Annotated in this window: 46 protein-coding genes and 1 pseudogene; 22 read left to right on the top strand and 25 right to left on the bottom strand. The window is 65.5% G+C overall.

Features of this window, described 5'->3' with window-relative positions; genetic code table 11:
* Positions 1-353, top strand: a pseudogene (locus MHY23_RS09115) (hypothetical protein); the annotation flags it as partial.
* On the opposite strand, the gene MHY23_RS09110 reads toward MHY23_RS09115, so the two are convergent.
* The 4 genes from MHY23_RS09110 to MHY23_RS09095 all read right to left on the bottom strand — a co-directional run bounded on the left by MHY23_RS09110 (position 350) and on the right by MHY23_RS09095 (position 7,661).
* Entirely contained in the window at positions 350-1,486 is a 1,137-nt protein-coding gene (locus MHY23_RS09110; RefSeq protein WP_239307283.1) for a homoserine O-acetyltransferase, read from the bottom strand. The pseudogene MHY23_RS09115 and the gene MHY23_RS09110 sit on opposite strands and share 4 nt — an antisense overlap.
* Positions 1,487-2,821 carry an O-acetylhomoserine/O-acetylserine sulfhydrylase gene (locus MHY23_RS09105; protein WP_239307282.1) on the bottom strand — a complete coding sequence of 445 codons (1,335 nt, stop codon included), beginning with the start codon at positions 2,819-2,821 and terminating at the stop codon, positions 1,487-1,489.
* An 889-nt stretch (positions 2,822-3,710) separates the two neighbouring features.
* The gene (locus MHY23_RS09100) at positions 3,711-5,189 is read right to left on the bottom strand and encodes an RNA-binding domain-containing protein (RefSeq protein WP_239307281.1); all 1,479 of its coding nucleotides are present in this window, start codon (positions 5,187-5,189) and stop codon (positions 3,711-3,713) included.
* A gap of 285 nt (positions 5,190-5,474) precedes the next feature.
* Positions 5,475-7,661, bottom strand: coding sequence for an NADP-dependent isocitrate dehydrogenase (locus MHY23_RS09095; protein ID WP_239307280.1), 2,187 nt, complete (start codon positions 7,659-7,661; stop codon positions 5,475-5,477).
* Positions 7,662-7,721: 60 nt separating this feature from the next.
* Between MHY23_RS09095 and MHY23_RS09090 the strand changes: the two genes are divergently transcribed.
* The 3 genes from MHY23_RS09090 to MHY23_RS09080 all read left to right on the top strand — a co-directional run bounded on the left by MHY23_RS09090 (position 7,722) and on the right by MHY23_RS09080 (position 10,008).
* Positions 7,722-8,636, top strand: a complete 915-nt coding sequence (locus tag MHY23_RS09090) for an exodeoxyribonuclease III (RefSeq protein ID WP_239307279.1) — start codon at positions 7,722-7,724, stop codon at positions 8,634-8,636.
* Positions 8,637-8,711: 75 nt separating this feature from the next.
* Positions 8,712-9,773 (top strand): biotin synthase BioB, encoded by a 1,062-nt coding sequence (gene bioB / locus MHY23_RS09085; RefSeq protein ID WP_239307278.1) that lies wholly within the window; start codon positions 8,712-8,714, stop codon positions 9,771-9,773.
* A 31-nt stretch (positions 9,774-9,804) separates the two neighbouring features.
* Positions 9,805-10,008 (top strand): hypothetical protein, encoded by a 204-nt coding sequence (locus MHY23_RS09080; RefSeq protein WP_239307277.1) that lies wholly within the window; start codon positions 9,805-9,807, stop codon positions 10,006-10,008.
* A gap of 6 nt (positions 10,009-10,014) precedes the next feature.
* Here the strand turns inward: MHY23_RS09080 and MHY23_RS09075 are convergent, their stop codons facing one another.
* The 5 genes from MHY23_RS09075 to MHY23_RS09055 form a co-directional block, all read right to left on the bottom strand.
* Positions 10,015-10,359: a type II toxin-antitoxin system PemK/MazF family toxin gene (locus MHY23_RS09075; protein ID WP_239307276.1), complete on the bottom strand. Its 345-nt coding sequence runs from the start codon at positions 10,357-10,359 to the stop codon at positions 10,015-10,017.
* Complete coding sequence (locus MHY23_RS09070; RefSeq protein WP_239307275.1) at positions 10,346-10,588, bottom strand: CopG family ribbon-helix-helix protein; 243 nt, start codon at positions 10,586-10,588, stop codon at positions 10,346-10,348. Before MHY23_RS09070 ends, MHY23_RS09075 begins: the two co-directional genes overlap by 14 nt.
* Positions 10,589-10,894: 306 nt before the next feature.
* A complete protein-coding gene (locus MHY23_RS09065) occupies positions 10,895-11,578 on the bottom strand; it encodes a type 1 glutamine amidotransferase (RefSeq protein WP_239307274.1) in 684 nt (227 codons plus the stop codon).
* Between the two features lie 2 nt (positions 11,579-11,580).
* A complete protein-coding gene (locus MHY23_RS09060; RefSeq protein ID WP_101494221.1) occupies positions 11,581-11,742 on the bottom strand; it encodes an RNA helicase in 162 nt (53 codons plus the stop codon).
* On the bottom strand, positions 11,739-12,152 hold the full coding sequence (locus MHY23_RS09055) for a hypothetical protein (RefSeq protein ID WP_143339012.1): 414 nt from the start codon (positions 12,150-12,152) through the stop codon (positions 11,739-11,741). The genes MHY23_RS09060 and MHY23_RS09055 overlap by 4 nt, the downstream gene beginning before the upstream one ends.
* 83 nt (positions 12,153-12,235) lie before the next feature.
* Between MHY23_RS09055 and trpS the strand changes: the two genes are divergently transcribed.
* On the top strand, positions 12,236-13,246 hold the full coding sequence (gene trpS / locus MHY23_RS09050; protein ID WP_181889904.1) for a tryptophan--tRNA ligase: 1,011 nt from the start codon (positions 12,236-12,238) through the stop codon (positions 13,244-13,246).
* Positions 13,247-13,323: 77 nt separating this feature from the next.
* A complete protein-coding gene (locus MHY23_RS09045) occupies positions 13,324-14,418 on the top strand; it encodes a YhjD/YihY/BrkB family envelope integrity protein (RefSeq protein WP_239307273.1) in 1,095 nt (364 codons plus the stop codon).
* Here the strand turns inward: MHY23_RS09045 and MHY23_RS09040 are convergent.
* The 5 genes from MHY23_RS09040 to MHY23_RS09020 all read right to left on the bottom strand — a co-directional run bounded on the left by MHY23_RS09040 (position 14,378) and on the right by MHY23_RS09020 (position 19,408).
* On the bottom strand, positions 14,378-15,631 hold the full coding sequence (locus MHY23_RS09040; protein WP_239307272.1) for a D-alanyl-D-alanine carboxypeptidase family protein: 1,254 nt from the start codon (positions 15,629-15,631) through the stop codon (positions 14,378-14,380). The two genes, MHY23_RS09045 and MHY23_RS09040, sit on opposite strands and share 41 nt — an antisense overlap.
* Positions 15,632-16,768, bottom strand: coding sequence for a trimeric intracellular cation channel family protein (locus MHY23_RS09035; protein WP_239307271.1), 1,137 nt, complete (start codon positions 16,766-16,768; stop codon positions 15,632-15,634). It lies immediately after the preceding gene.
* A gap of 69 nt (positions 16,769-16,837) precedes the next feature.
* Complete coding sequence (locus MHY23_RS09030) at positions 16,838-18,076, bottom strand: hypothetical protein (RefSeq protein ID WP_181889908.1); 1,239 nt, start codon at positions 18,074-18,076, stop codon at positions 16,838-16,840.
* Positions 18,077-18,086: 10 nt separating this feature from the next.
* Positions 18,087-19,130 (bottom strand): C40 family peptidase, encoded by a 1,044-nt coding sequence (locus tag MHY23_RS09025; protein ID WP_239307270.1) that lies wholly within the window; start codon positions 19,128-19,130, stop codon positions 18,087-18,089.
* Positions 19,127-19,408 (bottom strand): hypothetical protein, encoded by a 282-nt coding sequence (locus tag MHY23_RS09020; RefSeq protein WP_181889909.1) that lies wholly within the window; start codon positions 19,406-19,408, stop codon positions 19,127-19,129. Before MHY23_RS09020 ends, MHY23_RS09025 begins: the two co-directional genes overlap by 4 nt.
* A gap of 86 nt (positions 19,409-19,494) precedes the next feature.
* On the opposite strand from MHY23_RS09020, the gene upp reads away from it, so the two are divergent.
* The 5 genes from upp (at position 19,495) to MHY23_RS08995 (ending at position 24,537) form a co-directional block, all read left to right on the top strand.
* Positions 19,495-20,130, top strand: a complete 636-nt coding sequence (gene upp, locus MHY23_RS09015) for a uracil phosphoribosyltransferase (protein ID WP_181889910.1) — start codon at positions 19,495-19,497, stop codon at positions 20,128-20,130.
* A 106-nt stretch (positions 20,131-20,236) separates the two neighbouring features.
* Entirely contained in the window at positions 20,237-20,647 is a 411-nt protein-coding gene (locus MHY23_RS09010) for a helix-turn-helix domain-containing protein (protein WP_239307269.1), read from the top strand.
* Between the two features lie 197 nt (positions 20,648-20,844).
* Complete coding sequence (locus MHY23_RS09005; RefSeq protein ID WP_239307268.1) at positions 20,845-22,026, top strand: amidohydrolase; 1,182 nt, start codon at positions 20,845-20,847, stop codon at positions 22,024-22,026.
* Positions 22,027-22,091: 65 nt separating this feature from the next.
* Entirely contained in the window at positions 22,092-23,498 is a 1,407-nt protein-coding gene (locus MHY23_RS09000; protein ID WP_370645838.1) for an NAD(P)H-quinone dehydrogenase, read from the top strand.
* 76 nt (positions 23,499-23,574) lie between these two features.
* Positions 23,575-24,537, top strand: a complete 963-nt coding sequence (locus MHY23_RS08995) for a hypothetical protein (RefSeq protein ID WP_239307266.1) — start codon at positions 23,575-23,577, stop codon at positions 24,535-24,537.
* 7 nt (positions 24,538-24,544) lie between these two features.
* Here MHY23_RS08995 and MHY23_RS08990 read toward each other — a convergent pair whose 3' ends face one another.
* Positions 24,545-25,804: a short-chain fatty acyl-CoA regulator family protein gene (locus MHY23_RS08990; protein WP_239307265.1), complete on the bottom strand. Its 1,260-nt coding sequence runs from the start codon at positions 25,802-25,804 to the stop codon at positions 24,545-24,547.
* Between the two features lie 168 nt (positions 25,805-25,972).
* Between MHY23_RS08990 and prpD the strand changes: the two genes are divergently transcribed.
* The 4 genes from prpD (at position 25,973) to MHY23_RS08970 (ending at position 33,176) form a co-directional block, all read left to right on the top strand.
* On the top strand, positions 25,973-27,484 hold the full coding sequence (prpD, locus tag MHY23_RS08985; RefSeq protein WP_239307264.1) for a 2-methylcitrate dehydratase PrpD: 1,512 nt from the start codon (positions 25,973-25,975) through the stop codon (positions 27,482-27,484).
* The gene (prpB, locus tag MHY23_RS08980) at positions 27,484-28,407 is read left to right on the top strand and encodes a methylisocitrate lyase (RefSeq protein WP_239307263.1); all 924 of its coding nucleotides are present in this window, start codon (positions 27,484-27,486) and stop codon (positions 28,405-28,407) included. Before prpD ends, prpB begins: the two co-directional genes overlap by 1 nt.
* 38 nt (positions 28,408-28,445) lie before the next feature.
* The gene (locus MHY23_RS08975) at positions 28,446-29,591 is read left to right on the top strand and encodes a bifunctional 2-methylcitrate synthase/citrate synthase (protein WP_239307262.1); all 1,146 of its coding nucleotides are present in this window, start codon (positions 28,446-28,448) and stop codon (positions 29,589-29,591) included.
* A 156-nt stretch (positions 29,592-29,747) separates the two neighbouring features.
* Positions 29,748-33,176 (top strand): pyruvate carboxylase, encoded by a 3,429-nt coding sequence (locus tag MHY23_RS08970; RefSeq protein ID WP_239307261.1) that lies wholly within the window; start codon positions 29,748-29,750, stop codon positions 33,174-33,176.
* A gap of 93 nt (positions 33,177-33,269) precedes the next feature.
* Here MHY23_RS08970 and MHY23_RS08965 read toward each other — a convergent pair whose 3' ends face one another.
* Positions 33,270-33,773 carry an N-acetyltransferase gene (locus MHY23_RS08965; protein WP_239307260.1) on the bottom strand — a complete coding sequence of 168 codons (504 nt, stop codon included), beginning with the start codon at positions 33,771-33,773 and terminating at the stop codon, positions 33,270-33,272.
* Between the two features lie 23 nt (positions 33,774-33,796).
* On the opposite strand from MHY23_RS08965, the gene MHY23_RS08960 reads away from it, so the two are divergent.
* A complete protein-coding gene (locus MHY23_RS08960) occupies positions 33,797-34,708 on the top strand; it encodes a S1 family peptidase (protein ID WP_239307259.1) in 912 nt (303 codons plus the stop codon).
* A gap of 8 nt (positions 34,709-34,716) precedes the next feature.
* On the opposite strand, the gene MHY23_RS08955 is transcribed toward MHY23_RS08960, so the two are convergent.
* Both MHY23_RS08955 and MHY23_RS08950 read right to left on the bottom strand, forming a co-directional pair.
* Positions 34,717-36,495, bottom strand: a complete 1,779-nt coding sequence (locus MHY23_RS08955) for a biotin carboxylase N-terminal domain-containing protein (protein ID WP_370645837.1) — start codon at positions 36,493-36,495, stop codon at positions 34,717-34,719.
* 93 nt (positions 36,496-36,588) lie between these two features.
* Positions 36,589-37,473, bottom strand: coding sequence for a sulfurtransferase (locus MHY23_RS08950; RefSeq protein WP_239307258.1), 885 nt, complete (start codon positions 37,471-37,473; stop codon positions 36,589-36,591).
* 285 nt (positions 37,474-37,758) lie between these two features.
* Between MHY23_RS08950 and MHY23_RS08945 the strand changes: the two genes are divergently transcribed.
* Positions 37,759-38,820 carry a Cj0069 family protein gene (locus MHY23_RS08945; RefSeq protein ID WP_239307257.1) on the top strand — a complete coding sequence of 354 codons (1,062 nt, stop codon included), beginning with the start codon at positions 37,759-37,761 and terminating at the stop codon, positions 38,818-38,820.
* Positions 38,821-38,999: 179 nt separating this feature from the next.
* Here MHY23_RS08945 and MHY23_RS08940 read toward each other — a convergent pair whose 3' ends face one another.
* Positions 39,000-39,758 (bottom strand): hypothetical protein, encoded by a 759-nt coding sequence (locus tag MHY23_RS08940; protein WP_239307256.1) that lies wholly within the window; start codon positions 39,756-39,758, stop codon positions 39,000-39,002.
* 6 nt (positions 39,759-39,764) lie between these two features.
* On the bottom strand, positions 39,765-40,163 hold the full coding sequence (locus tag MHY23_RS08935) for a DUF3151 domain-containing protein (RefSeq protein ID WP_239307255.1): 399 nt from the start codon (positions 40,161-40,163) through the stop codon (positions 39,765-39,767).
* Between the two features lie 107 nt (positions 40,164-40,270).
* On the opposite strand from MHY23_RS08935, the gene MHY23_RS08930 reads away from it, so the two are divergent.
* The 3 genes from MHY23_RS08930 to MHY23_RS08920 are packed head-to-tail and all read left to right on the top strand — an operon-like array spanning position 40,271 to position 41,867.
* Complete coding sequence (locus tag MHY23_RS08930; protein WP_239307254.1) at positions 40,271-40,792, top strand: hypothetical protein; 522 nt, start codon at positions 40,271-40,273, stop codon at positions 40,790-40,792.
* Between the two features lie 9 nt (positions 40,793-40,801).
* Positions 40,802-41,329, top strand: a complete 528-nt coding sequence (locus MHY23_RS08925) for a hypothetical protein (protein WP_239307253.1) — start codon at positions 40,802-40,804, stop codon at positions 41,327-41,329.
* Between the two features lie 16 nt (positions 41,330-41,345).
* Positions 41,346-41,867, top strand: a complete 522-nt coding sequence (locus MHY23_RS08920; RefSeq protein ID WP_239307252.1) for a hypothetical protein — start codon at positions 41,346-41,348, stop codon at positions 41,865-41,867.
* A 126-nt stretch (positions 41,868-41,993) separates the two neighbouring features.
* Here MHY23_RS08920 and MHY23_RS08915 read toward each other — a convergent pair whose 3' ends face one another.
* From MHY23_RS08915 to MHY23_RS08895, 5 genes are all read right to left on the bottom strand, one after another.
* Positions 41,994-42,584 (bottom strand): nucleoside triphosphate pyrophosphatase, encoded by a 591-nt coding sequence (locus MHY23_RS08915; protein ID WP_239307251.1) that lies wholly within the window; start codon positions 42,582-42,584, stop codon positions 41,994-41,996.
* Entirely contained in the window at positions 42,584-42,769 is a 186-nt protein-coding gene (locus MHY23_RS08910) for an acyl-CoA carboxylase subunit epsilon (protein WP_239307250.1), read from the bottom strand. The genes MHY23_RS08915 and MHY23_RS08910 overlap by 1 nt, the downstream gene beginning before the upstream one ends.
* A gap of 10 nt (positions 42,770-42,779) precedes the next feature.
* On the bottom strand, positions 42,780-44,294 hold the full coding sequence (locus MHY23_RS08905; protein WP_239307249.1) for an acyl-CoA carboxylase subunit beta: 1,515 nt from the start codon (positions 44,292-44,294) through the stop codon (positions 42,780-42,782).
* A gap of 94 nt (positions 44,295-44,388) precedes the next feature.
* Positions 44,389-45,636, bottom strand: coding sequence for an ATP-binding protein (locus tag MHY23_RS08900; RefSeq protein WP_239307248.1), 1,248 nt, complete (start codon positions 45,634-45,636; stop codon positions 44,389-44,391).
* Between the two features lie 186 nt (positions 45,637-45,822).
* Positions 45,823-47,919, bottom strand: coding sequence for a catalase (locus MHY23_RS08895; protein WP_239307247.1), 2,097 nt, complete (start codon positions 47,917-47,919; stop codon positions 45,823-45,825).
* Between the two features lie 157 nt (positions 47,920-48,076).
* On the opposite strand from MHY23_RS08895, the gene MHY23_RS08890 reads away from it, so the two are divergent.
* A complete protein-coding gene (locus MHY23_RS08890; RefSeq protein WP_239307246.1) occupies positions 48,077-48,805 on the top strand; it encodes a biotin--[acetyl-CoA-carboxylase] ligase in 729 nt (242 codons plus the stop codon).
* Between the two features lie 22 nt (positions 48,806-48,827).
* On the top strand, positions 48,828-49,289 hold the full coding sequence (locus MHY23_RS08885; RefSeq protein ID WP_239307245.1) for a hypothetical protein: 462 nt from the start codon (positions 48,828-48,830) through the stop codon (positions 49,287-49,289).
* Positions 49,290-49,433: the final 144 nt, after the last annotated feature.

The following is a 49,433-nucleotide window of genomic DNA, read 5'->3' as shown; positions in this document are numbered from 1 at the left end:
TCGTCGCACGGCAAGAGCCCCAGCCAACCGGGGGGGGGGGGTGGGCGCTGCACACCGCTGCGGTGGAGGTGGACCGGGATCCGCGAGAGCTCGTCGCAAGGTTCCCGGCACCAGTAGAAGGCGCGCCGAACCTGGGGCTGTTGCACACCTCCGTGACCGGCGAGTACTCCAACAACCCGTGCCTGCCGTGCACCCGCGAGGAGCTCGCCGCGTTGGGGTACGGCGCGTGGCTGCTCGGGCATGTGCACGAGCGCATCACGCTTGCCGACGCCCCGTTTGCCGGCTGGGTCGGCATGGGCCGGGCCTACCTGGCCACCGCGGACGGTACCGCGGTGCAGGTCATAGACCTTTAGATGTCGTAGGCGCCGCGCTCGGCGGCGACCTCGCGCGCGGACGGGGTTTCGTGCGTCAACGAGATGAAGTTGCGCAGGATCCGGTCCATCTGGCGGGCCTCCACGAGGAAGGCGTCGTGGCCGACCGGCGAGGACAGCTTCGCCATGGCGAGCAGGTTGCCCAGGTTGCGGGAGAGGTGTTCCTGCTGGTGGTAGGGGTACAAGATGTCGGTGTCCACGCCCACGATCATGGTCGGCACGGTCGACGAGGCCAGCGCTTTGTTCAGCCCGCCGCGGTCGCGTCCCACGTCGTGGCGGTTGAGGGCTTCGGTGAGGGTGACGTAGCTGGCTGCGTCGAAACGCTTGGTGAGCTTTGTGCCCTGATGCTCCAGGTAGGACTGTACGGCGAAGCGCTCGCCGTCCGCGCGGAAGGGGCCGAGGGGGTTCTCACCCGACTGGGCGGCGGTGCCGAAGCGCTCATCGATTTCCAGCTCGCCGCGGTAGGTCAGGTGCGCGATGCGGCGTGCCGCCGCCAGGCCGGCGTCCGGAGCGCAACCGGTGTCGTGGTAGTCGCCGCCGTGCCAATCCGGGTCATGGGTGATCGAGGTGATCTGCGCGGACTGGATGCCAATCTGCCAGGCGCTGGCCCGGGCGGAGACCGCGAGCACCAGCGCGTAGTCCACGGCCTCGGGGTAGAGCAGGGTCCATTCCAGGGTGCGCGCGCCGCCCATGGAACCGCCGATGATCGCGTGGACCCGGCCGATGCCCAGCGCTTCCAGGAACGCGCGCTCGGCGTGCACCATGTCTCGCATGTTGATCGCCGGGAAGCGCGAGCCCCACACGCCGCCGTCCGGGTGTTCGCTGGACGGGCCGGTGGAGCCGTAGCAGGACCCAAGCGCGTTCGTGCAGATCACGCACCACGCGTCGGTGTCCAGCGCCTTGCCGGGGCCGATGGCCTCGCACCACCAGTCGGCGGCGTCGGTGTCGCCGGTTAAGGCATGCTCCACCAGCAGGATGTTGTTCTTGCCGCCCAGGTCGCCGCGGGGGACGCCCCACCGTCGATAGGCAATGTGCGCATCCTGAATCACCGCTCCTGCCTCGGTGTGGACGTCGCCGATGGCGACGGTGCCCAGCTCGCCTTCCGCAGCCAGCATTTACACCGCCGCGAAGCCGCGCTCGAGGTCCGCGATGATGTCCTCGACGTCCTCGATGCCCACGGACAGGCGCACCGTGGCCTGGGTGATGCCGGCGCGCGCGAGACCCTCGGCATCCGACTGCGAGTGCGTCGTGGACGCCGGGTGGACCACCAGGGAACGCACGTCGCCGATGTTGGCCAGGTTGGAGTGCAGCTTCAGCGCGTCGATGAACTTCCAGGCCGCGGTCTTGTCGTCTTGGTCGCCGGCGATGTCGAAAGAGAACACCGAACCGGTGTACTTCAGCCCCAACTTCTCCTGTGTGGCCTTGTACGGCGAGCCCTCCAGGCCCGCATAGTTGACCTTGGCCACCTTGTCGTGGGTGCTCAGGAACTCGGCGACCTTCTTCGCGTTCGCATTATGCTTTTCGACGCGCAACGCCAACGTATCGATACCCTGCAACGCCACCCAGGCATTGAACGGGGAAATCGCCGCACCCGTGTCACGCAGCAGGCCGGCGCGGGCGCGCAGCGCAAATGCCGGCGCGCCGAGGTCCGCGTACTTCAGGCCGTGGTAAGCCGGGTCCGGGGTGGTGAACAGCGGGAAGACTGATTCTCCGTCGCGCTCAACGGTCCAGTCGAAGGTGCCGCCGTCCACGATCGCGCCGCCGATGGCCGCGCCGTTGCCGGTGTAGAACTTCGTGGTGGAAAGGACCACGATGTCAGCGCCGAGCTCCAGCGGGCGGACGAGCGCCGCGGTGGCCATGGTGTTGTCCACGATCAGCGGGACCTGGTTGTTGTGGGCCACCTCGGAAATGGCCGGGATGTCCAGCACGTCCGCGATCGGGTTGCCGAAGGTCTCGCCGTAGAACGCCTTCGTGTTCGGCTTGACGGCGGCCTGCCAGCTTTCCGGATCGTCCGGGTTGTCCACGAAGGTGAAGTCGATGCCCAGCTTCGGCAGCGTGTGCTGGAAGAGCGTCTCGGTGCCGCCGTAGAGGCGCGGGGAGGTGACCACGTGGTCGCCGGCCTGGGCGAGGGTGAGGATCGCGGCGGTCTCCGCGGCCATGCCGGAGGCGAACGCCGTTGCTGCCACGCCACCCTCCAGGGAAGCGAGGCGGTCCTCCAGCGCGGACTGCGTCGGGTTGGTCAGGCGGGTGTAAATCGGGCCTGCATCCGAGAGGTTGAAGCGGTTCTCGGCGTGCTGGGCGTCGTCGAAGACGTAGCTGGTGGTCATGTAGATCGGCTGGTTGCGCGCGCCGTAATCCTGATCCACTTGCTGGCCGGCGTGAATGGAGCGGGTGCCAAACGACCATTCGCTAGCGTTGGAGTTGTCGTACTTCTGCTTCGAGTTCGTCATGGGGTGCAATGTAGTCCGCTTTGTCTGCCATTGCGTACCAAGCGGTCTATACGGGCTATGGACTGTGGATTTGCGTGAATATAAACCTGCGAGGGAACCGAGGCGGGGTTCCCCGCGTCTAATTCGCATGGGGATGGACCGAGAAGACACGCATGAACTGGGGCGTTGGGAAGAACGGAAAGGGGAGTTGAGGGCGGAGCTCGTCGATAAGTGTTGCGTGGTCGCATCTAGTAACACCGTGGTGAGTATCGAGTAACGCGATGGTGAGCATCCAGTAACAGTCCGGAACGGGGTACTGGTGACGCGCCCCGTCAGTGCGCCGACGTTGTCAGAGGCACTGCAACGTGCAAAATGCCCGTGAGCTCTCGCAGAACAAAACATCACCCTCTGCGCATAGGGTCGTGGTGTGGTTGTTCACATGGGCCCAGCTGGGCGCGGTCAATACTCAGCCGCTACCAGGCCCCTCCTTTTGGCCCGGGCCGGCGGTTCCGCTGTACGTGCTGCTTCGCTAGCTCGTAGCTCAACACGTCGAATCGGCTGAGCGGACAGCTGGGAGAACCCATGGCATACGTTCAAGGCGCACTGGCCCGGCTGTTACTCGATACCCACCCGAGCGTTACCCGAAACCCACCACACCGTTACTAAATACGTGGTCCAAACAATAAGCGAAAGCTCACGCACGGCACCTTCCCGGGGCTCCGTGTCGATGGTCTGGGCGCAGCCATGCAGGTCCTTGGCGATCGAGCTGAAGGTCTCGGCCAGCTCTGCGTCGTGGGTGACGCGCCTGAGAAGCAAGAAACAGGCAACAAAACGTTTCCGCAGGTAAGGGAGTTTGTAAAGGGGTTCTAAGCCTGTGCTGGCGCCCTTTTTCGGTTACAGAGCAAGAAAACTACTCAGCCCAGAAAGGGACATAACGGCGGTTGCGTGGTCCGGCATCCGGGTCGTAGAGCCGGATGAGGCCTTTGTCTACCGTGGTGTTAATAAGTCGGGTCGCCTGGGAGGCCTGCGAATCCCTGAGTCCGAAGCGATGCCGTATTGATGCGTTAGTAATGGCGCGATTATCCAGAAACCCGAGGCACGCATGCTGGTAGACGGCTTCGATCTTTTCATCCGTAGTCATTAGGTTGAAGGGGCGGTAGGCGCTCAGTGTGACGGTGGTTGTGCCGTTTGCGCGAATGAGTGCCGGTGGAAAGTGCTCTTTTTCCAGCGACGCAACGATCTTGTCCCAGCCGCTTCCGCGTTGCTCTACGAAGTGTGCGAGGCGAAGTGCTTCGCCGAGGTGTGCATTACGAGTGGTAGAAGCCGAGTCAATAAAACGTTGAGGATCGACCAACGGTGTACCAGGATTGGTTACTTCCACGCGGTCGCTGAAAATCTCAACGGTCAAGTACTGACCGCGCTGTTCCAGATCCTGGTGCATGAGCGCATTCGCAAATATTTCGCGAAATGCCACAGTGGGCAGCAGCGGGGTTTCAATTCGGCGTCCGCTTGGATCGATAGTCTCTCCACCGGGTTTTAACGTGTTCACCAAGGTCACGATCTCGCTAAACGAGGCGGCGTATCCCTCGTCAAACTCCCATTCTCGTTGGAGTTGCGTCCGCGATGTGTCACCGAAGTGCATCACGCGAGGGGCTAAGCCGGCGAGGTGTGGGAAGGATTTGAGTGAGCGCGCGTACATCAGAGCAGACCAAGCAGGAATACACCAGCCCAATTCGTGGGAGTATGTAATCGCCTCCGCTGCTCGCATTGTGTCGATGAGGGCGCCACCAACATTGCGTGGCAGTTCGGGCCGGTTGATAAAGAAAGCGTCGGAGGAGAGAAGAGAGGTGATCTCTTCGGGCTCGAGGCCTTCCGCGGCGTTGCTGGTTTCAAACTCGAACTGGTTGAGTTTCCTCCACAACTCGCGTTCACGATCTGGAAAGTCCATTAAGTTTTTTGTGTAGCTGCCCTGTCGGAAGTAACGGGTTCCATCGTAGGCATAAGGGGCCGAAAGGGCAGCCGGAATCCGGAGGAGTACGACGGTTCTACTTTCGATTGTGACCGATTCGAAGGAGATCGTCGGCGTGGGGGAGACTGTACGCTGCAACCAAGGGAATAGGTCTTCGTTGCCTTTGCCTTTCGTTATCTCCCATTGGAACGAAGTGCCTACGATTTCATGCGTATCACTTACACCCCAGATCAGGTAGCCTGCTGGTTCATCATGAAGACGAGCTGAGTTGCCTAACGCGCACACATACTTGGCGATTTCCGGGCCGGTCGTGGTGCTGTTTTCCTTAAACTCCAGCCAAGGGAGCTCCGCAGGCAAGTCGAGGAATCGCTGGATTCTAGCGATGAGTTGAGGCTCCGAGGTGGAATTAAGTGGTGACATGCCTCAAGTATCCCCCAGAAGCAAGAAACAGGCAAGAAAACAATTCCGCAGGTAAGGGAGTTTTTTGAAGAGTTTAAGGGCTGTTCTGGCATCTTTTTCTGGTTACGGAGCAAGAAAAAAATCGTGCTTCTGATTCTGATGTGGGTGCTCTAGTTCCTCGGTAAGCGTTTGCGGTAAGTGGGGCGGAGGTACCGGGCTGGGCACAGCGCTGCCAAGCCTGAACAAACAAAAACGGCCGGTGCCGGGGCGCGAAACCCCGACACCGGCCGATCTCAGAACAGCGAGCTACTTCTCCAGTTCGTCGATGATCTTGTTGAAGGTTGCGGACGGGCGCATGACCGCGGAGGTCTTTTCCTCGTCCGGCCAGTAGTAACCGCCGAGGTCGGCGGCGTTGCCCTGGGCGTCCAGGAGCTCCTTGTCAATCACATCGGCGTTGTCGCGCAGGTCCTTCGCGATCGGGCCGAAGACCTCGGCCAGCTCGGCGTCGTCGGACTGGGCTGCCAGTGCCTCTGCCCAGTACAGGGAGAGCCAGAAGTGGGAGCCGCGGTCGTCGATCTCGCCCACCTTACGGGACGGGGACTTGCCTTCGTCGAGAAGCTTCTCGGTGGCCTGGTCCAGCGCGGCGGCGAGGACGCCGGCCTTGTCGTTGCCGTTCGTGTTCTTCTCGTGGCGGAAGGACTCGGCCAGTGCGAGGTACTCGCCGAGGGAGTCCCAACGCAGGTGGTTTTCTTCCTGGACCTGCTGGACGTGCTTCGGGGCGGAGCCGCCGGCACCGGTCTCGAACAGGCCGCCGCCAGCCATGAGCGGGACGACGGAGAGCATCTTCGCGGAGGTGCCCAGCTCGAGGATCGGGAACAGGTCGGTGTTGTAGTCACGCAGCACGTTGCCGGTCACGGAGATGGTGTCCTCGCCGCGGCGGATGCGCTCGACGGAGGTCTTGGTGGCCTCGACCGGGGAAGCGATGGAGATGTCCAGGCCCTCGGTGTCGTGATCGGCCAGGTACTTCTTCACCAGCTCGATCAGGTTGCGGTCGTGGGCGCGCTCCTCATCCAGCCAGAAGATGGTCTTCATGCCGGACAGGCGTGCGCGGTTGACGGCCAGCTTGACCCAGTCCTGGATCGGGGCGTCCTTGGTCTGGCATGCGCGCCAGATGTCGCCGGCCTCGACGTCGTGCTCGATCAGCACGTCGCCGGCAGTGTTGACAACCTGGACCTTGCCGTCGGCCGGGATCTTGAAGGTCTTGTCGTGGGAGCCGTACTCCTCAGCCTTCTTCGCCATGAGGCCGACGTTCGGGACGGTGCCCATGGTGGTCGGGTCGTAGGCGCCGTTTTCGCGGCAGTCGTCGATCACGGTCTGGTACACACCGGCGTAGGAGGAGTCCGGGATGACGGCCAGGGTGTCCTGCTCCTGGTCGTCGGCGTTCCACATGTGGCCGGAGGTGCGGATCATCGCCGGCATGGAGGCGTCGATGATCACGTCGGACGGCACGTGCAGGTTGGTGATGCCCTTGGCGGAGTTCACCTGTGCCAGCGCCGGGCCGTCCTGCATGGCCTTGTCGAAGGCGGCGCGGATCTCCTCGCCGTTCTCCAGCTCGGACAGGCCCTCGTAGATTGCGCCGAGGCCGTTCTCGCCGTCCAGGCCTGCTGCGAGGAGCTGCTCGCCGTACTTGTCGTAGACGTCCTTGAAGAAGGCGCGCACGACGTGGCCGAAGATGATCGGGTCGGAGACCTTCATCATGGTGGCCTTCAGGTGCGCAGAGAAGAGCACGCCTTCGTCCTTGGCGCGCTTCACGGCATCCAGCAGGAAGGCGTCGAGAGCCTTAGCGGACATGTAGGTGCCGTCGATGACCTCGCCCTGTTCAACCTTGAGGCCGTCCTTGAGCACCTCCTCGCCGCCGTCGGCCTTGACCAGCTTGATGGTCAGGGTGTCCTCGGACGGCATGATCACGGACTTCTCGTTGTGGCGGAAGTCGCCGGCGTCCATCGTCGCGACGTTGGTCTTGGAGTCGGAGGACCACTCGCCCATGGAGTGCGGGTGCTTCTTGGTGAAGTTCTTCACGGCCTCCGGGGCGCGGCGGTCGGAGTTGCCCTCGCGCAGCACCGGGTTCACCGCGGAGCCCTTGACTGCGTCGTACTTGTCCTGCGCGTCCTCGTAGTCCGGGATGTCGAAGCCGGCTGCCTGCAGCTCCGCGATGGCCTTCTTCAGCTGCACCAGGGAAGCGGAGATGTTCGGCAGCTTGATGATGTTGGCTTCCGGCGTCTTGGCCAGCTCACCGAGCTGCGCCAGCGCGTCGTCGACCTTCTTGTCGCCGAGGCGGTCCGGGAACTGCGCGAGGATGCGGCCGGCCAGCGAGATGTCGGCGGTGTCCACGTCGATGCCGGCGCGGGAAGCGAAAGCCTCCACGATCGGCTTGAGGGAGTACGTCGCCAGCAGCGGCGCTTCGTCGGTGCGGGTCCAAATGATCTTCGCCATAATGCTCCTTTGTTTTAACGTGTCTGACTTCAGCCAACCAGACTACTAGGGTCATCACACATGAGTCTCACAATTGCGTCGGTCAACGTCAACGGCATCCGTGCCGCCACCAAAATCCGCAACGAGGACAACCCGGGCATGCTGGCCTGGCTCACCGAAACCTCGGCGGATGTGGTGCTTATGCAGGAGGTTCGCGCCACCGTCGACCAGGCGCGCGCGGCGTTGGCGCCCGCGCTCGAGGACGGGTGGCACCTCGCCGTCGCCCCCGCGGAGACCCCCGGTGCGAAGGGGCGCGCGGGTGTGGGCATCCTGTCTCGCACCCCGCTTAACGACGTCACCTTCGGCATCCCCAGTTTCGAAGATGCGGGACGTTTCATCGCTGCCACACTTTCCGACGGCACCCGCGTCGGCTCGCTGTACCTGCCGTCGGGTTCCGCCGACACCCCGAAGCAGGACGAGAAGTACCGTTTCCTCGACGAGTTCGAACCGTTGCTTGAGCAGTGGGCGGACGAGTACCCGGACATGGTCATCGGCGGCGATTGGAACATCTGCCACCGCCGCGAGGACCTGAAGAACTGGAAGACCAACCGCAAGAAGTCGGGCTTTCTGCCGCACGAGCGCGCGTTCATGGACGCGGTGTTCGGCTGCTTCCCGGACGAGGAAGCCCAGGACTTGGACGTCAAGGCCGATGCTGTGTGGGCGGGGGCTGTGGAGTACGTGTCCGAGGGCCGTCGAGAAGCAAATTGCTCCCCGAAGTGGTTCGACGTGGCGCGCAGGCTGCACCCGGACGACGCGCCGTACACCTGGTGGACGTTCCGCGGGCAGGCCTTCAACAACGACGCGGGGTGGCGCATCGACGTGCAGGCTGCGACCGCGAACATGCTCGAGCGCGCCGAGCGGACCTGGGTGGACAAGGCGCCGACGGTGGAGCAGCGGTGGTCCGACCACTCGCCACTTTTGGTTGAATACCGCTAAATGCTGAACACCGTTCAAGGACGGGCTACACTGACACCTACTTGTGACGTGAACCACCAAGAACGGAGTCCAGTAATGACTGACATCCTTGACATCGCACGCGAAAAGGCCCTGGAAAACGGCGAGGGCCTGAACCAGGAGGAGCTCGTCCAGATCCTCAACATCGAAGACGAGCGCTTGCCGGAACTGCTCGACCTGGCGCACCAGGTGCGCATCAAGCACTGCGGCGTGGACGTCTCCCTCGAGGGCATCATTTCCCTGAAGACGGGCGGCTGCCCCGAGGACTGCCACTTCTGCTCACAGTCCGGCCTGTTCGAATCCCCGGTGCGCGCCGTGACCCTGGACATCAACGAGCTGGTGGAGGCCGCCAAGCAGTCCGAGAAGATGGGCGCAAGCGAGTTTTGCATCGTCGCCGCCGTCAAGGGCCCGACCCAGCAGCTGCTCGACCAAGTCGCCGAGGCCGTCACCGCCATCCAGGACGAGGTGGACATCTCCATCTCGGCCTCCCTGGGCATCCTCACCCGTGACCAGGCCCGCCAGCTGGCCAAGATGGGCGTGTCGCGCTACAACCACAACTTCGAAACCGCCGAGTCCTTCTTCCCCAACGTGGTGACCACCCACACCTGGCAGGAGCGCAAGGACACCCTGGAAAACGTGCTGGCAGAGGGCATGGAAACCTGCTGCGGCGGCATCATCGGCCTGGGCGAGACCATCGAACAGCGCGCCGAATTTGCCACGCAGCTCGCGGAGATCCAGCCGCACGAGGTGCCGATGAACTTCCTCGACCCGCGCCCCGGCACGCCGTTCGCGGACCGTCCGCTGGTCCCGCAGGGCGAGGCGCTGCGCGCCGTCGCCGCGTTCCGCCTGGCCATGCCGTCCACCCAGTTGCGCTTCGCGGGTGGCACCGAGCTCGCGCTTGGCGACGACGGCACCGAAGCCGGCCTCATGGGCGGCGCCAACGCCATCATTGGCGGCAACTACTTGACCACCTTCGGCCGCCCTATGGAAAAGGACCGCGACGCCGTGGACCGCGTGATGGAAGGCGCGACCCCGGGCGTGAACCTGGGCATCACCCCGGTGGGCGAGAAGGCCAACTCCGGCCACGGCGTGCTCTACGACACCATCAAGTCGCTGTAAGTTCCGCTAGGTCCCGCTAGGTTTTCCGCGCATGAAGATTCCCGACAACACCGATCTCGCCGACGCCGTTTTGTCCGGCGAGATCGCCTGGCCGCTCGACCCGGCCCGCCCCTACGATGCCCCGCGCATCTGCCCGCTGTGCCAGCGCCGCATGGTGGTGAAGATTTCGCCGATGGCGTGGGAGGCCGCCTGCTCCCGCCACGGTCTGCTGCGCTCCGAGTGGGTGGAGCGGTAAGGGGCGTTAAAGGTCGAGGTGGATGCGGATAGCTTCGTCGAGTTCCATCATTTGGCGGGGAGAAAGCCGTCCCACTCGTCTGCCGACTCGCATGACCGATACTGAACGCATGAGTTCCGGCTGAGTTTTTGAGTCAACTCGAAGGCCGGACTCTTCGGCATCGACGTATGTCTGAAACGGGAAGACTCTCGAAGTGTTTGAGGTCAGCGGCACGGCGGTAATCATTCCGCCGTGTATCGCTGCGCCTTGATTCGCTGTGTCATTGCTGACGATCACGGCGGGCCGTGTCTTGTTGGCTTCCTGTCCGACCGCTGGTTCGAAATCAACGAGGCGGATTTCACCGCGAAGCATTGTCTAGCCCTTCATCAGCCAGCGAATCCCAAAGGGCAGCTTCTTTCTTCCATTCCGGGTCGGAGAAGCATTCCTCATACGCTCTAGCGAGTGATTCCCGCTGGAGGGCGAGGATCGCTTCGCGCATCCCCTCAGATCGAGAACGCAAATCCAACTCGGAAACGAGGTTATCCAGGGTTTGGAGTTCGTTCCGACCCAAACTCACACTGATTCTCGTACCGTTGTTCATACTCTGAATCGTACTTGTCGTGGTGCTGATTAGGAAGAGTTTCCTTGCGACGAGAAACGCGGCCCGGCAAGCAGCGTGAACCTCAGTGCGCTGCCGCGTCGGGCTGGCCGTGACTCTGGCCTAGATGCTTACTTCAGGATGCTTACCCCGCCTAGATGCTTACTCCAGGATGCTTACTTCTCGAGTGTGGTCGGCGGTTGTGGAGCGCGCCACTCGAGAAGTAAGCATCCTGGAGTAAGCATCCTCGGAATGGGGCCGGAACTGGGGCGGGAGCGGGGAGCGGCGGCGGGGCGGCGACCCGAGCCGTCAGCGCCAAGCGCGGGCGGCGGCGACGAACCCCTCGGCGAGTATTTCGCCGGTGCGGGTGAGATGGTCGTCGTGGCGCAGCAGCTCCGCTTCGACCGCGGCACCGTCGTGGCCGCCGTTCGCCGCCCACTGGCCGGCCACCTCCGGGGAGCACTCCGGGTGGAACTGCACCGAGACGATCGACCCCAGCCGCATGGCCTGAATCGGGCAGCGCTCGCTGGATGCCAGCAGTGTCGCGCCGGGTGGCAGCGTCACTACCGCGTCGTGGTGGGACTGCTCGACCACCAGGGATGGACCGATTGGGCCGAGCAGGGGATCGTCCACGCCGGCGTCGGTCAACGTCACCGGGGTGGCGCCTTCCTCGTCTTGCATAGCTAGGCCGACGGAAACTTCGCCGCCGAAACAGTCGGCGATGATCTGGTGTCCCAAACAAATGCCGAGGACGGGCGTGCCCGATTCAAAGGCGCTGTGCAGCAGCTCGTGCACCGCCGGTAGCCACGGCGACGCGTGCGTGTCCAGCGCATCTGCGCGTCCACCGAGGAGGATGAGGGGGTCGCCGGAGGCGTCCATAGGCAATGGCTCCCCGAGATCGACGGTGCGCAGGGTGGCGCCGGCGCGCTCGAGCCACGGGCCGAGGCGTTGCAGTGGCGCGAACGAATCGGGCTGCAGAACGGTGATGCGCATGGCTAGAGGTCGAAGGATGCTGCGCGGAGAATGTCCGGCGTAATGGGAACCTTGCCTTTTCCTTCCTTATCGCGCTTCACGATGAGCTTGGCCGCGGCGATCTGGCTCCGGGAAAACTCCGGCTTCGGAGACTGAATTTCTCTAGCTTTGGATCGGGCTGTCATCGCTGCTCCTCAAAAGGCGTGTTGGGATTTCGGAACACGGCGGTCAAGATCGCGTCGATTACCTCGTGCTGGTCGGCAGGGATTTCCGACTGCCTGTCGATGGAATCGAGAATAGCAATCCCCGCCTCAACTTCACGCTCGCTCGAGGCGTTGCACATGTCAGTCGCCCAGCGAAGCATCGTGTGCCACTCCTTAACACGGTCCAGCTTTTGCGAGTTATCGAGTGTTTGCGAAACCCCGAGCCAAGCAATGCAAGCAGCTCCAAGAGGCCCGATGATGCGAGACGCGAAGTCGAGCACCATCCAGGCTTCTTCGGCCGAACGTGTTGCATTACTGACAGCAAATCCGAGAGAAACAGCAACTGCGAGCGCTGTAAGCAACCAAGGTCTGTCTGATTTTGTAAGAGCCAACGTGTACTCCTTCTGTGGACGGCATTAAAGAGTTAGACGCGCCCGCACCGCCACCGGTTCCCTCCCCGCACCGGCCCACTACTATGAACCCCATGCAACGCGTGCTTTCCGGAATCCAGCCCACCGCCGACTCCTACCACCTGGGTAATTACCTCGGTGCGCTGAAGCAGTGGATCGACTTGCAGGACGGCTACGACGCCTTCTACTTCATCCCGGACCTGCACGCCATCACCGTGGACCAGGACCCCGAGGAGCTGCGCCACCGCACCCTCGCCGGCTGCGCCCAGCTGATCGCACTCGGCATCGACCCGGAGCGCTCGACCCTGTTCGTGCAGTCGCACGTGCCCGAGCACGCCGAGCTGACCTGGGTGCTGCAGTGCCTGACCGGCTTCGGCGAGGCCAGCCGCATGACGCAGTTCAAGGACAAGTCCGCCAAGCAGGGCCAGGACCGCACCTCCGTGGGCCTGTTCACCTACCCGGTGCTCATGGCCGCGGACATCCTCCTGTACTCCCCGCAGCTCGTGCCGGTGGGCGAGGACCAGCGCCAGCACCTGGAGCTGACCCGCACGCTGGCGGAGCGCTTCAACTCCCGCTATGGCAAGACCTTCACCGTGCCGGAGGGCATGATCGTCGAGGGCGCGGCGAAGATCTACGACCTGCAGGACCCCACCTCCAAGATGTCCAAGTCGGGCGCGAACCCGAAGGGCATTGTCAACCTGCTCGACGAGCCGAAGACCTCCGCCAAGCGCATTCGCTCCGCCGTCACCGACAACGACGGCGTGATCGCGTTTGATAAGGAAAACAAGCCGGGCGTGTCCAACCTGCTGGTCATCCAGTCCGCGCTGACCGGCAAGCCGATCGACGACATCGTCGCAGGCTACGAGGGTCAGGGCTACGGTGCGCTCAAGGTCGACACCGCAGAAGCACTCGAAAGCTTTACGACGCCACTGCGCGCACGTTTCGACGAACTCATGTCCGACCGCGCAGAACTCGAATCCATCTTGGCCCGCGGCGCCGAGCGTGCCCGCGAGGTCGCGGCCCCGCTGCTGGCGGACGTGTACGACAAGGTCGGCTTCCTCGCCCCGAAGCGCTAGGTCCGCACCTCGCGTCACCGTCGCACAGCCTCCTCTACGATGTGTTTGGTAAATGACACATAGTTGAAGGGACGTCGATGGCTACCTCGACCGCGCCGCGCAAGGCGTACACCGACGAACACGGCATTGAGCGCGCCTCGAAGCAGCAGCAGGGCGGCTTTGAGGCGAAGGTGGAGAAGAAGTCTCCCGCCGCCGGCCACGTGCTGCGCATGAACGACCGCTTCGGGGCGCAAGGCGGCAACCAGATGGCCGCCGGCATCACCTACTTCTCGGTGCTGGCGCTGTTCCCGCTGCTGATGCTGGTCTTCGCAGGACTCGGCTTCTTCCTCAACGCCCGCCCGGATCTGATGGATGACATCCAAAATCAGATCGCCAACTCCCTGGACGGGGATCTGGGCGACATGGTCAACGAGCTGGTCGAGACCGCCATCGACCAGCGCGGCGCCGTGGCCGGCATCGGCTTGCTCACCACCCTGTGGTCCGGCCTGGGCTGGATGAACAACCTGCGCGTCGGCGTGTCCGCGATGTGGAAGGTGGACGCGAATGAGGGCGGCAACTTCGTGACCAAGAAGCTCGCGGACCTGGTCGGTCTGATCGTGCTGATCGTGCTGTTCCTGGTCGCCACGTCGGTGACCGCGGTGGGCCTGTCCAGCTGGACCAGCACCGCCATGGACCGCCTGGGCATCGGCGACTTCCCGGGTTCCCGCGCGGTGGTGTGGCTCGTCGGCTTCCTGGTCAGCGTGCTGGCCAGCTTCCTGGTCATGCTGTGGGTGAACATGTACATGCCTCGCACGAAGGTGCCGGCGAAGTCCGGTTTGAAGGGCGCGCTGCTCGGCGCGGTCATCTTCGCCATCCTGCAGCAGTTCGCCGGCCTGGTCATTTCCTCGGCCACCGGTAGCCCGGCGGGTGCGATCTTCGGCCCGATCATCACCCTGATGGTCATGCTGTACTTGGTCTGGCGCGTGGTGCTCTACGTCGCGGCGTGGACTGCCACCACCGACGAGTCGCTCGCGATGGCGCCGGCGGAGGTGCCGGAGCCGGCCGTGATCAACGTCCGCGCGGGCGCGGTTCGCGGCAGGGAGGAGTCCAAGCCGTCGGGCAAGGCGCTGGGCGTCGGCGCGGCGCTGGGCGCTATCGGCGTCGGCGTGGTTTCTCTGCTGTCCCGAGACTAAACGCGGTGGCCAGCGCCGCAAGCGCGAGCACGGCCGCCAAAATCAGGTAGGACCACCAGCGGTTCCAGGTCGTCTCCTCCCCAGCCTGCTCAGGCGCAGGTGCGGGGGTGGGGGCGGCCGTTGTCGTTTCGGGGGCCTTTTCAGCGAGGGGCTCAAGCTTTGCGACGGAGCTTCGCACCCCATACGCCTCGTGCAGAAGCATCTGCGCCTGCTCCCAGGGGCGGTGGTCGTAGGCCGACGTGTCCAGCACAACCGCCACGAGACGGCGGCCCTCGTGGTTCACGGCGCCGACGAACGTGTGGTTCGCGTCGTCGGTGTAGCCGGTCTTACCACCGATGCCGTCCGGGTCGTTGAGGTAGAGCTGGTTGTCGTTCCACAGCTCGAACGGCGGCAGGTCTTCGAAGCCGGGGAAGGTGGTGTGCTCCGTGTCCACGATGCGGGTGAAGGTGGGGTCGGCAAACGCCGCGGTGTAGGCCAGGCCCATGTCCCAGGCGGAGGTGGACATGCCAGCGCCGTCTAGGCCGGAATACGACGTCGCGCGGGTGTCCGACATGCCGAGCTTCTTGGCCAGCGCATTGACCTTGCCCAGCGCCAGCTCGTCGCCGCCGAGGGCCTGGGCGAGCGCGTGTGCGCAGTCGTTGCCCGAGGACAGCAGCAGGCCGGTGAGCAGGTCTTCGACGGTGTAGTCGCCGCCCTCGCCGATGCCGGCGGCGGAGCCTTCCTGGCCGGCGGATTCCGCGGAGACCGGGACCTTCTGGTCCAGCGGCAGCTCGTCGATCACGGTCAGCGCGAGCAGCACCTTGATGATGGAGGCGGGCCGGTAGCGCCCGTGCGGGTCCTTCATCGCCACCACGTCGCCGGAATCTAGGTCGGCCACCAGCCAGGAGGAGGCGACCACGCCGTCGGGGACCTGGTAGCCGTCGGCTGCGGTTATGCCGCAGGGGCCGTCGAAAAGCACGGGCAGCGGGGAAGGGGAGGACGCGGCGCGCTCGGAGGTGGACACCGGCTCCGGCGGCCAGGTGGCCTGCGGGCAGTTGTCGGTGTCGGGGGCGCGGCCGCGGCTGGGCGGGACCCAGTTGCCGCCCTCGTCGTAGTAGCCGACGGTCGGGCCGGCCGAGGAGGTGGCTTCGGTCGGGGTTTCGGCGTCTTGGGCGTGAGCTGCCGTCGCAAAGCAAAAGCTCAATGCTGTGGCAGCTGCGAGCGCACGCTTCATCTAGGAATCCTTCTGGTCGTAGCGGGCCGCGAGCCGCTCGATGAGCTCGTCGGTGAGGGCCTCGTCTGAGAGAATGATATCCAGCATGTCGGCGTGCATCGCCTCCGTCTCGGCCGGGTCCGGCTCCTCCGCGGCCTCGTCCTCGTAGGAATCGCCGGCCAAATCCACGCCGATGCTGTCGAAGAGGCTCTCGTCTTCCGCCGCGCCCTGCGGCGTGGTGCCCACGGCCTCCGCCAGCACCTCGGCGTCGATGGCGGGGAACTGGGTAGTGAACTCGGTGAGGAAATCGTCCGCGTCGCTGACCGCCTCCGCCGGGCGCTTGCCCTTGCGGATCTCCGACTCGATGCGGCGCTGCAGCGCCTTCTCCATCTGCCGGTGGCGCCAAGAGCGCACACGGGTGGGCTCAAGCTCGCGGGCCACCGCGCGCGACTTGTTCTCCGCCTTCTTGGCCAGGTGCGCGACTTGCGTGGCCGTCATGTTCACCGTGGCGTTCACGGGCGCGAACTCGGAGTCGGTGGAAACGCGCCAGTTGCCCCAGTAGCCGGCGAGGAACAGCGCGAAACTGACCACAGGGCCGATGACCATGCCGAGCGCGAGGAAGCCGGTGGCGTTGCTCACCAACATGATCACTGCGCACGCCACCGCCGGGATGACGGTGGGTTGGTTGCCGCCGAACACGCTGGGTTCGCGGCCCGTGACTACGTCGCGGATCATGCCGCCGCCGGTGGCGGTGAACACGCCCATCATGATCGTGGGCAAAACCGGCAGGCCGTACTGGATGGCCTTGGAGGCGCCGGTGGCCGCCCACAGGGAGGACACCAGCGCGTCGCCGTGGGACTGCAAAAGCTCCCACGCTTTGCCTTTGAAGTAGGTGAACCGGGCGATCAGCGCGCCGGTGAACGCCAGGATGAGGTACTCCGGCTGGCTCATCGCGGCGACGGTGCCCTGGTTGATCAGCACGTCGCGCAGCATGCCGCCGCCGAGGGCGGAGAGCATTGCGATGAAGAAGAAGCCCACGATGTCGTAGCCGAGCTGGCGGGCCAGGGTGCCGCCGATGATGCCCATCAGTAGCACGCCGGAGATGTCCATCCAGTGATAGATGGAGCTGATGAGGGGGTCGACCTGGTCCACTGCCATAGCTGGAAATTGTAAAGGTGGCACGTTTCGCCGGCATGTCGGGATGCCCAGGGGCAACGGCGAAGCGGTTTAGAACTTGGAGAAACGCTTGATCAGCTGGTTTTCCATTTCGGTCCACGCCTCCGCCTTGTCGGTGAACGGCGCGGACGGCACGTAGCCCGCGGCGCGGGTGGAGCCGAGCATGTACGCTAGGTAGTCCTGCATGCGCGGGTTGGCCAAAAGCAGGGAGTTCAGCGAGTCGTCCTGCGCCCAGTCCGCGGCATCCGCGAGCAGCTCGTAAGCCTTGGACATCTGTGCGGTGTCCACCGCGTCGGTGCCCTTGTTGATGTCGGCTGCGATGCCGTTGAAGGAGTAGGAGTTGTCCGGGTGGACCTCCACCTTCAGCTCGCCGGCGTTGGCGGTGTCGATGAGGTCCTGCCAGGTGGACACGCCAGCCAGGTCGTGGTCGTCGTTTTCCAGGATCCAGCGGCCCAGGTGCTTGGTGGACGGGAAGGTGATGATCTCGCCGTACTTGCCCAAGAACACCGGGGCGCCGCGCAGGTAGGTGCGCAGCGTGTACACGCTCTGGCCCTGGATGGAGATCTTCACCGGGTCGATGCCGGCGCGGCCCCACGCGGAGGAGTCGTACGGGTCTTCCGCGGCAGCGCGGGCCTCCTCGTCCGCGCGCGCCTGCTCGGCGGCAGCGGCGCGGGCTTCGGTGGCGGCGGCAATAGCGGTGCCGGCGGCTGCGACGCGCTGGGCATCGAGCTCCTGCGTATCGACGACACGGACAGACTCATCCAACGACTTGACCACATTCTCCCAGTTCGCCAGCACAACACGGCCGACGCCGGACCACTCGGACAGGCCGTTTTCGCCTGCGTAGTGGTCGGAGCCGCGGCTGACGTTGCCCAGGATGGAGTGGGAGGCGAAGAAAATCTGCGCCTGCTCCGCGGAGGCGACGTCCGCCAGGGAGCGGGAGATCTGGAACACGCGCGACAGGCGCGAGACGTTTTCGTGGCTCGGGCGGCCGGCCAGGAACTCGGGTGCGCCGATGATGTCGAAGTACTGCTTGTCGTTGGGCACCACGCGGTCGTCGCCCTGGGCCTGGAACTCCTGCCACTTTGGGTGGTCCGCCAGGTCGTGGGCGTTGGTCGTTTCCAGGTAGGCCAGGAGCTCCTCGGGGGAGTGGAAGGCCAGCACGGCTTGGTCGTCGCCGAGGAAGGCCTGCCACTCGCTGCCCTTTTCTTTCCAGGTCGGTGCCCACAGGGTGTAAAAGTCGCCCTCGGTGAGGGAGATCTTGACGGGGAGAATCGCGCGCGTAGTCATGCGGGAAACTTTAGCCGGTCGGCCTCCAGAATCCGCGGAAGGTCATGCCCAGATTTTCTGTGCGCACCGGGTTCAGCTGCACGGGGCTGCCCGCCTCGATCATCATCCCGTCTCCCGCGTACATGGCGGCGTGGCCGGACCACAGCACCAGATCCCCCGGCTGCAGCTCCTCGTACGAGACCTGCCGGCCCACGGTTTGGTCCGCGGCGACGCGCGGGATGTCCAGCCCCGCCTGCTTGTACGCCCAGGAGGTTAGGCCGGAGCAGTCGAACCCGCCGGGTGCGGCCCCGCCCCACACGTACGGTGTGCCGATCTGGCTTTTCGCGGCTTCGACGGCGGCTGCGCCGACAGCGGATCCCGACTCTTGCGCCGGAGCAGGTTCCGGCGGCGGGGCGGCCGCTGCGGCAGGTTCCGGCGGTGGTGGCGGGGCGACGGCGGAGGCTGGCTTCACCTCCGGCGGCGCGGGCTGTGCAGCCGCCTTGGCCGGAGGCGCAACCAGGGAGGCCAGACGCTGCAGCTCCCCTCGCGCCTTCTCGGTTACAGGGCCGGGGCCGGGCATGATTCGGTTTTGAGCCGCAGCGGTCGCGGAGGAGAGCGTTTCCGCAACTTGCCGCAGGTCCTTCTCCAATGCGTTGAGCACCCGCATTGCGTCCCTGATGGCGTCGGCGATGAGCCCGGCCACGTACGCGGCGGCGCCGAGCAGGCTCGCCGGTGAGATCGCAATGGCGGGCATCGCAGCGGCTTTGCGGATGAGCTCCGCGCCGATGGTGGCTAACTCGAAGGCCGCGGTGCCGATTAGCACGCCTCCGCGCACGACGCCGTCGCTGATCGTTGCGCGGTAGTCCGCCAGGTCCGCCGCAGCACCCGTCCGGGAAGCGCCGGAGGCGTTCGCCACCGCAGCCAGCGGGTCGAAGTCCGTGAAATCCGGCATACGAAACCCCGGCAGCGTCGGCATGTCGAAGGGCAGCAGTTTCGCCAGCATGCTGGCTGTGCCGTGCGCATCCAGGCCAGCACTGGTTAAGGGGCCAGCGAAATCTAGTTTCAGAGAGCTCATAGCGTGGCCCCCAGCTTCTGGCAGGTGCAGGCGTCAACGGCCGCGGCGGCGTCGACCGCCAGGTCCATCGCCTCGGCGATGCGGTGGGCCTCGGCGCGCAGTGCCTCTGCATCAGTGTTGGCTTTGGCGATGGACTCGCTCACCGCGGCACTGAATTCGCCGAGGGGCCAGGTGGCGGGCACAGAAACGTCGTGAAGCAATTGCAAACGTGCTGCGTCATCGCGCAGCGACTCGGTCATGGCGGATACGGCAGCGGAATCAATGTGGAAAACAGTCATGGCCATTGGACGCGAAAAACACCGCCCCGGTTCCCTCGGGGCGCAAAAAATTCCCGCGCCCCGCGGAGTGAACTAGCATGAGCCGCATGGATATCACGGTTGTCAACCACCCCCTTGCCGCGTCCCGCCTGACCATCATGCGCGACAAGCGCTCCAACAACGCGGCGTTCCGTGCGGCGCTGGCGGACCTGGGCGCGATGCTCATCTACGAAGCGGCGCGCGGCCTCGAGGTGGAGGAGTTCGACACCGAAACCCCCGTCGCCACCGCCCGCGGCGCGCGTCTTGCCACCCCGCCGATCATCGTGCCGATCATCCGCGCGGGCCTGGGCATGGTCGACCCGGCGCTGTCGATGATCCCGGACGCGCAGGTGGGCTTCATCGGGCTTGCGCGCGACGAAACTACCCACGAGCCGGTGCCCTACCTGGAGGCCCTGCCGCAGGACCTGTCGGGCCAGCCCGTGTTCCTGGTGGATCCGATGCTGGCCACCGGCGGCTCGTTGCTGCACGCCATTGACCTGCTGGTTGAGCGCGGCGCGGACGACATCACGTGCATTTGCATGGTTTCTGCGCAGCCGGGCGTAGACAGGCTGGAGGCCCACGGCGGACCGGTGCGCCTGGTCACCGCCACCATCGACCCGTCGCTCAACGAGGACGCCTACATCGTCCCTGGTCTGGGCGACGCGGGCGATCGTCTCTACGGCCCGCGCAACATCGAGCTTTAAGCTTGTCGACGTTCCTCCGGTAGCGCCGCCGTCAATCCCGCGCTACATTGCGTGGCGTAACTGGTTGACCGCTTTGGGGAGCGCCGACGTAAACGGGGGAAAGACCATGGGGGAAGTACTGCCGCAATCGCACTGGGCGAGCTACGCACTCGGGCTGGGGGAGCGCGTGCGCGCCATCCGGCTCATGCGGGGGCTGAGCCAAACGCGCCTGGCGGAGCTGGCGGGCGTGTCGCGCTCGCTGATCTCGAATCTGGAGCGCAACGACTACAACTCCAAGGTGGCCGACCCCACCTTGAGCACGTGCTACCGGCTCGCCTCCGCGCTGCAGGTGCCGCCGGCGGCGCTGCTGCCCGGCGCGGCGGAAAACGTCGAGGGCTGTTTCCTGATGTCTGAGGCGTCTGGGGTGGATGCCCCGGCGCCGATCAGGTTCCAGTGGCCGCGCAGCGCGCAGGACACCGCCCGGTTCCACGACACGTACCTGCGCCGCGGCGCGCCGCAGGGTACGCCGGCGTTCTAGCGGCCCGTGGCGGCTTCGACGTCCGCTTCGTTTACGCCTTCGTCGGCCATCTCCGTGCGGGCCTCTTGGGTGTAGTCGGTCTCATGTGAGCCACCGGAACAACATCTTCCGCACCGCTTTGTCTACTTTGCGGCAGGTGCGCGTACACTCTTGTCAGCAAAACCCGATAACCGAAGATGACAAAAAGGGGAGCGCACGTGGATAACGCCGGTATCGCCGCTGCGGTGGATCGCTGGTTCAGCGAAAACCAGGAACGCGTGATCGGCTGGCGCCGCCACATCCACTCCCACCCGGAGCTGTCCAACGAGGAGGTCTCCACCACCGATTTTCTGGCGGAGACGCTGGAGAGCTACGGCTTGCACCCGGTGCGTTTCCCGGGCACCGGCTTGTACGTGGACTTAGGCCCCGCGGAGGGCAAGCGCCTGGCGTTTCGGGCGGACATCGACGCGCTTCGCGTGCCTGAACAGACGGGGTTGAGCTTCGCGTCCTCAAACCCGAGCGTGTCCCACTCCTGCGGCCACGACATCCACACCTCCGTCGCCCTGGCACTCGCCTGCGCGCTGTCCACGGTGGAGCTGGAGCACCCGGTGCGCATCATCTTCCAGCCCGCCGAGGAAGTCATGGGCGGCGGCGCCCTGGACGTCATTAAGTGGGGCGCGCTCGAGGGCGTCGGGGCCATCTACGCCGTGCACGCCGAGCCGCACATCAAGGTCGGCGAGATCGGTGTGCGCACCGGTGCGATCACCTCGGCGTCCGACGTAATCCGCATCGAGGTCCACGGCCCCGGCGGGCACACTTCGCGCCCGCAACTGACCGCGGACGTGGTCTACGCCATGGGTGCGCTGATCACCCAGCTGCCGGGGCTGTTGTCACGCCGGGTGGACCCGCGCACGGGAACGGTGCTGGTGTTCGGGCATGCGGAGGCGGGCGACGCCGCCAACGCGATTCCGAAGCGGGGCCTTATCGAGGGCACGCTGCGCACCGCAGACATCACCACCTGGCGCGAGATCGAGGACCTGCTCACGGACCTCATCGACCTGGTTGTCGCGCCGACGGGCTGCACCTACCACCTGGACTACATCCGTGGGGTGCCGCCTGTGCTTAACGACGATGCCGCGACAGCGCTGGCCGTCGAGGCAGCGCGCGCGGTGGACCCGCAGTCGGTGGTGTCCGCCCCGCAATCCAGCGGCGGGGAAGACTTCTCCTGGTACCTCGAGCACGTGCCTGGTGCGATGATGCGCCTTGGCGCCTGGAGCGGGGAGGGCAATTACCAGGATCTGCACCAGGGCAATTTAAACGTGGACGAGCGCGCGCTCGGCGTCGGCGTGCGCCTGTTCGGCTCCATCGTGGAGGAGTACTTCCGCCCGGGCGAAGAATAGAAGTTCTCTGGGTAGACTGTCTCCCAGTTTGGTTCCCTGTCACCCGACCCATGAGGAGTGCTGTTTTGTCCAAGAAGATCGTCATCATCGGTGGAGGCCCGGGCGGCTACGAGGCTGCGCTGATGGCGTCCAAGTACGGTGCGGACATCACCATTGTCGAGGACAGCGGCGCGGGCGGCTCAGCGATCCGGAAGGACGTCGTGCCGTCGAAAAGCTTCATTGCGGGCGCGAACATTAAGAACGACCTGCGCCGCGCGGACGACATGGGACTGAGCCACGCACTCGGGGATTCGAAGCTGTCGCTGCTGGCGCTCAATGAGCGCGTGAAGTCGCTCGCCGGCAAGCAGTCGGACGACATCCGCGCCCAGCTTGAGCAGGGCGGCGTGCGCTTCATCGAAGGCCGCGCCCGGTTTGCGGACGAGCAGAAGGGCCACACCACCCACAACATCGAGGTCGAGGCCGCGGACGGGTCGACGGAGACCATCACCTGCAACATGGTGCTCGTGAGCGTCGGCGCGAGCCCGCGCGTGCTCAAGGGCGCGGAGCCGGACGGCGAACGCATCCTGAACTGGCGCCAGATGTACGACCTGAAGGACCTGCCCACCCACCTGATCGTGGTCGGCTCCGGCGTGACCGGCGCGGAGTTCGTCTCCGCGTTCGCCGAGCTCGGCGTGAAGGTGACCATGGTGGCCTCGCGCGACCGCATTCTGCCTCACGACGACGCCGACGCCGCCGATGTGCTCGAGGACGTGCTGGCGGACCGCGGCGTGCAGCTGGAAAAGGACGCCCGCGTGGAGCGCGTGGAAAATACCGGCGAAGGCGTGGTCGTGCACACCACCGACGGCCGCGCCATCGAGGGCTCGCACGTGATGATGTCCATCGGTTCCATCCCGAACACCGCCGAGCTCAACCTGGAGGCCGCCGGCGTGGAGGTCACCCCGTCCGGCCACATCCACGTCGACCGCGTCTCCCGCACCAACGTCGCCGGCATCTACGCCGCCGGCGACTGCACGGACCTGATGCCGCTGGCGTCCGTGGCCGCGCAGCAGGGCCGCATCGCCGTGGACCACGCGCTCGGCGAAGGTGTCACCCCGATCCGCCTGAAGACCGTGGGCAACGCCGTGTTCACCCGCCCGGAGATCGCCGCAGTCGGCGTGACGGAGCAGCAGATCCGCGACGGCGAGGTCGACGCCGACATCTACAAGCTGCCGCTGGCGACCAACCCGCGCGCGAAGATGCGCTCGCTGCAGTACGGCTTTGTCAAGATCTTCGCCCGCAAGGGCTCCGGCCAGGTGCTCGGCGGCGTGATCGTCGCGCCCACCGCCTCCGAGCTGATCCTGTCGCTGACCATCGCCGTGGCCAACAACCTCACTGTGCGCCAGCTCGCCGGCTCCATGGCGGTCTACCCGTCGCTATCCGGCTCCATTACCGAGGCCGCGCGCCGCCTGGTCACCAAGACCGATCTGGACTAGTTGACTTGGCTCTGTGATCCCTTCCGGAACTTGAATTTGTCTCCGGAGGGTTAGAGTTACGTGTCATAATGTTGGCATGAAGCTGTCTAAAACCTTATTTGCTGCTGGTTTGAGTGCCATCTTGATAGCCGGGTCAATAAGCGACCGTGCAGCCGCTGAGCAAGCTGAACCGGGTTGGGGATTCGTCGATATTTCCGATGATTCCACGGAGGGCCGTGGCATTGATGCCGGGAATCCCGGCGAATCCATCACTTTTGTGAACCCAACCGAATTTGAATTGTTTTGCTACGTATTCGGTGGACCGTCACATTTGGTCAAACCAGCTTATGACGTTTGGCTTCAAGACAGTTCAAGTCGTGAAGATGCAGAAGCCGAGGTTGACCGCGTCAGTTCACGACTCCGCCGCGCTGTTGCAGATCAGGTCGGGGGGATGACAAATGGCTCGCAAGACTACATCGCACCCGGGGAAGAAATCGAGTTCGATCTGAGTTTCGGTATGAAGCCAGGGTGGGGGATGTTGCTGACCTGTCGGCCCAAGAATAGCGGTGTAGGGACGGTGTTGGTTGGGTATGGCGAAGTTCAAAAAGACTATTCCCTTAAATCAACCGTTCCCAATGTAGACCGAAAGTTTCCAACTCCACCCACAACCCCTGTGGAAACGATCACGGTGACGGCACCGGTCAAGACGACCACGGTGACCGCACCGGTCAAGACGACTACGGTGACCGCGCCTGCTGAGACGACCACGGTGACCGCACCGGTCAAGACGACTACGGTGACCGCGCCTGCTGAGACGACCACGGTGACCGCACCGGTCAAGACGACTACGGTGACCGCCCCGGCTGAAACGACTACGGTGACGGCTCCGGCCGAGACCGTTCAGGAAACTGTCACCACGACAGCAACCCTAACGGCGTCGGGCGGAGATGGATCTTCAAGTGGGTCCGCGATTGGGTGGATTATCGGCTTGTTGTTGGCGTTCGGTCTGGGTGGGGCAGCGGGCTTTGCAGCCCAAAATCTCCCAAATCTGCCTTTCTAACTCTGGACTAGTACTCCGGGAACGCCCGCTGCGGACACTCCGTCCGCGGGCAGGTGGCGCACCCGGGCCCGATCGGGGTGGCGGACGCCGGGTCCACGTCCAGACCGTCGGCGTAGACCAGCTCGTGGGCGTGCACCGCGTCGCAGCCCAGCGCCACCGCGTGCTCCCGCCTCGGAAATCCGAACCCGACCGCCGGCCCCTGCACCATCCGCGCCACCCACAGCTGCGTGCGACCGTCCGGGGTGGTGGAGACCTGCCTGGTCACCCGGTTCGGCGTCTCAAAGGCGCGGTGCACCACCCACAGCGGGCACGTCGCGCCCGAGCGCGAGAAGTGGAACCCCGCCGTGACCTGGCGCTTGGACACGTTGCCCGCGCGGTCGGTGCGGATGAACACGAACGGCACCGCCTTCGCGCCGGGCCGCTGCAGGGTGCCTAGGCGCTGACAGGTGGATTCGAAGCCGGTGCCGAAGCGGGCGGAGACCACGTCGATGTCGTAGCGCGTCTCCTTCGCCGCGGCGAGCACTTCCGCGTACGGCATGGTCACGGCGGCGGCGTAGTACTGCGCCAAGCCGTGGGTGGTGACGTTGCGGGCCGGAGGGTCGTCGATAGGCGATGTGAGCTCTTGGATCTCCCGGTCGTGCGCGAGCGTGCCGTAGTGGTAGGCGAGCTCGAAGCACTGTTGCGCTTCAGTCAGCCCAGCCCGCAGGCGGATTTCGCGGGGCTGCCTATCGACGGCACTTCGCCCCCGAACGTCCTGGTTGAAGCGCACCGGGTAGCCGAAGTCCCTATCCAGCGCCGCGGCCAGGCGCGTTAAGCGCATCTGGCGGCCGCCGAGGTGCTCCGCCAGCGACTCCGCGGCTGTGTCCAGTGTGTGGAAGTAATTGCCGTGGTCCTGGAAGAAGTTGCGCGTGGCCTCGTACGGGTTGGGGGAGCTGCCCTCCAGCCGAGCAGGGATGCCGCGCACCTTGTCCGCGATGGCCGGGTAGGCGCGGGCGAAGGCGGCGAGCTCGTGTTCGGGGGTGTCGGGGATGAGCTCCGCCAAGTCCGCGGCGGCGGCGCGCTCGGCCGCGCCGGAGAAGTACGCCGCGTCCACCCCGAAGGCGGCGGTCAGCTGCACGAGCACGCTGGCGGTCAGGGGGCGCTGGTTGTTTTCCAGCTGGTTGAGATAGCTGGGGGAGAGCTCGAGCGCCTTGGCCATCTCGGCTTGCGTGAGGCCGCGAGTGGTGCGCAGCGTGTGTATTTGTCCCCCCGCGTAGAGCTTCGCCATAGCCGCCTTTCCTCTCCAATTGCGCCGTTGTGCTGCTGACTTACAACACTTTGCAATATTGCTCGCTTTTGGACGCAAGAATACACACAAAAGACTATGACCCGCAACACATTTTCGGTCTTAGTATGAGGCACACCATCACGGTCGGTATTTGAAGGAGCCTCACGCATGATCAACCACGAAGTACGCACCCATAAGTCCGCCGAGGACTTTCCCATCGAAGAGCATCTGGCTTACAAGATCGCCAAGGTCGCAGTCGACCCGGTTGAGGTGCCGGAAGACACCCGCGAGATGATCATCAACCGCATCATCGACAACGCCTCCGTCGCCGTCGCCTCCTACAACCGCCGCCCCGTCGCCGTGGCCCGCGAAATGGCCAAGGCGCACCCCGCCGACAACAACGGCGCGCTCGTCTTCGGCGAGGACGGCACCTACTCCGCCGAGTGGGTCGCCTTCGCCAACGGCACCGCCGTGCGCGAGCTGGACTACCACGACACCTTCCTCGCCGCCGAGTACTCCCACCCGGGCGACAACATCCCGCCGATCCTCGCCGTCGCCCAGCACAAGGGCCTGGACGGCAAGGCCCTGATCCGCGGCATCGCCACCGGCTACGAAATCCAGGTCAACCTGGTCAAGGGCATCTGCCTCCACGAGTTCAAGATCGACCACGTGGCCCACCTCGGCCCGTCGGCAGCCGCAGGCATTGGCACCATGCTCGGCCTGGACGTGGACACCATCTACCAGGCCGTGGGCCAGGCGCTGCACACCACCACCGCCACCCGCCAGTCCCGCAAGGGCCTGATCTCCTCCTGGAAGGCCTCCGCGCCGGCATTCGCCGGCAAGATGGCCATCGAGGCCGTGGACCGCGCCATGCGCGGCGAGGGCGCGCCCGCCCCGATCTGGGAAGGCGAGGACGGGTTCATCGCCTGGATGCTGCACTCCCCGGAGCGCACCTACACCGTGCCCCTGCCAGCGGACGGCGAGGAAAAGCGCGCCATCTTGGACACCTACACCAAGGAGCACTCCGCCGAGTACCAGGCGCAGGCCCCGATCGACCTGGCCCGCCGCATGAAGCAGACCATCGCGGACGCCGGCAAGACCACCGCCGAGATCGAGTCCATCGTGCTGCACACCTCGCATCACACCCACTACGTCATCGGCACCGGCGCGAACGACCCGCAGAAGATGGACCCGGCCGCCTCCCGCGAGACGCTGGACCACTCGATCATGTACATGTTCGCAGTCGCGCTTGAAGACGGCGGCTGGCACCACGTGGACTCCTACACCCCGGAGCGGGCGAACCGCCCGGAGACCGTCGAACTGTGGCACAAGGTCTCCACCGTGGAGGACGAGGAGTGGACCCGCCGCTACCACTCAACCGACCCGGACGAGAAGGCCTTCGGCGCACGCGCCGTGATCACCTTCCAAGACGGCACCGTCATCGAGGACGAGATGGCTGTCGCGGACGCCCACCCATACGGCGCACGCCCGTTCGTCCGCGAGAACTACATTGCCAAGTTCCGGACGTTGGCCGAAGGCATCGTCGATAAGCAGGAGCAGGACCGCTTCCTCGCAGCGGTGCAGGACCTGGAAAACCTCACCGACCTGAGCGAGCTGAACATCCGCGTCAGCGACGCCACCCGCGCCGCCGCCGAGGAAATCCCGGGAGGCATCTTCTAATGTTCGCCCCCGAAAAGACCCCGAACGAGCGCCGCAAGGCACTGCGCGCGTCGCTTACCGACGCAACGATTACGACCCTGCCCGGAGCCTTCAACCCGCTGACGGCACGCCTTATCGAAGACATCGGCGCTTTTTCCGGCGTCTACGTCTCCGGCGCCGTGGTGGCCAACGACCTCGGCCTGCCGGACATCGGCCTGACCACCCTGTCCGAAGTGGCCAACCGAGGCGGCCAAATCGCCCGCGCCACCAACCTGCCCGTGCTCATCGACGCCGACACCGGCTTCGGCGAACCCATGTCCGCCGCCCGCACCGTCGCCGAGTTCGAAGCCGCGGGCCTGGCGGCGCTGCACCTGGAAGACCAGGTCAACCCGAAGCGCTGCGGCCACCTCGACGGCAAGGAAGTCGTGCCCACCGACCTGATGGTGCGCCGCATCACCGCCGCGGTGCGCGAGCGCCAGGACGACGACTTTGTCATCTGCGCGCGCACCGACGCCGCCGGCATCGAAGGCATCGACGAGGCCATCGAGCGCGCCAAGGCCTACGCGGACGCCGGCGCCGACCTCATCTTCACTGAGGCGCTTTATTCCGAGGCGGACTTTGCCAAGTTCCGTGAGGCCGTCGATACGCCCCTGCTGGCGAATATGACCGAGTTCGGCAAAACCGAGCTGCTCAGCGCCAAGCAGCTCGAAGACCTCGGTTACAACGCCGTGATCTGGCCGGTGACCACCTTCCGCATCGCGATGGGCCAGACCGAGGCGATGCTGCGCGACATGGCCGAAACCGGCACCCAGGTGCCGTGGCTGGACAAGATGCAGCACCGCTCCCGGCTCTACGAGCTGGTCCGCTACGACGAGTACAACCAGTTCGACCAGTCCGTCTTCACCTACTCCAAGGACACCTACAGCTCCACCTTTGAGAAGTAGGCCCCACCCACCCCCAACCCCAAAAGGAGAGATCCATCATGACCGAGCAAGACATCCGCAAGGGCCTCAACGGCGTCGTCGCAGACTACACCGCCGTGTCCAAAGTGAACCCGGAGACCAACTCGCTGCTCTACCGCGGCTACCCGGTCCAGGAGCTGGCAGAGCACTGCACCTTCGAGGAAGTGGCCTACCTGCTGTGGAACGGCGAGCTGCCCAACGACGAGCAGCTGGCGGAGTTCCGCGGCGGCTGCATGGAAAACCGCGACATCGACGAGAAGCTGATCCAGGTGATCAACTTCATGCCCAAGGACTGCCACCCGATGGACGTGCTGCGCACCGCTGTGTCCTACCTGGGCGCGGAGGACGCCGAGAAATTCACCCCGGATTCCGACCACCTGCGCGGCATCGGCCGCAAGCTGTTAGCCAAGCTGCCCACCATCGTGGCCACGGACATCCGCCGCCGCCAGGGCAAGGACTACATCGCGCCGAGCAAGGAGAAGGGCTTTTCCGAGAACTTCCTCTGGATGGTCTTCGGCGACGAGGAGAACTCGCCGGCGAACATCCCGTCCGACATCGAGGCGTTTGAGAAGACGATGATCCTCTACGCGGAGCACTCGTTTAACGCCTCCACCTTCACCGCCCGCACCATCGCCTCGACCATGTCGGACGGCTGGTCCGCCATCACCGGCGGCATCGGCGCGCTCAAGGGCCCGCTGCACGGCGGCGCCAACGAGTTCGTCATGCACCATATGGAGGAAATCGGTGACCCGGCCAAGGCGGAGCAGTGGTGCCTGGACAAGCTGAAGAACAAGGAGCTTGTCATGGGCTTCGGCCACCGCGTGTACAAGAAGGGCGACTCGCGCGTGCCCACCATGGAAGCTGCATTTAAGAAGCTGGCCGCGGAGCACCCGGAAAAGGATGCCCAGAAGTGGGTGGAGGTGTACGACATCATGGCCAAGACCATGTACGAAAACACCTCCATCAACATCCGCCCGAACCTGGACTTCCCGTCGGGCCCGGCGTACTACATCCTCGGCTTCGACATCGAGTTCTTTACCCCGCTGTTCGTGATGTCGCGTATCACCGGCTGGACCGCGCACATCATCGAGCAGTTTGAGAACAACTCGCTGATCCGCCCGCTGTCCGCCTACAACGGGCCGGAGGAGCGCCACATCGAGCGCTAAATCGCCTTTACCCCCGAAACGCGGGCAGTCGCTTGTCGACGGCCCGCGTTTTTCCACCCCCACGCCGTCCCCCAAAGTGCCCCGAAAATGATGTGATCTGTATTAAACTTGTCTTATCCGTATGACCGCAAGAACTTCCTTTGTGAAAGGAAACCGATGAACCCGGATAACCTCCCGCTTCACGACCTGCCCGCCTTCAGCAAGATCCTGGTGGCCAACCGCGGCGAAATCGCCGTCCGCGCCTTCCGTGCAGCATTCGAGACCGGCGCGAAGACCGTCGCCGTGTACCCCCGCGAGGACCGCAACTCCTTCCACCGCCCGTTCGCGGACGAGGCCGTCCAGATTGGCGAGCCGGGCCAGCCGGTGAAGTCCTACCTGGACATCGACGAGATCATCCGCGCCGCGAAGGAAACCGGCGCGGACGCGATTTACCCAGGCTACGGGTTCCTCTCCGAGCGCGCCGACCTGGCGCGAGCCTGCCGCGACAACGGCATTAAGTTCATCGGCCCCTCCCCGGAAACGCTGGATCTGACGGGCGACAAGTCCGCCGCCGTCCAGGCCGCGGAGCGCGCCGGCCTGCCGGTGCTGAAGGACTCCGAGCCTTCCGACGACCCGAAGCAGCTGGCGGAATACGCCAAGGACTTCGAGTTCCCCGTCTTCGTCAAGGCAGTCGCAGGTGGCGGCGGACGCGGTATGCGCTTTATTGAGCGACCGGAGGACGTCGAGAAGCTTGCTGCTGAAGCCTCCCGCGAAGCGGAGGCCGCGTTCGGCGACCCGAACGTCTACATCGAGCGCGCCGTGATCCGCCCGCAGCACATCGAGGTGCAGATCATGGCGGACTCCCACGGCAACGTCGTGCACCTGTTTGAGCGCGACTGCTCCGTGCAGCGCCGCCACCAGAAGGTCGTGGAGATCGCCCCCGCGCAGCACATCACCGAAGAGCAGCGCCAGCGCATCTGCCAGGACGCGGTGAACTTCTGCAAGGAGATCAACTACGAAGGCGCCGGCACCGTAGAGTTCCTCGTGGACGAATCCGGCAACCACGTGTTCATCGAGATGAACCCGCGCGTGCAGGTCGAGCACACCGTGACCGAGGAAGTCACCGGCATCGACATCGTGAAAAACCAGATGTACATCGCCGCCGGCGCGAAGCTGGAGCAGCTCCACCTCACCCAGGACCTCATTGAGGTCAACGGCGCCGCCCTGCAGTGCCGCATCACCACCGAGGACCCCGCCAACGGCTTTAGGCCCGACTCCGGCGTGGTCACCGGCTACGCGTCGCCGGGCGGTGCGGGTGTGCGTCTCGACGGCAACGTGGCCGTCGGCACCACCATCACCCCGAACTTCGACTCGCTGCTGGTGAAGATGACCTGCCGAGGCCGCAACTTCCAGGTGGCGGTGGACCGCGCGCTACGCGCCCTGAACGAGTTCACCATCAACGGCCTGTCCACCAACATCGGCTTCCTGCGTGCCCTGCTGTCCGAGCCGGAGTTCCGCTACGAGCGCATCAACACCGGCTTCATCGCGGACCACCCGAACCTGCTTGAGGCCCCGGCGGCCGCCGACGACGCCGGCAAGATCCTCAACTACCTCGCGTCCGTGACGGTGAACCAGCCCAACGGCCCGCGCCCGACCAACATCCGCCCGTCCAAGAAGCTGCCGGAAGCCAAATACGGCGACCTGCCGCGCGGCTCCCGCGACGAGCTGCTCGAGCTCGGCCCGAAAAAGTGGGCGGAGAAGCTGCGCAACCAGACCGCGCTGGGGGTTACCGAAACCACCTTCCGCGACGCGCACCAGTCGCTTCTGGCCACCCGCATCCGCACCAACACCCTGGTCGCGGCGGCGAAGCACGTCGGCCACCTCACCCCGGAGCTGACCTCCGTCGAGGCCTGGGGCGGCGCCACCTACGACGTGGGCATGCGCTTCCTCCACGAGTCGCCCTGGATGCGCCTGGACGAGCTGCGCGAGGCAATGCCGAACGTGAACATCCAGATGCTGCTGCGCGGCCGCAACACCGTGGGCTACACCCCGTACCCGGACTCCGTGACCAAGGCGTTCGTGCGCGAGGCCGCCACCTCCGGCATCGACATCTTCCGCATCTTCGACGCGCTGAACGACGTCTCCCAGATGCGCCCCGCCATCGACGCGGTGCTGGAGACCAACACCACCGTCGCCGAGGTGGCCATGGCCTACTCCGGCAACCTGATGGATCCGAACGAGGATCTGTACACCCTGGACTACTACCTCAAGCTGGCCGAGGAAATCGTGGACGCTGGCGCCCACGTTCTGGCCATTAAGGACATGGCGGGCTTGATGCGCCCGGCAGCCGCCGCCAAGCTGGTCACCGCCCTGCGCGAGCGCTTCGACCTGCCGGTGCACGTGCACACCCACGACACCGCGGGCGGCCAGCTGGCCACCTACCTGGCGGCCGCAAACGCCGGCGCCGACGTGGTCGACGTGGCATCTGCGCCGCTGGCGGGCACCACCTCCCAGCCGTCCATGTCCGCGCTCGTCGCCGCGTTCGCCGAGACGGAGCGCGACACCGGCATCGACCTGCAGGCCGTCTTCGACATGGAGCCCTACTGGGAGGCCGTGCGCCAGGTCTACGCCCCGTTCGAATCCGGCATCCCAGGACCGACCGGCCGCGTGTACAAGCACGAAATCCCGGGCGGCCAGCTGTCCAACCTGCGCACACAGGCCAAGGCGTTGGGCCTGGAGGGCCGCTTCGAGCTCATCGAGGACTACTACGCCGGTGTCAACGAGATCCTCGGCCGCCCGACCAAGGTCACCCCGTCCTCCAAGGTCGTCGGCGACCTGGCGCTGCAGCTGGTGGGCCAGGGTGTCAGCCCGCAGGAGTTCGCCGAAAACCCGCGCAAGTACGACATCCCGGAATCCGTCATCGGCTTCCTGCAGGGTGAGCTGGGCACGCCTCCGGGCGGCTGGCCGCTGCTGCGCGACAAGGCGCTGGAAAACCGCAGCGAGGTCGACCACACCGTGAAGGTGCCGGAGGAGCTCGCCGCCGACCTCCAGTCCGAGGACCACGACACCCGCCGCGCCGCCCTGGACAAGCTGCTCTTCCCGAAGCAGTACGCCGAATACCAGGAGCACTTGCGCACCTACGGCATCACCGACCAGCTCGGCGACAAGGCGTTCTTCTACGGCCTCGAAGAGGGCGAGGAGACCATGATCTGGTACGGCGAGATCGACGAGAACCGCCCGCCGCTGGTGGTCAGCCTCGACGCCGTGGGCGAGCCGGACGAGAAGGGCATGCGCCAGGTCATCCTCACCGTCAACGGCCAGGTCCGCCCGATCACCGTGCGCGACGAGTCCGCCGAGTCCTCCGTCGCCGAGGTGGAAAAGGCCGACTCCTCCAACCCGGGCCACGTGGCAGCGCCGTTCGCCGGTGCCGTGACCGTGACCGTCAAGGAAGGCGACGAGGTCAAGGCCGGTGACCCGGTGGCAACCATCGAGGCCATGAAGATGGAAGCCGCGATCTCCGCCACCAAGGACGGCAAGATCGAGCGCATCGCGTTCACCCAGCCGACCAAGGTGGAAGGCGGCGACCTCGTGGTGGTTATCGCCTAACGGGGCAGCAGTAAGCACCGCGCGGACCGTTGAACGGCCGCGCGGTGTTTGCTTTGGTGTGCCGAGGCGCGCTCGAGCACCGGCGACACCGGCCTACGCGGTGAAGTCCTCCACGTCGACGACCATCACGTCGTCTTCGCCCTCGACGTCTTTGAAGCCGAACTTCTCGTAGCGGTGGCGCGCCCGGTCGTTGTCCGGGTCCACCCACAGCGCCACCTTCGGCGCGCCCTGGCGCTTGGCCAGCTCCACCGCGGCCTGCAAAAGCCGCACCGCCAGCCGGTTTCCGGCGTAGCGGTTTTCCACCGCGATGGCGATTTCGGGGATGTTGGGGGCGAGGTTCGCGTGCCCGTCGTCAGGCGACTGCCAATACCGCAACCACACGCCACCTGCAGGAACGTCGAACTGGTCGAATGCGACGATGCCGCTTTCGCGTTCCGGGTCCCACTGACCCACATAGGTTTCGGCGCCTTCGCGCTCGCTGTGGCCGATAGTGCCCGCCTCGTCGCCGAAGACGTCGGCGAGGTAATTCAGCCGTCGCAGATAGGTGCGGTCGGACTCTGTGGCCTCGCGCAGTTGGAACTCAGGTGTGTAATCCATGCGCTCCACGTTAATCTTTTGCCATGCTTCGACGCATTTGCCTATCGACGTCCACCGCCCTGGCCCTCGCCGCTACCCCCGCATTCGCCGTGGCAGCGCCCGTGGTCAACGACGCCCCACCCGTCGCCACCCCCGTGGTCAACCAGGGCGATGTGGTGGACGTAGTGGGCAAAGGACGCTGCACCATCGCGTTCAACGACCGGGGCCAAAACGTCAGCTACACCGCCGGGCACTGCGGCGAGGAGGGCGACCGCGCCATCGTGGCGGGGGAGGGGTTCCGCGCCTCCGGCACATTCCACCCGTCGTCGGCGATGAACGCGGACGAGGGCACCGCCAACGACTGGGGCGTGATCCGCTGGGCAGACGGCGTGAAGCTGGGCAAAAACGGCATAACCGGCGAGGAGGTGGTGGCGCCGTCGCTGATGCGCTCAGGCGACCCGGTGTGCGTGTACGGCGGCACCAGCAAGAAGACGACGTGCGGCAGCTTCGCGGGCGCCATCGGCAACAACCTCTACTGGGACGGCCCGTCCGGCAAACCCGGCGATTCCGGAGGCCCGGTGTGGGTGGAGGGCAAGGGCTTTTTGTCCGTCTACACCGGCGTGAGCCTGGCGGTGGGCAGCAAGGGGGAGGAAGGCCGGCTCAACCGCAGCTCCGTGCCGGACAACGGCCCGCAGGTCAGCCCAGAAGAAGAACTGGAGCTGCTGGCGCAGGCGAAGCGCATCTCAACGCCGGTGGTGCACGAAACCGCGGCGCCGGGCGGCAAGCCGGAGCGGGTCAGTAACGGCGGCAGCTCGGATATGAGCGCGGTGGGGATCACCGCGATCGTGCTAGTCGCCCTCGCCGGGGTGCTGTTCGCGCTGCCGCAAATCGTCGGTGCGCTGCCACCGCAGTACCGCGAGCCCGCGCTGCGGATCATGCAGGGTTGGGGTTCCTAGCGGAAGGGCTACTTCAGCTCCATTAATACGGCGCCCTTGTTCACCTGGCCGCCAACCTCGACGGCCAGGCCGGTCACGGCGCCCGCCTTGTGGGCCTTGACCGGGTTTTCCATCTTCATCGCTTCCAGCACGACCAGCACGTCGCCCTCGGCGACCTCCTCGCCTTCCTCCACGTTGACCTTGATCACGCTGGCCTGCATGGGGGAGGCGACGGCGTCGCCGGAGACGGCTGCCTTGCCCGCCCGGCGCTTCTTCGGCTTGCGCTTGGCGGGGCCTGCCGCGACGAGTTCCTCGGGCAGGGCGACCTCGATGCGGCGGCCGTCGATCTCCACCGCGAAGGTGCGGCGAGAAGGCGCCTCGGTATCCGCGTCCTCGTCGGTTGCCGGGGTGGTGGGAAGCTCGCCGTCCCACTCCTCCTCGATCCAGCGGGTGTAGACGCCGAAGCCGTCCTCGTCGCCGACAAACGCTGGGTTGTCCAGGATGGCCTGGTGGAACGGGATCACGGTGGGGAAGCCGGCCACGACGTACTCGCCGAGGGCGCGACGGGCGCGCTCGATCGCCTCCTGGCGGGTGGCACCGGTGACGATCAGCTTGGCCAGCATCGAGTCGAACTGGCCGCCCACCACGGATCCTGCGCGCACGCCGGAATCCACGCGCACGCCCGGGCCGGCCGGCTCGGCGTAGGCGGTGATGGTGCCCGGTGCCGGCATGAAGTTCGCCGACGCGTCCTCGCCGTTGATGCGAAACTCGATGGCGTGGCCGTGGGGGACCGGGTCGGCGTCGAAAAGCAACTGCTCCCCGCGGGCGATGCGGAATTGCTCTCGCACCAGGTCGATGCCGGTGGTGGCCTCGGTGACGGGGTGCTCCACCTGCAGGCGGGTGTTGACCTCCAGGAAGGAGATCAGGCCGTCGGAGCCGACCAGGTACTCCACGGTGCCCGCGCCGAAGTAGCCGGCCTCGCGGCAGATGGCCTTTGCAGACGTGTGGATGCGCTTGCGCTGCTCGTCGGTGAGGAACGGCGCCGGGGCCTCCTCCACAAGCTTTTGAAAACGGCGCTGCAGGGAGCAGTCGCGCGTGCCCACGACCACCACGTTGCCGTGCTGGTCCGCCAGCACCTGCGCTTCCACGTGGCGGGCCTTATCCAGGTAGCGCTCCACGAAGCACTCGCCGCGGCCGAACGCGGCAGTGGCCTCGCGGGTGGCGGACTCGTACAGCTCCGGGACCTCCTCGAGCGTGTAGGCCACCTTCATGCCGCGGCCGCCGCCGCCGAACGCCGCCTTGATTGCCACGGGCAGGCCGTGTTCTTCAGCGAAGGCGACTACCTCGTCGGCGCCGGCAACCGGGTTCTTCGTGCCCGGCGCCATCGGGGCCTGCGCGGCCTCGGCGATGTGGCGGGCGGTGACCTTGTCGCCAAGCGCGGCAATGGCCTCGGGGGAGGGGCCGATCCAGGTCAGGCCTGCGTCGATGACCTTCTGCGCGAACTCCGCGTTCTCCGACAGGAAGCCGTAGCCCGGGTGGATCGCGTCCGCGCCGGACTTCTCCGCCGCGGCGATGACCTTGTCCATGTCCAGGTAGCTCTCGGCCGCGGTCTCCCCGCCGAGGGCGAAGGCCTCGTCGGCGAGTTGGACGAACGGCGCGTCCGCGTCCGGCTCGGCGTACACGGCGACAGACGCGATGCCCTCGTCCACACACGCGCGGATGACGCGCACGGCGATCTCGCCGCGGTTGGCCACCAGCACCTTGGTCACGCTGTTCGGCAGGTCAGTAGTCGCTGCAGTGGTAGGCACGAAGCAATCCCGTCCTTAACAATCGGAAAAACACACCGTTAGAAACGTCGGACAAACGTCGAACCATGTTACAGCGCCACCGCGCCGGCGTGCTTAATCTGCTTCGTTTTCGGGCGCGTCGCCCTTGGCCACAGGCATGCGCACCATGTTGCCCCACTCGGCCCAGGAGCCGTCGTAGAGAGCGACGTTGGTAAAGCCCAAGATGTGCTTGAGCACGTACCACGTGTGCGAGGAGCTCTCGCCGAGCTGGCAGTACACCACCGTCTCGGCGTCCTTGTCGAAGTCGGCGTAGATCGCCTGAATGTCCTCCAACGAGCGGAAGCGCGCGTTGGGGAACACCGAGCGGCCCCACGGCACATTCACCGCGCTGGGGATGTGGCCCTGGCGCAGCGACGGTGCGGAGGAAGGCCCCGGATTCGGGTCTTCGCCCAGGTAGAACGGGGCCGGCCGGGCGTCGATAAGCTGCGCGGGCGTGCGCTCCAGCAACTCCGAAGCAAACGCGCGGAAGGGCGCATCCTGGCGCTGAACCACCGGGTAGTCCGATCGCGGGTAGTCCGGCACCACAAAGGAAGTGTCGCGCTCTTCGCCCATCCACGCGTCGCGGCCGCCGTCGAGAAGCCGCACGTCCGGGTGGCCGAACAGCTCGAACACCCACGCGGTGTAGGCCGCCCACCAGTTGGACGAGTCGCCGTAGACCACCACAGTGTCGTCGCGGTTGATGCCGCGCGAGCGCATCAGCTCCGCAAACGCCTCGCCGTCGATGAAGTCGCGCACCAGCGGGTCGTTCAAATCCCGCTTCCAGTCAATGCGCACCGCACCGGGGATGTGGCCGATGTCGTAGAGGAACGCGTCCTCATCGCTTTCCACGACCTTCAAACCCGGCACGCCCAGGCGGGCGGACAGCCACGCCGCGGAAACGAACTTCTCCGGGTGCGCGTACTGCTGGAACTGCGGGGTGTCGTCGAGCTCGATGCCCATGGCGGCAACCTTTCTTCTCGCTCGTGTGCGGTGTGCAACACCAGTGTGCAAAACCACCGTCAACGATACAGAAACGAATGCAGCGCGCTTGACGCGTTCGGCCAGAAAACACGGTGGTGTGAACTTGCACACTATCAAATCGCTCGCCCGGTGGAACTCACTGCCGCGGGTTAAAGTCAAGTCAGGAACATACAGGTCGCGGCCAGTTTGTTCTAGCAATCTGACCTGCCCCGACGGCTCCTGCGTGAGCGTGAAGCGGGGCATGAACCATGAAAGGGACCAACCGTGCACAAGGCGATTGTTGTCTTCGAGGTCGAAGGCGGCTCCGACAAGTCCTTCGACGGCCACCGCAAGGACACCATGCCCATCGTGAACGCCATCAAGGAAAAGGGCTGGCACTCCGAGGTCGTCTACTTCCGCCCGGAGTGGGCGGACGACCTGTTCACCTACGTCTCCGAGAACTTCGACGCCTACATCTCCCGCGTGAACCCGGGCAACATCCCGGGCGGCGAGAAGGGCTACTTCGACCTGCTCACCCGCCTGTCCGAGGCCGGCCTGGTGGGCATGTCCACCCCGGAGGAGATGGTCTCCTACGGCGCCAAGGACGCCCTGGTCAAGCTGAACAAGACTGACCTTGTGCCGGAGGACACCGCCGCGTACTACGACGTGGAGGAGTTCCACAACACCTTCCCGACGTCCCTGTCCTACGGCGAGCGCGTGCTCAAGCAGAACCGCGGCTCCACCGGCTCCGGCATCTGGCGCGTGCGCCTTGCCGACGAGTCCCTGGCCGAGTCCGTCGAGCCGGGCACCGCCCTGCCGCTGGACACCAAGCTCAAGTGCACCGAGGCCGTGGACAACCACACCGAGGACCGCGAGCTGGGCGAATTCATGGACTTCTGCGACCAGTACATCGTCGGCGATAACGGCATGCTCGTGGACATGCGCTTCATGCCGCGCATCGTCGAGGGTGAGATCCGCATCCTGCTGGTCGGCCCGCACCCGGTCTTCGTCGTGCACAAGAAGCCGGCTGAGGGCGGCGACGCGTTTTCCGCGACCCTGTTCTCCGGCGCGAAGTACACCTACCAGAAGCCGGAGGAGTGGCAGGAGCTCGTCGACATGTTCGCCGAGGCCCGCCCGGTCATCGCTGAGAACCTCGGCGGCGACAACATCCCGCTGATCTGGACCGCGGACTTCATGCTCGCCGACGACGACGAGACCGGCGAGGACACCTACGTCCTCGGCGAGATCAACTGCTCCTGCGTCGGCTTCACCTCCGAGCTGGACATGGGCATCCAGGAGAAGGTGGCCGAGGAGGCCATCAAGCGCGTCGAGGAGAAGCACGCCTAAGAGCATTTCGCTTCTCGACGAGCACTCCGCCCGTTCGCAACGGATCGTCTAGCAGACACAATGGCCTGCTAGACGATCCGTTTCTTATTGGCACCCATCTCCAACATCAGCTGGGGAAATAGATTGCCGGGTGCGGGATCGTCTAGCAGTATTCGTTGCGGTGCTAGACGATCCGGCGATTAGTTGAGCAAGTAACCGGACTGGTTCCAGAACCGGTTGAACTGCTCGACGTCGCCAGCGACGGGCTGCACAGCGTCGCCTTGTGCCGTGAGGTCCACGGTGTAGTGGTCGGTAATACCTGCCGCGGTGGCTTCTCCGCGTTCACCCCAGGAGAGGCGGAGCTGGCCGTCGTTAAGCAATTCGATGCTCTCAACCTCTGTGAATAGCCGCATGTCGCCTGCGGGCTGGCCGTTGACGTAGAGCGCGAGGCCGTCGCTGATGGAGGCGCCGGTGCCTGCCGGGCGATCCCCGTCGCCGAGTGAGCCGCGGAACGTGATCCAGCTGATCGGCGCGCACGGATCGTAGTGGTTCTCGATGTTCTCGATCCAGTAGTTCATGTCCGACTGGCTGTCAGCCGCCGGCATGCGGCCCGGGGCTGTGCCGGTGGCGTACTGCTGGCGCGGATCGGTGGGCAGGCTGGCGCAGTTGTCGCCCTCCGGGGCGGGGGCGGGGGCTGGCGGGGCAGCGGCCTCGCCGGCCGGTGGCTGCGCGGCCGCTTCGGTGACGGTCTTTTCTTGAGTCACCGTTTCGGGGAGGTCCGCACCTTGAGCGGCCGTGTCCGCCCCGGCACCGCCGATGGACGCGGTGACAGTGGGCGCCTTCCCGCCGGTTCCCGCAGCTGTGTCAGCTGTTGTGTCCTCCGTGGCGCTGCACGACGCAATCGCGAGCGCCGTCGGAACTGCAATGAGTAGCTTGGTCGCTTGGTTGATTCGCGTCATACCTCGTTAGGGTAAAAGCTTTTCCACGCTTTGCGGGTCGGCGTCGGAAAGCATCTGGTGGCAACGGTCGTATTCTGCCTGGTCACCGATAGCCTGTGAGGTTACTGCCAACATCGCAATGGCCTTCAACACGCCCTGGTTCGGCTCGTGGGAGGCGGGGACCGGGCCCCAGCCCTTCCAACCGTTGGCGCGCAGGCGGTCCAGGGAACGGTGGTAGCCGGTGCGGGCGTACGCGTAGGCGATGAGCTTGTCGCCGACACTCAGTTCGCGTTCCGCGCGGGCGGCCCAGACGGCGGGGGAGTCGGGGTGGGCGAGCGCGGTGTCGTCTGCAAGCAAATCCTTGCCCGCGGCTGGGTCGGCGGGCAGCTCGATGGGCTTCGGGGCGAGCATGTCGTTGATTTCCATGGCCGCCAGGCTACTAGTTTCCTGGGAGACCGTGACGGGCCAGGCATTCGCGCATATTGTGGGGCGCGTAACCCGATGTGACCTGCGTCCCACACCGAGGAGCACCAATGGCTAGCCCGCTGTATGTCGCCCAAAACGGAACCTACGAGGAGTTTCTGGAGGTCTACGACCCGGAAGCGCACGATGCCACGGAGATGCTGTGCGCCGGGCTGATCAACCGCGACCCTGAGGCACGCGAAAAGATCAGCAATGACATGCTGGACCGCGGCGCGGATGCCACGGTCGTGGATTACGGGCAGAACACGTTGACGCTGCTGCTGAGCCACGACCGGCTCGCTGACGGCGACCCTGCACTGGCGCAGCGGCTTATCGACGGCGGCGCCGACGTGGACTTCCGAAACAGCGGCGGCGATGTGCCCATACGGCTGGCAATTCGCGTCCGCGTTGACGACGACGAACAGCGCCGCCCCCTGTACGAGGCACTGTTCGCCGCGGACGTGGATTTGGACGAGCCGACGAACCTGCGCACCCGAAAGAACTCGATCGGGAAGTGGCTGCGCATGAACGTGGACGGGCGCCCCGGCAAACTCGACGTCTTGGACGAGTTTCTCAAGGCCAGAGGCTATTAGGAGATTCCCATGGCAAGCCCGACGTACACGGCGAAGAAGGGCACCTACGAGGAGTTTCTCGAGGTGTTCGACCCAGAGGTGAATGACCCGACGGACATGTTGTTTAACGGCCTTACCAACAAGGATCCGGAAACCCGCGCCGCGATCTGCAACGACATGTTGGACCGGGGCGCGGATGCGTCGAGAGTCGAATACGGGCAGAACGCGCTGACAGTACTGCTTGGCAGGCACCGCCACCTGGGGTCTGGTGATGCTGCTCTCGCGCAGAGGCTTGTCGACGGCGGCGCCGACGTGAACTACCGCGAACGCCGGGGATCCTTGGTCCTGCAGCTGGCGATCGAGATCCGTGTGGACGACGACGAGCAGCGTCGACCGCTCTATCAGGCCCTGTTTGGAGCAGAAGAGCTGGATCTGGATCTTCCGTCCAACGCACACGAGCTAGTCATGAGCATCGGTGAGTGGCTGCGCATGAACGCCGACGACCGTCCGGAAAAGCTCTATGTCCTCGACGAGTTCTTGAAAGCAACAGGTTATTAGCGAGGGAGAGAAAACCATGGCAAGCCCGCTGTATGCCGCCCAAAACGGTACCTACGAGGAGTTTCTGGAGGTCTACGACCCGGAAGCGAACGACGCCACGGAGATGCTGTGCGCCGGGCTGATTAACCGCGACCCGGAGGCACGCGAAAAGATCAGCAACGACATGCTGGACCGCGGCGCCGATGCGACGGTGGTGGATTACGGGCAGAACACGTTGACGCTGCTGCTCAGCCACGACGGTCTCGGCGACGGTGACGCGGCTCTCGTGCAGCGGCTCGTCGATGCCGGCGCGGACGTGAACTACCGCGAAAGCCACGGGGACACGCCGATCAAGCTTGCGGTGAAGATCGGAACGGAGAGCGACGAGCAGCGCCGCCCAATCTATGAAGCGCTGTTTAGCAAGGATGTGGATTTGGACGAGCCGTCAAGTGTCCGCAACCCTAAGAACAAGATCGGCGAGTGGCTGCGCATGTGCGTGGACCACCAGCCGGAGGGGCTCAAGGTCCTCGACGAGTTCCTCACAGCCCGCGGATTCTAGGGGCGCGTGCGGGGAGTTCGTCGCAAATTTGTACGAATCAACAACGCTAAAATCTGACCTGGGGTTTTGCAGGGCAGATTCCGAAAAAATGTCGATTCGTACAAAACCGCCCGGATCTCGGCCCCCTCACTCCCAGAAGTCGGAGGCATCCAGCCCGAAGCGGTACAGGCAGCGTCGCAACAGCGGCATGGACAGGCCGATGACGCTGGTGGGGTCGCCGTCGATGGAGTCGATGAACCAGCTGCCCAACGCCTCCAGCGTGAACGCGCCGGCGCATTCCAGCGGCTGGCCGGAGCGGGCGTAGGCCTCGATGTCGGCGTCGGAGACGTCGCCGAAGCGGATGGTGGTGGCGACGGTGTCCACCACCCACTGCCCGCCGAACCACACCGCGTGCCCGGTGAGCAGTTGTGCCTCTTTGCCGCGCTGCGCCTTCCAGCGTTCGATGGTCGCCTCGACGGTGTGGGGTTTGCCCAGCAGTTCGCCGTCGAGGAGCAGCATGGAGTCGCAGCCGACCACCACGTCGCCGGGGAAGTCGGCGATGGCAGTCTCTGCTTTAGCGCGGGCGAGGGTGGAAACGGTGGTGGCCGGAGGGGCGTCGTGAAGCGATGCGATCACCGCGTCCTCGTCGATGTGAGCCGGCCGTAGCACCGGCTTCACTCCGCCTTGCTCGAGCAGCATGCGCCGCGACGGCGACTGCGACGCCAACACCAGCCGCATTAGAAGTACGCCGCCGAGTCGAAGGCGTGCGGGTTAAACGCGGTGGCGGGGTGGGAGACACCCCAAAAATTCGCGTCCGGCTGCACCCCGGCGAGCTTGCGCTCGCGCTTAAGCTGCTCTAGCACCTGCGAAAGTGCCGCGAGTTCCGCCTCGGTGGGGTTGCCCTTGAGTACCTGAATGTCCACGTCAGCCTCCTTACAACGGGATGTTGCCGTGCTTCTTCTGCGCCGGGTAGCCCACCTTGCGCTCCAGCAGGCGCAGGCCCTCGAGCACGCGGTCGCGGGTGGCGGACGGCTCGATCACGGCGTCCACCAGGCCGCGCTCGGTGGCCACGTACGGGTTGAGGTTCTCCTCGGCGTACTGCTCGGCGTCGGTGCCGATGGCTTCGGCGGCGGTGGGGGCGTCTGCAAGCGCGAGCTGGGCGGTCGGCCACGCGAACACCAGGTCAGCGCCCAGGCCCTTGGAGCCCAGCAGGGCATACGAGGGGCCGAACGCCTTGCGGGTGACCACGGTGATCGTGCCCACCTGGGCTTCGGCGAACGCGTAGGCAAGTGCCGCTGCGGCGGCGGACGAGCCAGCGCGCTCCTCTTCGACGGCCGGAAGGAAGCCCGGCGAGTCCACGAACTGCACTACAGGCAGGTTGAACGCGTCGCAGGTGCGGATGAAGCGCGCGGCCTTGCGGGCGGCGTCGCGGGTCAGGCAGCCAGCGAGCACGCTCGGCTGCGTGGCGACGACACCAACGGCACGCCCGCCAACATGCGCAAACCCGGTGACCACAGAGCCCGCGTAGCCGGCGGAAAGCTCGAAGAAGTCCCCGTCGGTGACGGCGTTGACCACGTCGAGCACGTCGTAGGGCTGGTTGTCGTCGTCTGGGATGAACGTGTCCAGGTCAGCACCGGAACCGGCAGTCTCGGCGCCCAGCGGGGAAGCGGCCTTGTTGTTCAACGGCAGGTAGCCCACCACTGCACGCGCCAGCTCCACGGCCTCCACGTCGGTGGCGGCGGTCAGCTGCGCCAGGCCGGTCTCCGCGGCGTGGACGGCGCTGCCGCCGAGCTGGTCGCTGGTGGTTTCGGTCTCGGTCACCTTGCTCACGATGTCGGCGGTGGTCACGTGCATCGCCGCGCCCTCGGCCATGATGGTGATGTCCGCCAGAGGCACGCTCGCCGCAGTCAGCGCCGCCGCGTCGCCGGCCACGACCGCGATCTGCGGGATCAGCCCGGACGCGCGGGTGGCGGCGCGCAGGATCTGCGCCTGCATGTGCGCGGTGACGATGCCTTCCTTCCAGCGCGGGCCGGTGGAGTCGTAGATGCCGATCAGCGGCACGCCGGTCTTGGTGGCCAGGTCGTAGATCTTGAGCATCTTCTCGGCGTAGACCTCGCCGATCTGCCCGTCGAAGACGGTGGGGTCTTGGGAGAACAGGCATACCCTTCGGCCGTCGATAAGCCCATAGCCTGTGACAACGCCGTCGGTGGAGGGCTTGGACTTGTCCATCTTGTACGCCTCGACGCGGTGCTTCGCCAGCGCGTCGGTTTCCACGAACGTGCCTTCGTCCACAAGCTTCAGCACGCGCTCGCGGGCGGTGGCGGCCCCAGCTGCGTGCACTGCGTCGATCGCGTCCTGACCGACCGGGGCCTGCGCCTCATCCAGGCGGTTGCGCAGATCCTCGATGCGGCCCGCGGTGGTGGTCATGTCGGGTTTGGATGAACTCATAACGCCTCAGTCTAGATTCCTTGTGTGCCGCCATGCTTATCGACGGCTCCGCCGCCCACGTTTCACCCTCCACCGACGGGCAGTAGAGCGGCGCCTACGCGCCGAGGAGGGCGAGCGGCATGACGATGATTCCGTCGGGTCGGACGTATGCCTGTTTACCTGTGGTTACCACCATCAGGTTGGTTACCCGGTCCGGGATGCGCTCGCGCAGCCACAGAAGGTGCCGGACGTCGGCGTCATCAACCCGCGGCTTGAGTTTGACCTCAACACCGACGACTTCTCGTTCCGGTCCTTCGACGATGAAGTCGACTTCCCGTTCTCCGGCGTTTGATCGGAGGTGGTACACCCGCGCTCTGGCTGCTTGAGCCAGCACACGGAGTGTGAGCGCAGTCAGGGATTCGAAGAGTGGCCCAAACATGTGGGCTGCGCGGTTGCTTAACAGGGCGGACGGGGTGATGCCGAGAAGTCGTGCTGCCAGAGCGGGGTCGGCGAGATGGTGCTTCGGGCCTTGCTGGAGCCGTTTCAATTCGTTGTTTTCCGGAACCCACCCAGGGACTGGATCGAGCAGCCAAATCTTCGCTAGGTGCTCGCGGTATGCGAGCGTAGTTTTCTGATTCGGCTGCTCCACCTGGCCGCCCGTTGTAGCGTCGAGCAGCCTCGAGTAGGCGGTGGTCGTGGAAGTGGCCGCGGCATAGGCGCGCAGCCAGCTCCGGAGGCTTTCGGGCCGGCGTACTTCGTAGCCTGCATCGGGGATGTCGCGGTCGATGATGCGCTCGATGTACGAGTCGAGCATCAGCGTTTGGACCGTGGGATCAGCCGCGGCGATAGCGGGAAAACCACTGCCGGTGATGAGCTTGGCGTAATCGCCGACCTCAAAATCCGAGTGTCCCGACACATCGTTGTCTCCGCCCAAGATCCTGGCGAAGCTGCACGTGGGGTCGGAAACGCCGCGTTCATGGACGGCCATCGGGCGCATTCTTAACGAGTAGATCCGCCCGGCGCCCGAATGGGAACCCTTCGCGTCGACGGGAGTGGCCGAGCCGGTGAGCAGAAAACGCCCGGGGGCAGTTCCTAGGTCCACTTGGCGGCGAACTGCATCCCAAACCTGGGGGAGATGCTGCCACTCGTCGATGAGCAACGTGCCGTCCGGCGCTGAGGAGAGCGAAAAATCGGCCTCCGCAATGCTGCGCATATCCGGATCATCAAGGAACCAAGTGGTGTTGGCGCGGCGTTTGGCCGTGTCGGTTTTCCCGACACCTTTCGGCCCGTCAATGGCGATTGCGGACAGATGGGGCATGAGAAGGTCGAGCTCGTCGTCGAGGGTGCGTCGGAGGTAGGCCATATTGGGCATTGTACTGCACGAAAGTGCCCTACTACCGTATTTTCAGGACTCCTACTACCCAATTTTCAGAAGCTCTACTACCCGATTTTCAGGACTCCTACTACCTGATTTTCAGAAAAGAGGCCCCGTGCCGGGTAAGCGGCACGGGGCACAAGCGGGGGTTAGGGGTGGTGAGCTACTACAGAACTACCGCTCCCAAACACGGTGGGAAGCCAGCAGCTCCTGCACCGGCGCAGCGGCAGCGTCGGCGGTGTCGACCGCGACGATGCCCGGCTGGTCCGCCGGGACGCGCGCGGCCTCCAGCGCCTGCTTGCCGGCCTCGCCCACGGCGACGATCGCCTTCTTGTGGCGCTCGCACTCGCCGAGGATTGTGTCCACGTCCGTCTTCGCCGGCGGGTTAACCACCACAACCGCGTCGAACTCGATGGAGCTGGCGGTGAGGTAGGTGCGCGAGATCGGAGTGTCCTTGTCGCCCAGCTTCACCGTGCCGCCCTTTTCCGCCACCACGAGCGGAGTGGTGCCGGCGGCGGAAAGCTCATCGACGAGTTTGCCCACGGCTGCGGCTGTATCTCCGGAAATGTCGGTGGAGATCAGCACGCCGACCTGGCGGCCGTCGATAGGCCAGGTGCCGCCCATCTGGGACAGCGCCTTCGAGGGCTCCACGTCCGCAACGTCCTGCTTCTCCGGGTGCGGCAGGCCCAAGTTGTCGGCGACAGTCTCCGCGAGGTCCTGGTCCACGTGCGCCAGCACCTCGAGGTAGCGCGTCTTCACCGACTCCTCGTAGCACTTGCCCAGCTCGAACGACAGCGCCTGGGTGAGGTGCTCCTGCTCCACGTCGGTGAGGGAGAGGTAGAACAGTCGGGCCTGGGAGAAGTGGTCGTCGAAGGATGCAGGGTGCTCGCGGGTGATCTCGCCGTTCACGGCGACCGGCACGTCGATAAATGCGCCCTCGTCCACAGTGGCCTCGGTGGGTGCGCCGCCGTCGAGCGTGTTCGGCTTGTACGGCGCGACGCCGGTGTGGGAGGCCACCTGGTGCATGCCGTCGCGAAGGTTGTCGTTGACCGGCGTCTGCGGGCGGTTGATCGGCAACTGCGAGAAGTTCGGCCCGCCCAGACGGGAAATCTGGGTGTCCAGGTAGGAAAACAGGCGGCCCTGCAGCAGCGGGTCGGCGGTGACGTCGATGCCCGGAGGCAGGTGCGACGGGCAGAACGCCACCTGTTCAACCTCTTCGAAGTAGTTGCGCGGGTTCTTGTTCAGCGTCATCGTGCCAATGATCTCCACCGGCGCGAGCTCCTCCGGCACCAGCTTCGTCGGGTCCAGCAGGTCGATGCCCTCGAACATCTGGTCCTCGGTGTCCGGGAACACCTGCACGCCCAGGTCCCACTGCGGGAAGGCGCCTGCCTCGATGGCGTTGTACAGGTCGCGGCGGTGGAAGTCCGGGTCCATACCGCCGGTGATCTGGGCCTCCTCCCACACCTGCGAGTGCACGCCGAACTTCGGCTTCCAGTGGAACTTCACCAGGGTGGTCTCGCCGGCGTCGTTGATGAAGCGGAAGGTGTGGATGCCAAAGCCCTCCATCATGCGCAGCGAGCGCGGGATGCCGCGGTCCGACATGTTCCACAGCGTGTGGTGCGTGGCCTCAGTGTGCTGGCCCACAAAGTCCCAGAAGGTGTCGTGAGCGGACTGCGCCTGCGGGATCTCGCGGTCCGGGCGCGGCTTGCCAGCGTGAATGATGTCCGGGAACTTGATCGCGTCCTGAATGAAAAAGACCGGGATGTTGTTTCCCACCAGGTCCCAGTTGCCCTCTTCGGTGTAGAACTTGGTGGCCCAGCCGCGGGTGTCGCGCACAGAGTCCGCGGAGCCGCGCGAGCCCAACACGGTGGAGAAACGGACAAAGACCGGGGTCTCAGCGTCCTTCTTGAACACCTTCGCCTTGGAAATCTTCGAGGCATTGCCATTGGCGACGAACACGCCGTGCGCACCCACACCTCGGGCGTGGACGGCGCGCTCCGGGATGCGCTCGTGGTCGAAGTGGGTGATCTTCTCGCGGAAGTGGTGGTCCTGCATCAACAGCGGACCGCGCTCGCCGGCGCGCAGCGACTTCGACGTCTCCGACAGGCGTGCGCCTTGCGCGGTGGTGAGGTACTCGCCCTGCTGGGCGCGCGGGTCGGTGCCGCCGGAGTTGTCGGCTCCGAAGTGGAACGGGCAGCCGGTGGGGGAGACAGCCGCTGGGGCCTGCTGCTCCGGGGCGTCCTGGGGCGGGTTCTGCTTCTTGTCGGTCACGTGTCACAACCTTTTCGTGTTGGGGGATCCTCGGGGCCATCTTCAAGGCGCTGAGGGTGGAACCGAGGGTAGGCCCGTCCTCGAATGATCGTTTGGACGTGCGGCCAAAACTGGCACGGGGCGAGGTGGACGTCGATAAGCAATATGCTCTTTAGCTATGACTGTGCGCGACATTCAGGCCATCCAGGACGCGGTGGCGGAGTACTGGCCGAACGTGCGGTGGGTGGAAACCACCGGCTCCACCAACGCTGACCTGCTCAAAGAAGGCGAGCCCGGCACGGTGCTCATCGCCGACGAGCAGACCGACGGCAAAGGGCGGCTGGGGCGCCATTGGGTCTCGCCGAAAGGCTCGCAGCTGGCCATGAGCATGGTGGTGGAGGTGCCCGAGAAGGTGCCGCCGTTCGGCCTGCTGTCCATCGCGCCGGGTGTTGCCGTGACGGATGTGGTGCCGCAGGCGCGGCTGAAATGGCCCAACGACGTGCAGATCGGCGGCAAGAAAATCGCCGGCATCCTCTCCGCGCTGGACATGCCGCGGGTGATTGTGGGCATCGGCATCAACGTGGCCATGCGGAACGAGGACCTGCCGGTGGAAACCGCTACCGCGCTCAACCTCGAGGGCCTAGACGTGGACTTCGACGACTTCACCGCCGACATTCTGCTGGCCATGGGCAAGCGCCTGAACCAGTGGCGCGAGGGCGACCCGCAGCTGCTTGAGGACTACCGCGCCGTGTGCTCGACCATCGGCCAAAACGTGCGCCTGGAGATGCGCGAGGGCGAGGAAACCGTCACCGGCACCGTCACCGGGGTCAACGACCAGGGCGAAGTGCTTATCGACGGCTCCGCCTTCTCCGTCGGCGACGTCCACCATCTGCGGCCGACGTCCTAGGCGTGCAGTACCCTGCCTGTTTATGGCTGGCAAAGCACCGTTTCGCGTCGGCGGGGACGAAGTTGTCCTCGCCGACGTGTGCGCGCCGCTTTCCTCGCTGACCATCCCGCTGCTCGAGCTGGTGGCCGTGACCGGCGTGGCGTGGATGGCCATCGGCTGGATGGACGTGACGCCGCACGTGGACCCGGGCCTGCGCAACATTGTGGTGCTGATCTGGGCGCTGCTCGTGCTGTGGCGGTTCATCGTCCCGCTGGTGGCGTCCAGGCGCCGGCGCTTCATCGTCACCGACAAGCGCATCCTGGCCCGCGGCCGGCGCGGGGCGGTGGATTCCATCCCGCTGCGCCAGATCCACTCCGTGCGCCGCGAGCGCGGCGGCATCAACGTGGCGGTGTACGGCTACGCGCAGCCGATCGTTTTCGAGCGGGTGGGCAAGACGCGCTCGGTGGAGAAGGTGCTGCAGCGCGCGCTCGGTCCGGTGCGCTAGGCCTGCGGCGCGGGGGCCGCGCCCCCCGCCGCCCCCCCCCCCCCCCCCCCCCCCGGGGGCCCCAAAAACCCCCCAATGGGGGGGGGGTGTGGACGGGGGCCCCCGAAACCCCCGGCGGGCCACAAACGGGGGCGGGATATGGGG

The sequence above is a fragment of the Corynebacterium sp. ACRQP genome, from assembly GCF_022345915.1.
Lineage (GTDB): Bacteria > Actinomycetota > Actinomycetes > Mycobacteriales > Mycobacteriaceae > Corynebacterium > Corynebacterium lehmanniae.
This window is presented reverse-complemented; position numbering and strand designations above follow the sequence as displayed.

Coding starts and splice junctions, on each gene's coding strand:
- MHY23_RS09110 (WP_239307283.1), bottom strand. CDS start 1,486: ATGCTGGCTGCGGAAGGCGAGCTGGGCACCGTCGCCATCGGCGACGTC.
- MHY23_RS09105 (WP_239307282.1), bottom strand. CDS start 2,821: ATGACGAACTCGAAGCAGAAGTACGACAACTCCAACGCTAGCGAATGG.
- MHY23_RS09100 (WP_239307281.1), bottom strand. CDS start 5,189: ATGTCACCACTTAATTCCACCTCGGAGCCTCAACTCATCGCTAGAATC.
- MHY23_RS09095 (WP_239307280.1), bottom strand. CDS start 7,661: ATGGCGAAGATCATTTGGACCCGCACCGACGAAGCGCCGCTGCTGGCG.
- MHY23_RS09090 (WP_239307279.1), top strand. CDS start 7,722: ATGAGTCTCACAATTGCGTCGGTCAACGTCAACGGCATCCGTGCCGCC.
- bioB (WP_239307278.1), top strand. CDS start 8,712: ATGACTGACATCCTTGACATCGCACGCGAAAAGGCCCTGGAAAACGGC.
- MHY23_RS09080 (WP_239307277.1), top strand. CDS start 9,805: ATGAAGATTCCCGACAACACCGATCTCGCCGACGCCGTTTTGTCCGGC.
- MHY23_RS09075 (WP_239307276.1), bottom strand. CDS start 10,359: ATGCTTCGCGGTGAAATCCGCCTCGTTGATTTCGAACCAGCGGTCGGA.
- MHY23_RS09070 (WP_239307275.1), bottom strand. CDS start 10,588: ATGAACAACGGTACGAGAATCAGTGTGAGTTTGGGTCGGAACGAACTC.
- MHY23_RS09065 (WP_239307274.1), bottom strand. CDS start 11,578: ATGCGCATCACCGTTCTGCAGCCCGATTCGTTCGCGCCACTGCAACGC.
- MHY23_RS09060 (WP_101494221.1), bottom strand. CDS start 11,742: ATGACAGCCCGATCCAAAGCTAGAGAAATTCAGTCTCCGAAGCCGGAG.
- trpS (WP_181889904.1), top strand. CDS start 12,236: ATGAACCCCATGCAACGCGTGCTTTCCGGAATCCAGCCCACCGCCGAC.
- MHY23_RS09045 (WP_239307273.1), top strand. CDS start 13,324: ATGGCTACCTCGACCGCGCCGCGCAAGGCGTACACCGACGAACACGGC.
- MHY23_RS09040 (WP_239307272.1), bottom strand. CDS start 15,631: ATGAAGCGTGCGCTCGCAGCTGCCACAGCATTGAGCTTTTGCTTTGCG.
- MHY23_RS09035 (WP_239307271.1), bottom strand. CDS start 16,768: ATGGCAGTGGACCAGGTCGACCCCCTCATCAGCTCCATCTATCACTGG.
- MHY23_RS09030 (WP_181889908.1), bottom strand. CDS start 18,076: ATGACTACGCGCGCGATTCTCCCCGTCAAGATCTCCCTCACCGAGGGC.
- MHY23_RS09025 (WP_239307270.1), bottom strand. CDS start 19,130: ATGAGCTCTCTGAAACTAGATTTCGCTGGCCCCTTAACCAGTGCTGGC.
- MHY23_RS09020 (WP_181889909.1), bottom strand. CDS start 19,408: ATGACTGTTTTCCACATTGATTCCGCTGCCGTATCCGCCATGACCGAG.
- upp (WP_181889910.1), top strand. CDS start 19,495: ATGGATATCACGGTTGTCAACCACCCCCTTGCCGCGTCCCGCCTGACC.
- MHY23_RS09010 (WP_239307269.1), top strand. CDS start 20,237: ATGGGGGAAGTACTGCCGCAATCGCACTGGGCGAGCTACGCACTCGGG.
- MHY23_RS08995 (WP_239307266.1), top strand. CDS start 23,575: ATGAAGCTGTCTAAAACCTTATTTGCTGCTGGTTTGAGTGCCATCTTG.
- MHY23_RS08990 (WP_239307265.1), bottom strand. CDS start 25,804: ATGGCGAAGCTCTACGCGGGGGGACAAATACACACGCTGCGCACCACT.
- prpD (WP_239307264.1), top strand. CDS start 25,973: ATGATCAACCACGAAGTACGCACCCATAAGTCCGCCGAGGACTTTCCC.
- prpB (WP_239307263.1), top strand. CDS start 27,484: ATGTTCGCCCCCGAAAAGACCCCGAACGAGCGCCGCAAGGCACTGCGC.
- MHY23_RS08975 (WP_239307262.1), top strand. CDS start 28,446: ATGACCGAGCAAGACATCCGCAAGGGCCTCAACGGCGTCGTCGCAGAC.
- MHY23_RS08970 (WP_239307261.1), top strand. CDS start 29,748: ATGAACCCGGATAACCTCCCGCTTCACGACCTGCCCGCCTTCAGCAAG.
- MHY23_RS08965 (WP_239307260.1), bottom strand. CDS start 33,773: ATGGATTACACACCTGAGTTCCAACTGCGCGAGGCCACAGAGTCCGAC.
- MHY23_RS08960 (WP_239307259.1), top strand. CDS start 33,797: ATGCTTCGACGCATTTGCCTATCGACGTCCACCGCCCTGGCCCTCGCC.
- MHY23_RS08950 (WP_239307258.1), bottom strand. CDS start 37,473: ATGGGCATCGAGCTCGACGACACCCCGCAGTTCCAGCAGTACGCGCAC.
- MHY23_RS08940 (WP_239307256.1), bottom strand. CDS start 39,758: ATGACGCGAATCAACCAAGCGACCAAGCTACTCATTGCAGTTCCGACG.
- MHY23_RS08935 (WP_239307255.1), bottom strand. CDS start 40,163: ATGGAAATCAACGACATGCTCGCCCCGAAGCCCATCGAGCTGCCCGCC.
- MHY23_RS08930 (WP_239307254.1), top strand. CDS start 40,271: ATGGCTAGCCCGCTGTATGTCGCCCAAAACGGAACCTACGAGGAGTTT.
- MHY23_RS08925 (WP_239307253.1), top strand. CDS start 40,802: ATGGCAAGCCCGACGTACACGGCGAAGAAGGGCACCTACGAGGAGTTT.
- MHY23_RS08920 (WP_239307252.1), top strand. CDS start 41,346: ATGGCAAGCCCGCTGTATGCCGCCCAAAACGGTACCTACGAGGAGTTT.
- MHY23_RS08915 (WP_239307251.1), bottom strand. CDS start 42,584: ATGCGGCTGGTGTTGGCGTCGCAGTCGCCGTCGCGGCGCATGCTGCTC.
- MHY23_RS08905 (WP_239307249.1), bottom strand. CDS start 44,294: ATGAGTTCATCCAAACCCGACATGACCACCACCGCGGGCCGCATCGAG.
- MHY23_RS08900 (WP_239307248.1), bottom strand. CDS start 45,636: ATGGCCTACCTCCGACGCACCCTCGACGACGAGCTCGACCTTCTCATG.
- MHY23_RS08890 (WP_239307246.1), top strand. CDS start 48,077: ATGACTGTGCGCGACATTCAGGCCATCCAGGACGCGGTGGCGGAGTAC.
- MHY23_RS08885 (WP_239307245.1), top strand. CDS start 48,828: ATGGCTGGCAAAGCACCGTTTCGCGTCGGCGGGGACGAAGTTGTCCTC.